Origin of the sequence: Neoroseomonas alkaliterrae, from assembly GCF_014199195.1 — a bacterium.
In the GTDB taxonomy this organism is placed as follows: Bacteria; Pseudomonadota; Alphaproteobacteria; order Acetobacterales; family Acetobacteraceae; genus Neoroseomonas; species Neoroseomonas alkaliterrae.
In genome coordinates this window covers 1-51,512 of the sequence record NZ_JACIJE010000006.1, presented here as the reverse complement: position 1 = coordinate 51,512, position 51,512 = coordinate 1, and the positions used below count along the sequence as shown (strand labels likewise).

Sequence of the window (51,512 nt, the reverse complement as noted above, 5' to 3'; positions counted from 1 at the left end):
GGTGCGGGCAGCCCGCGCGCCACATCCACGCGCCATAGCGGCGCGCGGCGGCCGGGTTCGGAGAGGTTCCAGGCACGCTCGCCGATCTCCGCGAGCCAGCGCCGGCAGGGCGCGCAATCGGCGCGTTCCAGCATGACCATGCGCGGTGCCGCGGCCGCGCGGGCCGCGGCGGGGGCGAGAAGCAGCGATCCCGCGCCGGCAAGCAGCGCGCGGCGGCGGTGCCTATCGCGATGCACCGGTCGCCTGCTGGAGATAGGCGATGAGGTCGGCGATCTGCTGCTCGTTGCGCAGCCCTGCGAAGGCCATCGAACCGCCGGGCACCGCCTCGCGCGGGTTGCGCAGGTAGGGCGCGAGCGTCTCGGGGGTCCAGACCAGCCCGGCCTCGCCGCGCGCCTTCATCGCGGCGGAGTAGCGGAAGCCCTCGATGCTGCCGGCGGTGCGGCCGAAGATGCCATGCAGGTTCGGCCCGACGCCGTTGCGCCCGCCCTGCTCGACGGTGTGGCAGGCGCGGCACTGGTTGAAGACGCGCTGCCCGGCCGCGGCATCCGCCGCAAGGGCCGGCGCGGCGCCGGCCAGCGGCACGACGAGCGCGAGAGCGAGGCGAAGGGACATGGACGAACCTCCCGGCGGGATATGCGTGGCTGGAGGAAACGCGGACGCCCGGTGGAAATCAAGAGGCATATGGACTTGGGCTAAGCGATATGCACTAATTCAGAAACCAAGAAGTGGGAGGAAACCGGGATGGTCTTGAGAATCGGCGCCATCGCCCTGATGGCGGCCCTTGCGGCGCCGGCCGCCGCGCAACCCCAACCCGCCACGCTGCTCGCCGGCGCCTGCCAGGGCTGCCATGGCGTCACCGGCGCCGGCGCGCAGGGCATCCCGGCCATCGCGCAGACCATGACGCGGGCCGAGTTCGTCGCCGCCATGCAGGAGTTCCGCGCCAATCGCCGCGAGGCGACGGTGATGGGCCGCATCGCCCGCGGCTACACCGACGCGGAATTCGCGGCACTGGCCGCCCATTACGGCCGCTGAGGAGGCGCGCGATGACCCTCTCCCGACGCACCCTGGTCGGCGCCGCCGCGGCGCTGCCGCTGCTGCCGCGCACCGCCGGCGCCCAGGCCCGGCCCCGCATCGTCATCCTCGGCGGCGGATTCGGCGGCGCCTCCGCCGCGCGATTCGCGCGTGACCATTTCCCCGATCTCGACATCACGCTCATCGAGCGCTCGCGCCGCTTCACCACCTGCCCCTATGGCAACCTCGTGCTTGCCGGCCGCAAGCGGATCGACGACATCACCTTCGGCTACGAGCGCCTCGCCGCGCGCGGCGTGCGCGTGGTCCATGCCGAGGCGGCGGCGGTGGATGCCGAGGGGCGCGCGGTGCGCCTCGCCGATGGCAGCCGCATCCCCTACGACAGGCTCATCATGTCCCCGGGCATCGACCTGCGCTGGGGCGCGATCGAGGGCTACGACCAGGCCGCGAGCGCGCGCATGCCGCATGGCTGGATCCCGTCCCTGCAGCCGATCACCGTGCTCGCGGAGCAGCTCCGCGCCATGCGCCAGGGCGGCGTCTTCGTCATGGCGATCCCGGACAACCCGTTCCGCTGCCCGCCCGGCCCCTACGAGCGCATCTCGATGGTCGCGGACTACCTCAAGCGCCACAATCCGCGTGCCAAGATCCTCGCGCTCGACGCCAAGAACGGCTTCTCGAAGCAGCCGCTGTTCCAGGATGCCTGGGCCGAGCTCTATCCGGGCATGATCGAGTGGCGCGGCGCCTCCTCCGACGGGCGGGTGACGCGCGTGGACGTGGCCAACATGACCGTCGAGACCGAGTTCGGCGAGAAGGTCCGCGGCGACGTGATCAACGTCATCCCGCCGCAATACGCTGCGGCGATCGCCCGCAATGCCGGCCTTGCGGCCGATTCCGGCTGGTGCCCGATCAAGCCCGAGAGCTTCGAGAGCGCGCGCGTGCCGAACATCCATGTCATCGGCGACGCGAGCATCGCGGTGCCGATGCCGAAATCCGGCTTCGCCGCCTCCTCGCACGCCAAGCAGGCGATCGCCGCAGCCGCCGCCCAGCTCTCGGGCCGGCCGGTGCCCGAGGCGGTCTATTTCAACACCTGCTACAGCCATGTCGGCGAGGATTACGGCATCTCGATCGTCGGCGTGTTCCGCGCCCAGGGTGGGCGGCTGATCGAGGTGGAAGGCTCGGGCGGCATCAGCCCGCGCAATGCGGCGCTGCCGGAAGGCCGCCGCGCCGAGCATCGCCGGCTCGAGGCCCTCTACGCCGATGGCTGGTACGAGAGCATCACGCGCGAAATGTTCGCGCTGAGCTGACCCGGCGCGACGGAGGACGCATGAGCGAGACGACGCGACAGGCCGCCTCCCGCCGGGGCCTCCTGCTCGCCGCGGCCGGGGCCGCGGCGGCGGGCGGCAGGCCGGTGGCGGCGGCTGGCAACCCCGAGAACCAGCCGCCCAACCTGCCGGAATGGGGCCGCAGCCTCGGCCCCGGCGTGATCGAGGAACCCTACGGCACGCGCTCGCGCCACGAGACGGCGGTGCGGCGCTACGTGCCCTGGCTGACGCCCGATCGCATCTCCTCCGTCTCATTCACGCCGCTGCACGAGATGCACGGCATCATCACCCCCTCGGGCCTGCATTTCGAACGCCACCATGGCGGCGTGCCGGATGTGGACCCCGAGGACTACCGGCTGATGATCCACGGCATGGTGGAGCGGCCGCTCGTCTTCACCCTGGCCGATCTCAAGCGACTGCCCGCGGTTTCGCGCATCCACTTCCTCGAATGCCCTGCCAATGGCGGGATGGAATGGCGCGGGTCGCAGATGTCGGGCGTGCAGTTCACGCACGGCATGCTCTCCTGCTCGGAATGGACGGGCGTGCCGCTGAAGCTGCTGCTGGCGCAGGCGGGGCTCAGGCCCGGGGCCTCCTGGCTGCTGGCCGAGGGCGGGGATGCGAGCCACCTCGCGCGCTCCATCCCGCTCGCCAAGGCGCTCGACGACGCCATCGTCGCCTATGGCCAGAACGGCGAGGCGGTGCGGCCGCAGCAGGGCTATCCGGTGCGCCTCGTGCTGCCCGGCTACGAGGGCAACATGTGGATCAAGTGGCTGCGCCGCATCGAGGTCGGCGACCGGCCCTGGTTCACGCGATGGGAAACCCGCACCTACACCGACCTGCTGCCGAGCGGCCTCGCGCGCCAATTCACCTTCGTCAACGAGGTCAACAGCGTCATCACCAGCCCCTGCCCGGAGAAGCCGCTGAATGGCCGCCCAGGCTTCGTGGAGATCAGCGGCCTCGCCTGGTCGGGGGCCGGCGCGATCCGGCGGGTGGATGTCTCGGTGGATGGCGGCGACAACTGGCGCACGGCGACGCTGCAGCCGCCCGTGCTCGACAAGGCCTGCACGCGCTTCTCCATCCCCTGGGAATGGCGCGAGGGGCAGCGGGCCTTCCTGCAGAGCCGCGCGATTGACGAGACGGGACGCGTGCAGCCTTCCATCCAGGCGCTGCGCGGCGTGCGCGGGGTGGAGAGCATCTACCACAGGAACGCGATCCAGACCTGGCTGGTCGAGCCGGACGGGACGGTGGTGAATGTCCAGATCGATGCGTAGGGCCTGCTTCCTTCTCGCCCTCGGCGCGGCGCTGGCCGGCGGCTATGCGCTGGCGCAGCAGGCCGGCCCGTCGGATGCGCGGCGCGCCCTCTACATGCCCTTCACCCCGCCGCCGGGCGAGCGCACCACGGCCGATGTCGCCTGGCCAGCGCCGGCGAGCATCAGCCTGCCCGCGCCGATTCCCGGCATTGGCCGCCCGGCCAGCGAGGCGGAGATCGCCGGCTGGGACATCGCGGTGGGCGGTGATGGCCGCCGCCTCCCGCCCGGCCGCGGCAGCGTGCGCGACGGCGAGGAGCTCTACCAGACCCACTGCGCCGCCTGTCATGGCGAGTTCGGCGAAGGGGTGGACCGCTGGCCCGCGCTGATGGGCGGGCGCGGCACGCTGAACACCGACCAGGCGCGGCGCACCGTCGGCTCCTTCTGGCAGCATGCGCCGGCGGTGTTCGACTACATCCGCCGCGCGATGCCCTATGCCGCGCCGCAGAGCCTCTCCAACGACGAGTACTACGCGATCACCGCCTATATCCTGCACCTGAACGAGCTGCTGCCCGAGGATGCGGAGGTGGATGCGGCGCGCCTGCGGGCGATCCGCATGCCCAATCGCGACGGCTTCATACTGGAGGCCCGACCCGACACCCCGGATGAGGCCTGCATGGCGGGCTGCCGCGCCGGCCGGCCGGTCCGCATCGAGGTGGACAGCCGCCAGTTCGTCCGGCCGGGCTCGCATTCCGGCTTCGCCGAACCGCAGTGAGGCGGTAGCGGTGCCACCGCCCGCCGGCGATGGAGAGTCTCTGATACCGAGCGGCTCGCGTCAGCGAGGGTGGTAGGCAGGCGAAGCGGCGGCTGGCCGGCCCCGACCGCCCTCCTGTCCGTCTGACAAGCGCGTGGAAAAGCGTGAGCTGATCCGCCAAGCCGTAGGCGCCACTCCACAATGCCCGACAATCTGACGCCAGTCGGTTGCCGCAAGCGCCCGGGCCGGTGGCGCCAGTCGCTCAGCCCCCGCGAGCCTGCGCGCGCAGGATGTGCTTCTGGATCTTTCCGGTCGAGGTCTTCGGCAGTTCCGCGAAGACGATCTGCTTCGGCACCTTGAAGCCGGCAAGATGCTGGCGGGCGAAGGCGATCAGCTCCTCGGCCGTCGCGGATGCACCGGGCTTGAGCTCGACGAAGGCGCAGGGCGTCTCGCCCCATTTCTCGTCGGGCTTCGCGACCACCGCCACCACCGCGACGGCGGGGTGCCTGTAGAGCGCGTCCTCGACCTCGATGGAGCTGATGTTCTCCCCGCCCGAGATGATGATGTCCTTCGAGCGATCCTTGAGCTGGATGTAGCCGTCCGGATGCTTCACCGCGAGGTCGCCGGTGTGGAACCAGCCGCCCTTGAAGGCCGCGCCGGTCGCCGCCTCGTCCTTGAGGTAGCCCTTCATTACGACGTTGCCGCGCATCATCACCTCGCCGAGCGTCGCGCCATCCGCCGGCACCGGCGCCATGCTCACGGGATCGAGCACGTCGAGCCCCTCCAGCGCGAGGTAGCGCACGCCCTGCCGCGCCATCAGCGCCGCCTGCTCCGATGCGGGCCGCGCGTCCCACTCGGCATGCCACTCGTTCACCACCGAGGGGCCGTAGCACTCCGTCAGGCCATAGACGTGGCAGACCGCGAAGCCCGCCTCGCGCATCGCGGCGAGCACTGCCTCGGGCGGCGGCGCGCCGGCGACGATGAACTTCACCTGGTGCGCGAGCGGGCGCTTCTCCTCCTCCGGCGTGTTCAGCAGCGTCGCCATGACGATCGGCGCGCCGCACATGTTCGTCACGCCTTCCTCGGCCATCAGCCGCCACATCTCAGGCCCGCGCACCGCACGCAGGCAGACATGCAGCCCGGCCTGCGCGGTGACGGTCCAGGGGAAGCACCAGCCGTTGCAGTGGAACATCGGCAGCGTCCAGAGATAGGACGGATGCCGCCCCATCTCCGCCGACAGCACATTGCCGATCGCGAGCAGATGGGCGCCGCGATGGTGATAGACGACACCCTTCGGCTTGCCCGTGGTGCCGGAGGTGTAGTTCAGCGTGATCGCGTCCCATTCGTCGCGCGGCATGGGCCAGGCGAAGGCGGCATCGCCCTCGGCGAGCAACGCCTCGTAGCCGAGCCCGCCCAGCGTCTCCCCCTTGACCGCGGCTGGGGCGAGCGGGTCATCCACCTCGATCACCAACGGCCGCACGCTGGCCTGCGCGAGGGCCACGCGCACCACCGGCATGAACTCCTTGTCCACCACCAGCGCCTTCGCTTCGCCGTGGTCGAGGATGTAGGCGATGGTCGCCGCATCGAGCCGCGTGTTGATGGTGTTGAGCACGGCGCCGGCCATCGGCACGCCGTAGTGGCATTCGAGCATCTCGGGGATGTTGGGCAGCACCGCCGCCACCGTGTCGCCGCGGCCGATGCCGCGCCTCGTCAGCGCATGGGCGAGGCGCACGCAGCGGTCGCGCAGCGCGCGGTAGTCGCGCCGGACCGCGCCATGCACCACCGCGGGCTGGCGGGGATGGACCTGTGCCGCGCGCTCGAGGAATAGCAGCGGCGTCAGCGGCTGGTGGTTCGCCGCATTGCGGGGCAGCCCCGCCTCGTAGTCGGCCATGTCAGCGGTCTTCCCACACCGGCTTGCGCTTCTCGACGAAGGCGCCGATCCCTTCGGCGGCGTCGCGCGCCATCAGGTTCTCGGTCATCACGCAGGCAGCCTCGCGATAGGCCTCGGCCAGGGGCTTCTCGACCTGCGCGTAGAAGGCCCGCTTGCCGAGCCGCACGGTCAACGCCGAACGCGAGGCGATGTGCCGCGCGAGCGCCATCGCGCTCGCCATCACCTCCCCGGCCGGGACGACGCGATTCACGAGGCCGATGCGATGCGCTTCGGCAGCCCCGATCATCTCGCCGGTCAGCAGCATCTCCATCGCCGCCTTGCGTGGCACCGCGCGGGCGAGCGGCACCGCCGGCGTCGAGCAGAACAGGCCGATATCCACCCCCGGTGTCGCGAAGCGCGCATGGTCGGAAGCCACCGCCAGGTCGCAGGTCGCCACCAACTGGCAGCCCGCTGCCGTCGCGACCCCCTGCACCGCGGCGATGACCGGCTGCGGCAACGCCGTGATCGCGAGCATCACGCGCGCGCAGGTTTCCATCGCGCGGTCGTAGAAGGCGCGGCCGCCATCGGGATCGGCGCGGTGCGCCGTGATCTCCTTGAGGTCGTGCCCGGCGCTGAAGACCGGCCCGTTTGCCGCGAGCACCACGCAGCGCACGGATGCGTCCTCGCCGATCGCGGCGAACGCGTTCTCCAGCGTCTCGAGCATCTGCAGCGACAGGCTGTTGCGCGCCGCGGGCCGGTTCAGCGTGAGCACCGTCACGCCATCCGCGCCATCCTCCCGCAGCAGCAGAGGGTCCGCTGCCATGTCCTTAACCGCGCTCATGACCGCTCCTCCGGTATCGGAGCGCCATCCTAGCGCGGCGGCCTCATCGCTTGAAGGCGGCCTCCCGCTTCTCGGCGAAGGCGCGGATGCCCTCCATGTGGTCGCCTGCGGCGAAGCAGAGCACATTCATCTCGTTCTCGTAGGCGAGGCCCGCCGGCAGCGGCGCCTGCATCGCCATGCGCACCGAGGCCTTCACGCTCTGCGTCGCCACGGGGCTGAACCCTGCGATGCGGCGGGCGATGGCGCGCGCGGCCTGCTCGTGATCGGCGTCCTCGGCCACCACCTCGACCATGCCGAGAGCGCGCGCCTCCTCGGCATCCACCGTCTCCCCGGTCAGCAGCAGGCGCATCGCCTGGCCGTAGCCGACCAGGCGCGGCAGCATCTGGCTCGCCCCGCCGCCGCCCACCCAGCCGCGCGTCACCTCGGGGAAGCCCGCCCTGAGGCTGCGCCCCGCGACGCGGATATCGGCCGCCAGCGCCAACTCGAAGCCGCCGCCCAGCGCCCAGCCCTTGAGCGCCGCGACCACCGGCTTGCGGATCTCCCGCACGCTCGTGCTGTATTCCACACGGTTGCGGAAGGACCACAGGTCCGGATAGGCGGCGAGTGCGTTGAGGTCCGTGCCGGAGCAGAAGGCCCGATCGCCCGCACCGCGCAGCAGCACGCAGCGCAGCGCCGGGTCGGCATCCACCGCGGCGGCGTGGCGCGCGATCGCCTCCGCCATCTCCGGCGTCACGGCATTGTGCTTGGCCGGGCGGTCCAGGACGATCTCGGCCACCCCGTCCTCGCCCCGGATCAGATGCACCTCGCCCTCCATCGCGCCCTCCCCTTGCCGTGCCGCGTCGCGCCGCTAGCCTAGGTGCTGCAACGAAGCGAGGGAACGCCATGCGCCGCGTCACGGCCGAGCAGGCCGCGGCTCTCGTCCGCGACGGGGATACGCTGCTCATCGGCGGCTCGGGCGGCGGCCATGCGGTGCCCGAGGCGCTGCTCGCCGCGCTCGGCCGCCGCTTTCGCGAAACCGGCGCGCCGCGCGGCATCACGGCGCTGCACCCGGTCGGCATGGGGGATGGCGAGCATCGCGGGCTCGGTCATCTCGCGCAGAAGGGTCTGCTCAGGCGCAACGTCGCGGGCTCCTATGTGAACAGCCCGCCGGTCGCGGCCATGGCCCTGCGCGACGAGATCGAGGCCTGGTCGCTGCCGCAGGGCGCGCTGTCGCAACTGATGCGGGAGATGGCGGCGGGACGGCCGGGACTGCTGACCAGGACCGGCCTGCACACCTTCGTGGACCCTCGCCACGGCGGCGGCGCGCAATCGCCCTCGGCGACCGAGCCGCTCGTGGAACTCGTGCAGTTCCGCGGCGAGGAGTTCCTCTTCTACAAGCCCTACCATGTGGACGTCGCCTTCCTGCGCGGCACCACGGCGGACGAGGACGGCAACGTCTCCATGGAGAAGGAGGCCGTCACGCTCGAGATGCTCTCCGAGGCGCAGGCCACGAAGCGCTGCGGCGGCATCGTCATCGTGCAGGTCGAGCGCATCGCCCGCGCCGGCTCCATCCATCCCAAGATGGTCAAGATCCCGGGCATCCTGGTGGATTGCGTCGTCGTCGAGCCCGGCCAGTGGCAGACCTTCGAGACCTTCTACTCCCCTGCCTATTCCGGCGAGTTCCGCATCCCCGTGGCCGACATCCCGCGCCTGCCGCCGGGGCCGCGCCGCGTGGTCGCCCGCCGCGGCGCGCTCGAGCTGTTCCGCGGCGCGATCTGCAATCTCGGCTCGGGCATCTTCACCGGCATCGCCAATGTGGCGGCCGAGGAAGGCGTGCTCGACGCCGTCTGCCTGACCAACGAGCAGGGTAACATCGGCGGCGCGCCGGCCAGCGGCGGGGAGGCAGGCGCGGCGATGAACCCGCACGCCCAGGTGGACCAGCCCTACCAGTTCGATTTCTATGACGGCGGCGGGCTCGACCTCGCCTTCCTCTCCTTCGCGGAGTTCGACGCGGAGGGGAACGTCAATGTCTCGCGCTTCGGCGACCGGCTGATCGGGCCGGGCGGCTTCATCAACATCAGCCAGGGGGCGCGGCGCTGCATCTTCGGCGGCACGCTGACGGCCGGCGGCAAGCCCAAGGCGGTCGCGCGGGTCGAGCAGGTGACCTTCTCCGGCCGCTATGCGCGCGAGCGCGGGCAATCCGTCCTCTACGTCACCGAGCGCGCGGTCTTCCGCCTCGGCCCGGACGGTCCGGTGCTGATCGAGATCGCGCCCGGGCTCGACCCGGAGCGCGACGTCATCGCCGCCATGGGTTTCCGCCCCGCTGTCGCGCCGGAGCTCAGGACCATGGACGCCCGGCTCTTCGCCGATGCGCCGATGAACCTCGCCGCGGACCTCGCGGCCAGGCCACCCCGCGCGTCATCACCACGCCTCGCCTGAGGCCCGAGAAGGCCGCACGGGCCGTCAGCGCGGCCCGGCGGCGTCGGGCCAGAAGCGCACGCCCGCGCGCGCCAGGCCACCGCCGACGCCGATCGCCGTGCCGTCCGCACGCCAGCAGGCCGCGCCCTCCATCGCGCCGTCCTCACGGAAGCCGATGGCGCACATGCCGCCGCCCACATGCGGCAGGCGCTGGATCGCGTGGCCGCGCGCGGCGAGGTCGGCGCGCACCGCCTCGCCGAAGGCGGGCTCCATCTCCACCGCATCGCCCTGGGTCCAGAGGCGTGGCGCCTCCACCGCTTCCTGCAGCGACATGCCGTGGTCCACGAGGTTCAGCATCGCCTGCATGACCGAGCCGAAGATCCGCAAGCCCCCCGGCATGCCGAGCGCATAGGCCGGCCTGCCGCCGCGCAGCACGATCATCGGCGCCATGGAGGTGGTCACGCGCTTGCCCGGCGCGATGGACAGCGCACGGCCCGGCCGCGGGTCGAAGGTCGCGAGGTAGTTGTTCGGGATCATGCCCGTGCCATGCACCAGGAACCGCGCGCCGAAGCTGGAATTGATCGTCTGCGTCATGCAGGCGATCCGCCCCTCGGAATCCGCGACGGTGATGTGCGTGGTGTTCGCGCTCTCCTTCGCCGCGATGCCCGCCCCCCAGTCGCGCGCGCGCGCCATGTCGAGCAGCGCCCGCCGTTCCTCGGCATAGGCGCGCGAGGTCAGGCGCGCGACCGGCACCTCCACGAAGGCCGGGTCGCCCGAGGCCGCGGCGCGGTCGGCGAAGGCGATCTTGAGGCATTCGGCGAGCAGATGCAGCGTGTCCGCGCTGCCGAAGCCCATGGCACGCATGTCGTAGGCCGAGAGGATGTTCAGCATCTGCAGCACATGCACGCCCGAGGCCGCGGGCGGCGGCGGCAGCACGATCTCGACATCGCGATAGGGCCCGCGCAGCGGCGCGCGCTCGATGGTGCGGTAGCCGCGGATATCGGCCGCGCTGACGATGCCCCCCGCGCGCGCGATCCCGTCCGCAACCGCCTGGCCCAGCGCGCCGTCGAGCGCCGCCGCGCCCTCCTGCGCGATCGTGCGCAGCGTCGCGGCGTATTCGGCCTGCACCACGCGATGCCCCGCCTTCAGCGGCGCTCCGCCGGGCAGGTAGATCGCGCTGATCGCCGGGTCCCTGGCCATGTCCGGCGCCGCCTCGGCCACGCATTCGGCGAGGTAGGGCGTCGCGCGGAAGCCGCGTTCCGCATGGCGGATGGCCGGCGCGATCACGTCCGCGAGCGGCATCGTGCCGAAGCGCGCGAGGATCTCGCACCACGCCTTGAGGTTGCCCGGCGTGGCGACGGAAAGCCCGCCCACCACGTTCAGCCGGTCCACCGCCTCCAGCACGCGCGGCTTGTCCGGCTGCGACGGAGTGAACATGTCGGGCCGCGCGGCGGCGGCGCAGGTGGCCATGCCGTCGATGATGGTGTGCGTCCCGTCCGGCAGGCGCAGATGCGCGGTGCCGCCGCCGAGCAGCCCGACCATCATCGGCTCGACGACGGTCAGCGCGAAGAGCGCGGCGATCGCCGCATCCGCCGCATTGCCGCCGGCGGCCAGCATCTCCGCCCCGGCCGCCGAGGCCAGCGGATGGTTCGTCACCACCATCCCGCGGCTGCCCATGGCGGGGCGCTTCTCGCAGGCGAAGCGCGTGCCCGCGCGGCTCGTCCAGTCGCTCGTCATGTCGGGTCGGGTTCCTTCAGGGCGTGGGGCTCGCGACGCGGATGGCGCGCTGGGGCTGGCAGAGATCGAACCGGGCGCGCTCCTCGATCCGCCCATCGGACCAGCGGATGCGCAGATCGGCAAGGCATGGCGTGCCGCGCGGCGGCGTGATGTGCAGCGCGCTGCCCGGCGGCAGCGCCACGCGGCCGATCAGGGATGCGCCGTCGTGAGGCTGCCCGGCGGGGGCGATCTCCACGGCCGTGACCACGCCGGGCCCGGCATTGAACAGGGTGAAGGGTCGGGCGCCGTCCTCGCTGCGCGCGGCATGCGAGGAGGCCAGCACGCTCATCGCGAGGATGACGCCTGCGCCGACCCGCCTTCCCCCAGACGCAACTCCGGCCCGGCGCAAAGATCCACCCCCGGACGTTCCTCGACTCTGCCGCCAACATAGACCGCCCGCAGGTCGAACAGGCAACCCTCGCCGGGCCGCGCGCGCAGCAGCACGGCATGGCCCGGCATGACCTGCGCGTGGCCGAGCCAGTCCTCCGCCCCCGGCCCCTCGCCCGCGCGGCCGAGATGCAGGCGCGTCACCGTCTCGGCGCCCGCATTCACCAGCCGCAACCCCTGCACCGGCGCCGGCGCGGATTCGACCTCCACTCTCGCCGAGAGGCCGAGCATCGCGCGCAGCCGCGCCTCGAACAGCCAGGCCACAGCCCCGATCCCCAGCAGCAGGCCGAGCACCACCAGCGCGACCAAGAGGCCGGCGCCGGCGCGCCGCGGCGCCTGCGCGGCGGGCTGGCCGGCGCGCGGCGGCGGAGCGGGCCGGGGCGGCGTGGGTGCTGCCGGGCGCGGCGGGGCGGGCATGGGCGTTCCGGGCGGCGCCGGGCGGCCGGCCTGCGAGGCCCGCGCCGCGGCGACCATCGCCGCCGCCTGCGCGCGCGGAATCTCCACCGTCGCATCCGCCGCCAGCGCGAGCCGCACGCCGGCCGCCAGCGCATCCGCATGGGGTTCGAGCGGCGGAGGGAACACGTCGAGCCAATGCGCGCCGGCAAGGTGCAGGCGCAGCGCTCCGCCCGGCTGGCAGTCCTCGATGCGCACCGGGACCAGCGCGAGCCCCTGCGAGACCGCCGTGACGACCTCGTTGCGGACATGCACGCTGCCCGCGGTGTGGCGCGAGAGGATCAGCACCATCGCATGCGCCCGGCCGATCGCGGTCAGGATCGCCTCGCCCCAGTCAGCGCCCGCCTTCACGTCCCGCGGCGCCATCCAGCAGACGATGCCGCGTGCCTCCAGCGCCGCGCAGACCGCCGCGGCGGCGGCGCGGTCGGCGGATGCGTAGCTGAGGAACACGTCATGCGGCATCGCGGCTGTCCGTACCGGGTGCGTTCTGGCACAGGCCGGGCCGCGGCGCCATCGCGGCGCCGCGCATTGCCCTGGCCCGCGGCGGGCCTCTAGAATCGAAGCCTTTCGCGCGGCAGAACACCGAATGTCCGACCCGCTCGCGGAGGTCCTGGCGCTGGAGGCCGAGGGCCTCCTCTTCTCCGCCCATGACAGGGCCATGGCAGCGCTCGCTGAACGGCCCGGGGACAAGGCGCTGCGCTACCGCGCCGCGCTGACCATCGCGCGCGCCGGGGCGACGGGGCGCGCGCTCGACCTCTTCCACCAGCTCAGGCTCGACGCCGAGGCGGACCCGGAGATCGCCGCCCTTGGCGCCCGGCTCATCAAGGACCGCGCGCTCGAGCAGCCGGCGGCCGCGCGCGGCCCGCTCCTCGCCGAGGCGGCGCGCCGCTATCGCGACCTCTGGCGCAGCAGCCGCGACGGCTGGCACGGCGTGAACGCGGCGGCCATGGAACTCTTTCGCGGCAACCGCGACGCCGCCACCGGCATCGCCGAGCGCGTGCTGCGCGACCACCGCGATGCCGGCGACTACTGGTCCGCCGCCACCGAGGCCGAGGCGCTGCTCATCGCCGGCCGCCCCTTCGAGGCGCGGCGCAGCCTCGAGGAGGCGGAGGCGCGTGCCGGCAGCGACCTCTCGGCCCGCGCCACCACCCGCCGCCAATTGCGGCGCGAGGCCCGGGTGCTGGGCTTCTCCCCCGGCATCGTGGATGCGCTGCGGATCCCGACGGTGCTGCACTACACCGGCCACATGCCGAAGCCCGGCCAGGACGACACGGCGATCGAGGCGCTCATCGCCGCCGCACTCGATGCCGCCATCGCCGCGCACCGCGTCGGCATGGCCTTCGGCGGGCTGGCCGCGGGGCTCGACATCCTGGCCGCCGAGGCGCTGCTGCGCGCGGGCGTCACGCCGACCGTCGTGCTGCCCTGCGACCCCTGCACCTACGAGGCCGATTCCGTCGCCCCGGCGGGCGAACGCTGGCTGCCCCGCTACCGTGCCCTGCTGGCGCGGGTGCGTATCCAGCAGCTCGACGAGCGGCCGTTCCCGGGCGACGACCTCCACCTCGCCATGGCGGCGCGGCGCGCCATGGGCCTTGCCCGCCTGCACGCCCGCCACCGCGACGGCCAGGCGCTGCAGGTCGCGGCCTGGGACAAGGCGCCCTCCCGCGGGGCGGCGGGAACGGGCGCGGATGTCGGTGCCTGGACGGCGGCGGGCGGGCGCTCCCTGCATATCGGCTGGCCCTGGCCGCGCGACGCGAACGGGGACGCCCCACCCGAGCCGCGCCGCCGCCCGATGGCGGTGCTGTTCGGGGACCTGCCACGCTTCTCCGCCCTCGACGATGCCGGACTCGCCGCCTTCTACGAAGGCCCGCTGGCGGCGATGGGCGAGGCGCTGGACCGCCACCCCGCCGCCTACCGCAACGCCTGGGGCGATGCGGTGCAGATCGCCTTCGAGGATGTCGCGGCGGCCGGTTTCTGCGCCTTCGACATGCGGGCCGCGCTGGAATCGCAGAAGCCGCCGATCCATCCGCGCTTCGCGCTGGATTTCGGGCCGCTGCTGCCGGTGCATGACGCGGTGCAGAGGGCCGACAAGTACTCCGGCCGCGCCATGACGCGCGCCGCGCGGATCGAGCCGGTCACGCCGCCCGGGCGCATCTTCGCCACCGAGGCCTTCGCCTGCGAGGTCGCGCTGCTGCCGCGCGGCGCCGGCCTCGCCTGCGACTATGCCGGCCGCATCCCGACGGCCAAGGGGTTCGGGTCACTGCCGCTCTATGCGCTGCGGCGCGCGGGCTACGAGGAGGACTGGACATGAGCGACGCGCGCCTCGCCGAGGATCTCGGCCGCATCACGCTGTTGCGCGACCTGCCGCCGCCGGCGCTCGCGCGCCTTGCCGAGGCCGCGCGCCGCATCGCCCCGCCCGATGGCGCGCCGCTCTTCGCCCAGGGCGACCCGCCGGATGCCGTCTACGCCGTGCTGGAAGGACGTGGCCGCGTGCGCGTCGGCGCGCCGGACAACGCCGCCAAGCGCCTGATGGTCGAGGTATTCCGCGCCGGCGACGTGTTCGGGGAGATCGGCGTGCTCGACGGCGCCCCGCGCAGCGCCGACGCGATGGTGATCGGGGAGGTCAGGCTCGCGCGCATCCCCGCCGCCGCCTTCCTCGAGACCGCGCAGGCCGAGCCCGCGCTCGGCCTCGCGCTGGCGCGGCTGCTCTCGGCCCGGCTGCGCCGCACCTTCGGGCTGCTGCAGGATGCCACCTTCGCCCCGCTGGAGGTGCGCCTCGCGCGCCAGGTGCTGTATCTGCTCAAGGCGGACAGCGTGAAGACGGAGAAGGGCCTGCGGCTCGCCGCGCGCTTCCGGCAGGGCGACCTCGCGGACCTGCTCGGCGCGACGACGCGCAGCATCATCTCGATCCTGAACGCCTGGCGGGCGGCGAACCTCGTCGCCTACGACACCGAGAAGGCCTATCTTTTCGTCCTCGACGAGGCCGGCCTCGCCGCCGTCGCGGCGGGGCCGCGCGACGGGGGGTGAAGTGCTTCCTCGCGCCGCGGCGCCAGGCGTGCTCCGGCTGCGCGCCATGATGCGTCTGCCCTTCCGGCTGCTGCCCGCCGCGCTGCTCCTCGGGGCGCTGCCCGCCGTCGCCGACCTCCCGGCCGCCAAGCCGCCGGCGCTCGAGCCGAACCGGCAGGTGCTGGATGTCCCGCTGCCGACCGCCAAGCCGCCGCCGGCCGAGCGCACCGCCGCCGACATCCCCGGCCCCGCCTGCGTCGCCGAGCACCGCGCGCTGATCGACGACGCCCTGGCCGAGGCCCGCGCGCGCCTGCAGGACGCGATCCGCCTGGTGGGCGAGGAGCCCGATCACGCCCATGTCCGCCGCTGGTTCGGCGATGCGCCGCGCAAGGCGGTGCGGATCACGCTCGAACTCACCGCCGAGCGCCTCGCCGATGCCGGCACCTTCGAGATCCGCTGCAACGACGCGCCGGCCTGCCCGGGCGGACGCTTCGCCTATGCGCTGGCGCGCGAGCAGGTGGTGGGCCTCTGCGCGCCGTTCTTCCGTGCGGGCATGGAGGGGTCGGATTCGCGCTGGGGCATCCTGATCCACGAGGTCTCGCACCTCGCCGCGAATACGCGCGATCACGCCTACCGCCCGCGCGGCGCGCTGGTGCTCGCCAAGTCGGATGCCCTGCGCGCCGCCGAGAACGCCGACAACTACGAGTATTTCGTCGAGACGCTGCCGCGCTGACGCGCGGGCCGCAGGGCTGCGCTCAGCGGGCCCGCAGCACGAACAGCGCCGCCACCGCCGCCGCCCCGAGCGCCGCGGTCAGCCACAGCGCCTGCGCGCCCTGCGCATCCACCATGAGCCCGAAGCCGTAGGGCGCGAGCGCCTGCGCCGCGCGCGCCGGCGCGGTGATGATCCCCTGCCGCCGCCCGTAGCCGACCGGCCCGAACAGCGCGAGCGGCAGCGTCCCGCGCGTGATGGTCAGCATCCCGTTGCCGGCGCCGTGGATCAGCACGAAGGCCGCGGCCATCGGCGCCCCGCCCGCCAGCAGCACCGCGACGGCGATGGGGTGCAGCGACGCCGCGATGCGCGCCGAGACCAGCGGGCTGACCTTGCGGAGGAAGCCGAATTCCAGGATGCGGGCGCCGACCTGCGCCGGCCCCAGCAGCGCGCCCGCCGCCACCGCCGCCGCCGCGGTGGCGCCCGCCGCCTGCAGCAGCCCGGGCAGATGCGCCCCCAGCGCCGAGGCGCTGAACCCCGCCGTGGCCAGCACGAAGGCGAGCAGCGCCATGTCCCGCAGCCGCGGCGGCTTCGACTCGGGCGCCGCGGCCGAGGATGCGACGGCCTTTTCCGGCGGCGGCACGCGCGGGATCAGGAAGCGGTTCAGCGGCAGGCCGAGCAGCAGATGCAGCGCCGCCCAGCCGAAGCAGGCCCCGCGCCAGCCCCATTCGGCCTCCATCAGCGCCGTCGCGGGCCAGCCGACCGTGCTGGCAAAGCCGGCGATCAGCGTGATGCCGGTGATGCTGCTGCGCGCATCCTTCCCGTAGAGCCCGGCGAGCGTCGCGAAGGCCGCATCGTAGAGCCCCATCGCCATGCCGACGCCCATCAGCGCCCAGGCCAACCCGAAGACCAGCGGCCCCGGCGCGAGGCCCATCAGCACGAGGCCGATGGCGAAGACGGCATTCGACACGGCGAGAACATCCCGCCCGCCGCGGGAATCGATGGCGCGCCCTGCCGCCGGGCCCAGCAGCGCCGTCAGCAGCAGCGCCCCCGAGAAGACGCCGAAGATCGCCGCGCGCGAGAGGCCGAACTCGGCCGCGATCGGCGTCGCGAGGATGGCGGGCAGGTAGTAGGACGATCCCCAGGAGAGGGTCTGGGTCGTGCCGAGCACGGCGACGGTCAGCGCGCGATTGGCGGAAGCGGTCATCGCCGCCCATTCTCCGCCCGCGCGGCCGCCGCGCCAAGGCGGATCAGGTCACGCCTGGTCCGTGATGTCGCGGCCGAGGGCCGCGCGATACCGCTCCGCCACCCGCGCCTTGACCTCGGGATTGATGATGCGCGGCGGGAAGCGCCCCGCGGCGAAGGCCGAGAAGGCCTCGGCGGCGATGCGGGTGATCATCGCGCGGCTCTCATGCGTCACGCCCGCCGTGTGCTGCGTGCAGATCACGGCCGGGTGGGAGAGCAGCGGATGGTCCTTGGGCGGCGGTTCCTGCTCCCACACGTCGAGGCCCGCCCCGGCGAGGTGCCCCTTCTCCAGCGCGGCGAGCAGCGCCGCCTCGTCATGGATGGAGCCCCGCGCGGTGGTCACGAGCACCGAGCCGGGCTTCATCGCCGCGAAGGCGTCGGCCGCCATCATGGCGCGGCTTTCCGGCGTCAGCGGGCAGTGCAGCGAGACGACATCGCACTGGCCGAGCATCGCGCGCAGGTCGTCCACCTTCTCCGCCCCGCGGTCGGCCACCGTCGCCGCGTCCACATAGGGGTCGTAGGCGAGCACGCGGCAGTGGAAGGCGGCGTTGAGGATGGCCGCCGTGCGGGTGCCGACATTGCCGATCCCCACCAGTCCGACCGTCTTGCCGTAGAGGTTGCGGCCCATGAATTCCTCGCGCCGCTGCGCCCGCCCCTCGCGCATCGCCGCGTGGCATTCCGGGAAGCGTTTCAGCAGCGCGAGCATCATGCCGACGGCATGCTCGGCCACGGCTTCCGCATTGCCGCCGGCCTGGTTGACCAGCAGCACGCCCGCGCGGGTGCAGGCGGCGGGGTCGATGGTGTCGTAGCCGGCACCCTGGGAGGCCGCCATCAGCAGGTTCGGCAGGCGCGCGAGCAGCGCATCGTTCACATGGAACGCCTTCGGCAGCTCGTCGCGCGAGGCCTTCACGTAGTAGCCCTGGCAGGTCTCGAGCAGCTTGAGCGCGGCTTCCTCGCCGTCGTCGAGCGTCATCCGCACGATCTCGAGCCGTGGGTCCTGCGCCGCGGTGTCGAGGAAGGACTGGTGCGGCACGCGGATGAGATAGGCGATGCGGAAGCGGTCGGCGGCTGACACGTGGCGTTTCCCCCTCAGGACCGCGGCCTGCGTAGCGCGGCTTCGGGGCAGGCGCCAGATGCGCTCAGCGCCGCAGCGAGAGGATGTAGGCCACCACGTCGTCGAGCTGCTCCCGCGTCAGGCGGTAGTCCGGCATGTTCGCATGCGGCGTCTGCAGGAAGACCCTGAGCGACATCGAGGTCGTCGAAGGCATCTGCGCGATCGCCTGCAGCGGCGCGGCGGCGTCGCTGGCCGGCCCCCGCATGCCCGGGGCGAGCTGGTGGCAGTTCGCGCACCACGTCTCGGCAAGCCGCCGCCCGGCGAGCGGGTCGCCCGGCTCGGTCTGGGCTGCGGCCGGCAGGGCGGTTGCGGCCAGGATGGCCAGGGCGGCGGGCAGGCGCATGGATGTCTCCGTCATCGGTCGCAGGCAGGATGGGTCTCGCGGCGCTGGCAGGCCATGTCCTAGGCCATGTAGCCGCCGCCGTTCATATGGTAGACTTGACCGGTTATCCATTCGGCCGCATCCGAGGCCAGCCACACCAGCAGGCCCGCAATCTCCTCCGGCCGCCCCATGCGGCCGAGCGGCAGCGCCTTGGCCATGGTCGCGAGTTCGTCCTCCGTGTTGCCGTGCCGCGGCTGCGCCGTGTCGGTCAGGCCCGGCGCCACCGCATTGACGCGGATGCCGTGCGGCGCGAGCGCCAGCGCCATCGAGCGCGTGAGGCCGATCACCCCGGCCTTGGTCGCGGCATAATGCACGCCGAGCGGCACGCCGCGCACGGCGGAGGAGGAGAGGTTCAGGATCACGCCCCGCCGCCCCGCGGCGACCATGTGCCGCGCGGCCGCCTGGGCGCAGAAGGCGCTGCCCTTCAGGTTCACGTCCAGCACGCGGTCCCATTCCGCCTCGGTCATCTCGAGGAAGGGCACGCGCGGGAAGATGCCGGCATTGTTCACCAGCACGTCGATGCGGCCGAGGCCATCGAGGGCCGCCTGCACGATGGCGGCGCATTCCGTGGCGGTGCCGACGCTGCCCTGCACCAGCACGGCGCGGCGCCCGGCGGCGCGGACATCGGCCGCGACGGCCTCGGCCGCCGCCCGGTCGTCGAGCCAGTTGACCGCCACGTCGTGGCCCGCCGCCGCCAGCGCGCGCGCGGCCGCGGCGCCGATCCCCTGCTGCGCGCCGGTCACCAGAACGGCCTTCGCGGTCATGCGCGGTCTCCCTGCGGTCGGGGCATCCTCGCGGGGCTTGCCGGGCGGCGCAACGGGTGGCACCCCTGCCCGGAAGGCATGGGATGGAGACGCCGTTGGACATCGCCGGGCTGTTCACGCTGAAGGGGCGGCGCGCCTTCGTGACCGGCGCCTCGGGCGTTCTGGGCGCGCATTTCGCGCGCGTCCTTCATGGCGCGGGCGCGCAGGTGGTGCTGGCCGCACGGCGCCGGGAGGCGACCGCGGCGCTCGCCGCCGAACTCGGCGCCGGGGCCGCGGCGGTGCCGCTGGACGTGACGGACCCATCCTCCATCGCCGCGGCCTTCGATGCCGCCGAGGCCGCGCTCGGCGGTCCCTGCGATATCCTCGTGAACAATGCGGGCATCGCCGTGACCAAGCCCTTCCTGCAGCAGGGCGCGGAGGACTGGGACGGCGTGATGGCCGTGAACCTGCGCGGCTGCTTCCTCGTCGGGCAGCAGGCGGCGCGGCGCCTCGCCGCGGCCAAGCAGCCGGGTTCCGTCATCAACATCGCCTCGGTGCTGGGCGAACGCATCATCCCCGGCGTTGCGGGCTACACCGCGGCGAAGGCCGGGCTGCTGCACCTGACACGGCAGATGGCCGTGGAGCTCGCGCGCTTCTCCATCCGGGTGAACGCCATCGCGCCCGGCTATGTCGCGACCGACCTCAACCGCGACTACTTCGCCTCCGAGGCCGGCCAGGCGATGATCCGGCGCATCCCGCAGCGGCGGCTCGGCTCGCCCGCGGACCTGACGGGCGCGCTGCTGCTGCTTGCCTCCGACGCCGGCGCCCACATGACCGGGGCGACGGTCACGGTGGATGGCGGCCATTCGGTCAACCCGCTCTAGGACGACGCGCCATGGACTTCGTGCTCCCCCCCGAGATCGAGGACTACCGCATCCGCATCCGCCGGTTCGTGGAGGAGTGGCTGATCCCGCTCGAAGCCGACCGCGCCAACTACGACGAGCACGAGAACATCGCGCCGCACGTGCTCGCGGAGATGCGCCGGCAGGCCAAGGCCGAAGGCCTGTGGGCCCTGCAGATGCCGAAATCGGTCGGCGGCCAGGGCCTGCCGCGCATCGGCATGGCCGCCTGCTACGAGGAGATGAACCGCTCCATCTTCGGCCCCGTGGTGTTCAACTCCGCGGCACCCGACGACGGAAACATGATGATCCTCGACCGCGTGCTGCCGGATGCGATGAAGGAGGAATGGCTGCTGCCCATCGTGCGCGGCGAGGCGCAGTCCGCCTTCGCCATGACCGAGCCCGACGGCTGCGGCTCCGACCCCAACCTGACCTACACGCGCGCCGAGCGCATGGGCAACGACCGCTGGCGCATCACCGGCCGCAAGTGGTTCATCACCGGCGCGGGCAATGCGCGGATCTTCATCATCATTGCCCGCACCTCGGACGACGAGCGCAAGGGCCTGTCCGCCTTCCTCTTCAAGTCCGACACGCCGGGCTGGAGGATCGTCCGTCGCATCCCGATCATGGGGCCGGAGGAGCATGGCGGGCATTGCGAACTCGAATTCAACGGGCTGGAGATCCCCGACGGCCAGCGCCTGCTGAACATCGGCGACGGGCTGAAGGTGACGCAGATGCGCCTCGGCGTCGCGCGGCTGACGCACTGCATGCGCTGGACCGGGCTCGCGCGCCGCTGCCTCGAGATCGCGATGGAACGCATCAAGCAGCGCGATTCCTTCGGCATGAAACTGATCGACCGCGAGAGCGTGCAGGGCCTGATCGGCCAGGCGGCGATGGAGATCGAGATCGGCCGCATGCTGACCATGCGCGCGGCCTGGGCGCTCGACCAGGGCTCCTTCGCGCGCAAGGAGGTCTCGATGGCCAAGATCGTCGTGGCCGACGCGCTGCAGAAATCGGTGGACACCGCACTGCAGCTCCTCGGCGCACGGGGCTATTCGAAGGATACGGTCATCGAGTGGATCTACCGCTATGCCCGCCAGGCGCGGCTGGTGGATGGCGCCTCCGAGGTGCACCGCATGGTGCTCGCCAACCTGCTGCGCGCCGAGGGCGACGGCTTCTTCCGCTGGGGCGAGGCGGGCCGTGGATGAGGCGCGCCGCGCCCGCCTGACCGGCTGGCTGCGCGCCGCGAGCGGCGATCCGGCGCTCGCCATCGAGGGGATGACGCTGCTCTCGGGCGGCGCCATCCAGCAGAACTGGACGCTGGATGTCTCCGGCGGCCGGTCCTGGGTGCTGCGGACGGACAATGCCGCCACGCTCGCGGTCAGTCATGGCCGGGCGGAGGAATTCGCGCTGCTGCGCGCCGCCTTCGCCGCCGGCGTGACCGTGCCGGAGCCGCTGTTCCTCTGCGAGGACGCCGCCGTGACCGGCGCGCCCTTCTTCGTCATGCGGCGCGTGACCGGCACGGCGGCGGCGCATCGCGTGGTGAGGAGCGAGACGCTGGGCGGCGGGCGCGAGGCCTGCGTGCGGGCGCTGGGGCGGGAACTCGCGCGCATCCACGCCATCACGCCGCCGCGCGCGGACCTCGCCTTTCTCGGCACGCCGCCAGCCGATCCCTGCCGCACCTTCGTCGCGGAACAGCGCGCCGCGCTCGATCGCCAGCGCATCCCGCGCCCGGTGCTGGAATGGGGGCTGCGGCACCTGGAACGCACCGCCCCGCCGCCCGTTCCGGCGGTGCTGGTTCACAACGACTTCCGCACCGGCAACATCATGCTGGACGAGCGCGGCGTGACCGCCGTGCTGGACTGGGAGTTCTCGGTCTGGTCGGACCCGCATGCCGATCTCGGCTGGCTCTGCGCGAAGTGCTGGCGCTTCGGCAACGACGCGCAGGAGGCCGGCGGCATCGGCCCGCGCGCGGCGCTCTATGCAGGCTACGGCGCGGTGGACGACGCCCGCGTGCGCTGGTGGGAGCTCGCCGCGCATGTCCGCTGGGCGTCGATCGCGGTGGACCAGGCGGAACGCCACATCTCGGGCGTGGAGCGCAACCTCGAACTGGCGCTGACCGGCCACCTGGTCCCGGGCCTGGAATGGGAGATCCTGCGCATGGTGGAAGCCCGCGATGCTGCGTGAGGAGCCGCTCGCGCCGGACCTGCTCGCCATCGCGCGCGAGGTGCTGCTGAACGACCTCCTGCCCGCCCTGCCGGCGGAGACGGCCTTCGCCGCGCGCATGGTGGCGAACGCCATGGCGATCGCGGCGCGCGAGGCGACGCAGGACGATTGGGAACCCGCGATGCTGGCCCGCATGGCCGCACTCGCCGGCGACCCGCGCGCCTTCGCCGCCGCCATCCGCGAGGGCCGCTTCGACCCCGGCACGCCGGGGCACAAGGAAGCCGCCGCGCTGCTGGACGAACTCACGCGGGCGCGCTGCGCCGTCAGCGCGCCCAAGGCGCTGGGCAAGGGATGAGACGATGATGGACGACGACCTGCCGAGATCGGCCGCCAACCACGTTCCGCTTTCCCCGGTCTCGTTCCTCGCCCGCGCGGCGCGCATCTGGCCGGACCGCGCGGCCATCATCCACGGCGCGCGGCGCATTACCTACGCGCAGTATTTCGAGCGCAGCCGGCGCCTCGCCTCTGCGCTGCGCCGCGCGGGAGTCGCTCCGGGCGACGTGTTGGCGGCGCTGCTGCCGAACATGCCCGAGATGCTCGAAGCGCACATGGCCGTGCCGATGGCGCATGCGGTGCTGTGCCCGATCAACACGCGGCTCGATGCGCCGACGGTGCGCTTCATCCTCGGCCATTCGGGGGCGAAGGTGCTGATCCTCGACCGCGAATTCGCCGCGCTCGCCGTCGCGGCGCTGGACGGGATGGCGAACCCGCCGCGCGCCGTCATCGTGGACGATCCGGACGGCCCGGGCGGCGCGGACATCGAGGCGACACCCTACGAGGACTTCCTCGCCACCGGCGACGCCGCGTTTCCCGCGGAACCGCCGGCGGACGAATGGCAGGCGATCTCGCTCTCCTACACCTCGGGCACCACCGGCGATCCGAAGGGCGTGGTGGTGCATCATCGCGGCGCCTACCTCAACGCCTGCGGCAATGCGCTGGCCTTCGGGCTTTCGCCGCGCAGCGTCTATCTCTGGACGCTGCCGATGTTCCACTGCAATGGCTGGACCTACACCTGGGCGGTCACGTTGCAGGGCGGCACGCATGTCTGCCTGCGCCGCATCGACCCTGCGCGCATCTTCGCGTTGATTGCGGAGCACGGCGTCACGCATCTCTGCGCCGCGCCGGTGGTGCTGACCATGCTGATCCACGCGCCGGAGGAGCAGCGCCGCGCCTTCCCGCACCGCGTGGCCATCGCCACCGGCGGCGCCGCGCCGCCCTCCCCCGTCATCGCGGCGATGGAGCGCATGGGCTTCGACGTCACGCATCTCTACGGCCTGACGGAATGCTACGGGCCGTCGCTGCTCTGCGCCTGGCAGCCGGAACTGGCGCACCTCCCCCTGCCCGAGAAGGCCGCCTTCATGGCCCGCCAGGGCGTGCCCCTGCCGACGCTGGAGGACGCCACCGTGCTCGACCAGCAGACCGGCGCGCGCGTGCCCGCGGATGGCGCGACGCTCGGCGAGATCGCGCTGCGCGGCAACACGGTGATGAAGGGCTATCTCCGCAACCCCAAGGCCAATGCCGCCGCCTTCGTGGATGGCTGGTTCCGCACGGGCGACCTCGGCGTGCTTCACCCCGACGGCTACATCGAGGTGAAGGACCGCGCGAAGGATATCGTGATCTCCGGCGGCGAGAACATCAGCAGCCTGGAAGTCGAGGAAGCCCTCTACAAGCACCCCGATGTGATGGAAGCCGCCGTCGTCGCCCACCCCGACCCGAAATGGGGCGAGGTGCCGCACGCCTTCGTCACGCTCAAGCCCGGCGCGCGCGCGACCGAAGCGGACATCATCGCCCATTGCCGCGCCAACCTCGCGCATTTCAAGGCGCCGCGGCATGTCACCTTCGGCCCGCTGCCCAAGACCGCGACGGGCAAGATCCAGAAGTTCGAGCTCCGCCGCGCGCTCAAGGGCGAGTGAACTATTTGCCCGGCGCCTGCGGCTTCGGCGCCGGTTTCGGCGCCGGGCGCGGCGGGGTGGACGGGCCGGAGATCACGTCGAAATCGTATTCGGTGCGCTGCATGGCTGGCCTCTGCTGGTCTGGCCGCCTTGCACCTGAGGGTCTTGCCGGAAGCGGGATGCCGATGGTCCCGAAACGCGAAAGCCGCCAGGGCTCGGCGGCTTTCGGGAAGATGTGGTCGCGTGGACGTCCCTAGGCCGCTGGTGGATACCAGCGGTACCAAAATCGGCCGACGGGGATCGGGCTCGTGACCATGAGCGGACGCTAGGCCGACCGGGCGCGGATGCGCAAGAGGGGCGGCCGGGCCTTGCCGCGAAACGCGCGCATTGTGGGGCCGGCGCCACAGGCGGATCGTCGCGCCGGCCCGATGACGGCCCGCCGCCCCCGCGCTACATCCGCGTCCGATGTCCCTCCCCATTCCCGACACCATCCCGCGCTGCGCGCTCGTCACCGGCGGGGCGAAGCGCCTCGGCCGCGCCATGGCGCTCGCGCTGGCCGAGGCCGGCTTCGACCTCGCCATCCATTACGCCGCCAGCGCCGAGGAGGCCGAGGCCACCGCGCAGGCGATCCAGACGCTCGGCCGCCGCGCCGTCACCCTGCGCGCCGACCTCGCGCGCGAGGAGGAGGTCGCGCGCCTGCTGCCCGAGGCGGCCGCCGCGCTCGGCCCGGTCGGGGTTCTGGTCAACAACGCCTCGACCTTCGAGCGTGACGAATGGTACGACGCGACCCGCGCCTCCTGGGATGCGCATGTCGAGCCGAATCTGCGCGCGCCCTTCGTGCTGACGCAGGCCTTCGCCCACGCGCTGCCCCCGGGCCGGGAGGGGGTGGTGGTGAACATGCTGGATCAGCGCGTCTGGTCGCTGACGCCGCATTTCGTCTCCTACACCGTCTCCAAGGCGGGGCTCTGGGCGTTGACGCAAGCCCTCGCCCTCGCGCTCGCGCCGCGCATCCGCGTCAATGCCATCGGCCCCGGTCCGGCCCTGCCGAGCCCCCGCCAGACGCCGGAGCAGTTCGCCCGCCAGGCGCGCTCCGTCCCGCTGCGCCACGGCACGAGCCCCGAGGAGGTCGCCCACGCCCTGCTCGCCATCCTCGCCCTGCCCGCCATGACCGGACAGATGATCGCCCTCGATGGCGGCCAGCATCTGCAATGGGCCCCGAGCCAGGGGACGGAGCCCGAGGAATGAGCCTCGCCCCCGATGCCGCGCGCGGGCTGAGGCGCGTCTTCGTGCGCGGGCTGACGGTCCAGGCCAGGCTTGGCGTGCATGCCCACGAGAAGGCACGATCGCAGCGTGTCGTGATCGACGTGGACCTCGCCGTGCGGGACGAGCATGCGCCCCTCGGCGAAGGCCCGGACGATCTCTCCCGCGTCGTGGACTACGCGACGGTCGCCGCCACCGCGCGGCGGATCGCCTGCGCCGGCCATGTCAGGCTGGCCGAGACGCTGGCCGAACGCATCGCGATCGCGCTGCTCGCCGATGCGCGGGTGGTGGTCGCGCGGGTGGGGGTGCAGAAGCCCGATGTGTTGACGGATGTCGGCTCTGTGGGCGTTGTCGTTGAAAGGACGCGATTTTGAAACGGACGGGGCGTGGATTTTGTCCACCGCCGGCCGGCACCGCGTTCCGGCGCGCCGGCGTCAAGCGAAGAATCCGTCTTGACGCATGCATATCTCGCGATCTGAGCCGAAAATGCTTTAAAATCAACGTTCTTATCTTGGGCGCTCGGGGCGCCGGGTCGGCGGGCAGATCGCTGAAACCCTTTTGTAACCGGCCCCGGCGCAGTCTGCCCGGTCCTTCGCCCACAGACTTTTCCACAGGATTCGTGGACAATCGCCGGGCCATGCACCGCCCCCCGAGGACAGTGTGACCGGCGAGCCTGGCGCCGAAGCCGTGCAGGACGGCCTCGCCGTGATAGAGGCCGCCCTGCCTCGCCTGCCGCTGGCACCCGGCGTCTATCGCATGCTCGATGCCAAGGGCGATGCGCTCTACGTCGGCAAGGCGCGCTCGCTGCGCAAGCGCGTGACGGCCTACACCCAGGTCGCGCGGCTTTCCGAACGCCTGCGCCGCATGGTCTTCGAGACGCGCAGCCTCGAGGTGGTCACGACCGCCTCCGAGGCCGAGGCGCTGCTGCTCGAAGCCAACCTGATCAAGCGGCTGCGGCCCCGCTTCAACATCGTCCTGCGCGACGACAAATCCTATCCCTGGCTCGTCATCACCGACGACCATCCCTTCCCGCAGATCGCCAAGCATCGCGGCGAGCGACGCAAGGGGGCCTCCTACTACGGCCCCTTCGCCTCAGCCTGGGCGGTGAACCAGACCATCACGGCGCTCCAGCGGGTCTTCCTGCTGCGCTCCTGCCGCGACACCGTCTTCGACAGCCGGAGCCGGCCCTGCCTGCTGTTCCAGATCAAGCGCTGCTCGGCCCCCTGCGTCGGCCGCATCAGCGAGGCCGACTACGCCGCCCTGGTGCGGGAGGCGAAGGAGTTCCTCTCCGGCGGCACGCCCACCATCCAGAAGCGCCTTGCCGCCGAGATGGAGCAGGCCGCCGCGCAGCTCGAGTTCGAGCGTGCCGCCGCGCTGCGCGACCGCATCCGTGGCCTGACGCATGTGCAGGGCAAGGACCGCGTGAACCTCGAGGCGGTGGGCGATGCCGATGTCGTGGCGCTGCACCAGGCGGCCGGGCAGTCCTGCGTGCAGGTCTTCTTCTTCCGCGGCGGGCGCAACAACGGCAACCGCGCCTATTTCCTGACCCATGGCCGGCAGGAGCAGAGCGCGGAGGAGGTGATGGGCACCTTCCTCGCCCAGCTCTACGATGACCTCCCGCCGCCCCCGCTGGTCCTGCTCTCGCACGCCCCGCCCGAGGCGGCGCTGATCGCCGAGGCGCTCTCACTCAAGGCCGGGCGCAAGGTGGAGCTCCATCGCCCGCAGCGCGGCGAGAAGAAGGAGGCGGTCGAGCACGCCGCCACCAATGCGCGCGAGGCCCTCGAGCGCCGCCTCGCCGAAGGCACCGCGCAGGCGCAGCTTCTCGAAGGCGTCGCGACGCTGTTCGGCCTGCCCGCACCGCCCGAGCGCATCGAGGTCTTCGACAACAGCCACATCCAGGGCGCCAATCCCTATGGCGTGATGATCGTCGCCGGGCCCTCGGGCTTCGTTAAGCAGGCCTACCGCAAGTTCGCCATCAAGGCCGCGCCGGGCAATGACGACTTCGCCATGATGCGCGAGGTCTTCGAACGCCGCTTCGGCCGAGCCCTGCGCGAGGATCCCGCCCGCGAATCCGAGTCCTGGCCGGATCTCGTGCTGATCGACGGCGGCGCGGGGCAGCTCTCCGCCGCCCAGGCGGTGATGGCCGAGCTCGGCGTCGAGGATGTCCCGCTCGTCGCCGTCGCCAAGGGGCCCGACCGGGACGCCGGGCGCGAATGGTTCCACATGGCCGGCCGCGAGCCCTTCCAGCTCCCGCCGCGGGATCCCGTGCTCTACTATCTGCAACGCCTGCGCGACGAGGCGCACCGCTTCGCCATCGCCGCCCACCGGGCGGGGCGGTCGAGGGCGCTCACGCGATCGGAGCTGGACGACATCCCGGGCGTCGGCGCCGCCATCAAGCGGCGGCTGCTCCATCATTTCGGCTCGGTCCGCGGAGTGCGCCAAGCCGGCCTTGCCGACCTCGAAGCCTGCCCGGGCATAGGCCCCGCCGTCGCACGCCGGGTCCATGAGCATTTCCATCCCGGCGCGACAGTGGCCCGCCGCGACGGGACAGGCTAAGCAGGGGACCGCGCATGCCGACCGACCTGCCCAACCTGCTGACGATCTCCCGCATCGCGGCCATCCCGGTGCTGGTGGCCCTGGTCGCGATCGGCGCGCCCTGGGCGGACATGGCGGCCTGCGTGGTGTTCTCGGCCGCCGCCATCACCGACTATTTCGACGGCAAGATCGCCCGCGACCGCGGTGTCACCTCCTCCTTCGGCCGCATGCTCGACCCGATCGCGGACAAGCTGCTGGTCGGCGCCGCGCTGATGCTGCTCGCGGGGCTCGAGCGGCTGTCCCACGCCGCGCTCTATCCCGCGATCGTGATCATGCTGCGCGAGATCATGGTCTCCGGCCTGCGCGAGTACCTCGCGGAATTGCGCGTCGGCCTGCCGGTGACGAGGCTCGCGAAGTGGAAGACCGGCTTCCAGATGGGATCGCTCGGCACGCTGATCGCGGGCGATACCGGCGCCTCGGTCATCGGGCTCGGCTTCCTGCCCGTCTCCGCGCTCGGCGAGATCGGACTCTGGGCGGCGGCGGCGCTGACCCTGGTCACCGGATGGGACTATCTGCAGGCCGGCCTGCGCCATGCCGGCGCGCAGGACACGCCCCCGCCCGAGGCCGCGGAAGCGCCCCGCGAAACGCCGGCGCGCCCTTGAGCCGGAAACGCCGCGGGCGCATCTTCCGGCCATGATCGCGGAGCGAAACCCGATGCGGCGCGCATCCCGTGGCGGCCCTGCCCTGTTGGCCCTGCTGCTCGCCGGCTGCGGCACGGACTGGCAGCCCTCCTGGAACACCTCAAGCCGCCCCGGCATTCCCGGCGACAGCCTGACCATCCGGCGCGTCACCGGCCAGGAGGCGGAGTTCACCCCCCTGCGCAGCGAGGGCGTCGGCCAGCTCCGTCTCAGCGCCGGCGAGCTGCGCCCCCCGCCACCGCCCGGCGGGCCCGAGGCCGCGATGACGGCGGTTCCCGAGTATCGCCCGGTTCCGCGCCCGCAGATCGAGGGCGAGAGCCCCGCGCCGCGCCGCCAGCCGCTCGGCAGCTCGACGCCGCCCGAACCCCTCCGCCCGCCGCCCCAGGCCGCAGCGCCGCGCCCTGTCTCCGCCCCGGCCCTGCCGCCGGTCGAGCGCGTCGAGGGCACGCCCATCGAGGTGCCGGGCCAGCCCACGGGCGTCGTCAGCGGCGGCACCGGCCGCGTGCAATCCCTCGGCATCCCCGGCAGCCCCGCCGGCGGTGTTGCCATCCGCGACGGCGGCACCACCACCGTGATCCAGCCCGGTGGCCGGGTGACCACCGTCCCGTCCCCGCGCTGATCCGATGCGTGTGCTCTATTTCGCCTGGCTGCGGCAGAAGATCGGCACCGCCGAGGAGGAGATCGCGCCGCCGCCCGAGGTGCGCGACGTCGCCGGGCTGGTGCGCTGGCTCGCGCAACGCTCGCCCGCCCATGCGCAGGCCTTCGCCGATCCGCGGCAAGTCCGCGCCGCCGTCAACCAGGATTTCGCCGGCCCCGAGCATCCCGTCGCGGCGAATGACGAGGTCGCCTTCTTCCCCCCCGTCACCGGAGGCTGAGATGGCGCGCGTGCTGGTTCAGGAAGCGGCCTTCGACCTGGCCGCCGAGACCGCGGCCCTGACCGCGGGGCGCACGGATGTCGGCGGCGTGGCCTCCTTCCTCGGCGTCTGCCGGGCCGATGACGGGCTTTCGGCCATGGTGCTCGAGCACTATCCGGGCATGACCGAGCGCGCGATCGAGCGCATCGCCGCCGAGGCCGAGGCGCGCTGGCCGCTCACCGGATGCACCGTCATCCACCGCACCGGGCGCATCCTGCCGGGCGAGCCGATCGTGCTCGTGCTCACCGCCTCGGCGCACCGCGCGGCCGCGCTCGACTCCTGCGCCTTCCTGATCGACTGGCTCAAGACCAAGGCACCCTTCTGGAAGCGCGAGGAGTTCGCCTCCGGCGCGCATCGCTGGGTGGAAGCGCGCGCCGAGGACGACGCCGCAGCGGCGCGCTGGGCCGGGGCGGGCGGCGCGTGAGCGAGCCCCCCCCGCATCTCGACGCCATCGTCATCCCCTGCCGCGACATGGCGCGGCAGCGAGGCTTCTACGAGCGCATCCTCGACCGCGCGCCGGAGGAGACGCGCGCCGGCTGGGTGCGCTTCGACCTCGGCCATGTCAGCCTCGCGCTGCGTGCCCGGGGCGACGCGCTCTTCCCGCGCGAGGGCGATCCCGGCGTCATGCTGGCCTTCCGCCTCGACACCGCCGAGGAACTCGACCGCTGGCACCGCCGGCTGCTCATGGCCAAGGTCGCCGTGCTCGACCCGCCGACCGACCTGCCCTCGGGCGACCGCGCGCTGCATGCCGCAGACCCGGAGGGCAATGTCCTCTGCCTCTTCACGGCGCGCTGAGCGCAGGATTGCACGCAGCGCGCGCCGTTTTGCGCGCCACGCAACCACGGCGGCGCATCCTGCGCGTTCCGGACCACCCTTGCTTGCGTTCGCGCCACGCCGCCCTTCCACATTCGCTTGAACGATGAGGAATCCCCCGATGCGGCGCTTGCGAGTCGCGCGCCGATCCGTGAGGGTCCGGGAATGATGCGCAGGGAAGCGACCGGCGAGGCGGCCCCGCGAACACCGCAGGCGGGCGCCGGCCCGGTCCCCGCGCCGCTTGTCGCATCCGCGGTGCTGGGCGGCGCGGCGCTGCTCGTCTGGCCGGCGGTGTTCAACGGCTACCCGCTGGTCTTCAGCGACACCGGCGGTTTCCTGCACCAGACGCTCGGCCCGCTGATGCTCTGGGACAAGCCCTGGATCTACGGGCCGCTGCTGCACGCCTTCCACTGGCGCGTCACGCTCTGGGCGCCGCTCGCGGCGCAGGCGCTGCTCGTCTCGCATCTGCTGTGGCTCGCGCAGCGCGCGCTGCGCGGCACCGCCGCGCCCGCCGCGCATCTCGGCCTTTGCGCCGCGCTCGCAGCGGCCAGCACCGCACCCTTCACCGTCGCGCTGCTGATGCCCGACCTCTTCGCGCCCGCCATCCTGCTCGCGCTGTTCCTGCTCGGCCCGGCGCGCGAGGCGATGACGGGGCCGGAGGCCTGGTATCTCGGCACCGTCGCGACGCTCGGCATCGCGGCGCATCTGGCGCATCTGCCGCTCGCCCTCGCGCTCGCCTGCATGGCATTCCTGCTCGGCCTGCCCCGGGGCCGGGCGCTGCGCGACGGGGCGCGCACCGCCGCGCCCCTGCTGGCCGCCATCGTGCTGCTGCTGGCGACGAACTGGGCGGGTCACGGCCGCCCCGCGCTCTCGCCGCATGGCGCCACCTTCATGCTCGCCCGGCTGCAGGCCGACGGGCCCGCTGCCGCGGTGATCCGCGCGCGCTGCCCGGAAGCCGGCTGGTATCTCTGCGCCTTCGCCGACCGGCTGCCGATGGATGCCAACGACTTCCTGTGGGCGTCGGACAGCCCGGTCAACCGCGATGCCGAGGGCCGGGCGCGCTTCCTCGGCGGCGCGCTCATCGCGCCCGAGGCGCAGGCCATCGTCGCCGCGACCATCGCCGAGCATCCGCTCGCCGTCGCCACGGCGGTGCTGCGCAACGCCCTGCGGCAGCTCGTCACCGCCGGCATCGGCGACACGCTGGGCGACGACCATCTGCGCACCGCGCTGCGCCCGCGCATCGCCGAGGGCTTCCCGGCGCGCGAACGCGCCGCCTACGACGCCGCCCGCCAGCCACGCGGCGTTCTGCGCGAGGCCATGATGCCGCTCGCGCCGCTGCATGGGGCTGCGCTGCTGCTGAGCCTGCCGCTGCTCGCGGCGGGCGGCCTGCGCGCCTGGCGCGCGGGGGATGCGGTGGCGCTTACCTTCCTCGCGATGGTGCTGGCGGGCGCGCTGGCGAATGCGGTGGCCACGGGCGGTCTCTCCGGCGTCTTCCCGCGCTACCAGGCGCGCATCGCCTGGCTGCTGCCCGCCGCCGCCATCCTGCTGCTGATGCCGCGGCGGCGGTCATGATCGCAGCTCTCGTCATCCTCGCCGGCGCCCTGCTGCTCGGCTGGCCGATCGTGCTGAACGGCTATCCGCTCGTCTTTATCGACACGGTCTCCTATCTCGGCCAGACGCTCATCCCCGAATGGCCGTGGGACAAGACGCCGGCCTACGGCGCGGCGCTGCACCTGTTCCATTGGGGCGTGAGCCTGTGGCCGGCGCTGCTGGCGCAACTGCTGGCGCTCTCGCACCTGCTGTGGCTCACACAGCGCGCCGCGCGCGGGGAGGCGACCATCCCGGGCCACCTGCTGCTCTGCGGCGCGCTCGCGGCCTTCACCTCCGCGCCCTGGTTCGCCGCGACGCTGATGCCCGACATCTTCGCCGCGGTCGCGCCGCTCTGCATCCTGCTGCTCGGCTTCGCGCTGGAGAGGCTGACGAGGGGCGAGACAGCCTGGCTCGTCATCCTCGGCGCCTTCGCCACCGCGACGCATCTCTCCCACCTGCCGACCGCCGTGGCGATGGTGCTCGTGGTCGCGGTGATGGGCGGGGGAATCCTGCCGCCGCTGCGCGCCGCGCTGCCGGTGGCGCTGGCCGTCGCCGCGCTGACCGGGGCGAATGCCTGGGCCTTCGGGCGCGCGAGCCTCTCGCCGCATGGCGCGGTCTTCCTGCTGGCGCGGCTGCAGGCCGACGGCCCGGCCGCGGCGACCATCCGTGCCAATTGCCCGGCCAGCGGCTGGTATCTCTGCGCCTTCGCCTCCCGCCTGCCGATGGACAGCGACGCCTTCCTGTGGGACCCGCAATCGCCGCCGAACCGCAGGCCGGATGGCCGGGCCATCGCGATGGGCGGGATGCGGCTCGCGCCCGAGGCGGCGCAGATCATCGAGCGCACCCTGCGCGAGCGGCCCCTCGAGGTCGCCGAGGCGATGCTGCACAACACCTTCCGCCAGCTCGCCATGACCGAGGTGGGCGACACGCTGGGCCGCGAGCACCTCGCCGCCTCGGCGCGCCGCGCCATCGCGCGGCTGCCGCCCGGGGAGCTCGCGAGCTTCGATGCCGGCGCGCAGATGCGCGGCACGCTGCGCCAGGATGCCGCACCCTTCCTGGCGGTGCATGGGCCGGCGCTGATGCTGGCGCTGCCGCTGGCGCTTTTCGCGCTCGCTCTCGCGGCTTGGCAGCGGGACCGGTTGCGCGGCGGGCTGGTGGCGGGGATGCTGGTCGCGGTGCTGGTCAACGCCTTCGCCACCGGCGCGCTGTCGGGCCCGCATAACCGCTACCAGGCGCGGATCATCTGGCTGGTGCCGCTGGCCGCGGTGCTGGGCCTCGCGCCGCGCTTCGGGCCGGACCTGAACGAGGCGGCGCGCATCCGCGCCAGGATGGCGGCATGGCAGACCTCCTCCCCGTCCTCGCGATCTTCCTCCTCGCCGGCCTCGTGAAGGGGGTGGCGGGCTTCGGCCTGCCCACGGTCAGCATCGCGTTGCTCGCGCTGTTCCGCCCCCTGCCCGAGGCGATCGCGCTGATGCTGGTGCCCTCGCTTGCTACGAATCTCTGGCAGGCCTTCGCGGGCGGCACCCTGCGCCGGGTCGCGCCGCGGATCGGCGCCTTCCTGGTCTGCGCGGCGGGCGCGGCCTGGATCGCGGCCGGGCAGCTCGCGCGGGCGGATGCCGTGCTGCTCTCGGGGCTGCTCGGGCTGACCCTGGTGGCGTCCTCGGCGGTTGCGCTCGCCGCGCCGGCCATGCCAGCGCCGGGGCCGTGGGCGGAACGCTGGCTCGGCCCGCCGCTCGGCCTCGTCTCCGGAGCCATTGCCGGGCTGACGGGCAGTTTCCTGGTGCCGGCCGCATCCTGGCTGCAGGCGATCCGGCTGCCGCGGGAGCAGTTCGTGCAGGGCTTCGGCCTTGCCGTCGTGCTGGTGAACGGCGCGATCGCGGCCGGGCTCGCGGGGGGCGGGATGCTGCCGGCGGAACTCGGCCTCGCGTCCTTCGCCGGGCTGGTGCCGGCCTTCCTCGGCATGGCGGCCGGGCGGCGTCTGCGGCAGCGGCTCGACGAGGCGGCGTTCCGGCGGATCGTGCAGGTCGCGCTGGGGCTGATCGGGGCCTGGCTCGCGTTCCGCGGCCTCGGATGATCCCGGCCCGCGCGGCGCATGGGCCGCCGGCGGTGGCGGCAGGAGCCGGAAAACACTCCGCGTCAGCGCTGCCGATCGCTCACGATGCTCGGGTCGAGACAGGGGCCAAGGCTTCCGCGCGCCATGCCTGCGGACGAAGCGGCAGCCCCGCCGCCCGCCGCGCACGGCCCGGCCGGCTCACCGGATCGCCATGGCATTCCCCGGGCTGCCGATGCCGCCGCGCAGGTTCAGCGGCGCCGCCGTCAGGAAGGCGGTCCAGCGGCCGGTCGCGGCGCTGTCCGCCGCCAGCGCCTCGAGGTCGAAGAACTCCCCGAGGCACAGCCCGAGCCTCGCGATGGCGAGGTGCAGCGCCGGCTTCCAGGGGAAGATCGGCCAGGCCTCCACCGTCGGGTTGTCGGCCGCCACGGCGGCGACGCCGGCATCCCACAGGAAGCGCCACATCGGCTCCTGGCCGTCGAGGCCCGAATAGTCCCGCGCGCCGTTCTCGCCCTGGATCAGCCGATGCCGCGCCGCCGCATCCGGCGCCGCGCGGAAGGCCGCGAGCCAGCCCGTGCGGACCAGCAGGATGTCCCCGGGCTGCAGCGCCACCCCCTGCGCGGCGAGACAGGCGGCGAGGTCCTCGGCCGTCGCGCGCCGGCCGCCCATCGGCCCCCAGGCGCGCCCGGTCCGGGCGAAATGCCGCGCGAGGTCCGCCAGCACGCATCGCCCCGCGATGCCATGCGCCAGCGCCTTGTCGATGCCGTTGCGGCTTGCCGCCCCGTGGACGATCGAGGACAGCGGCGCATGGTTGTAGAAGCCGTGCGTCGGGTCGGCGAAGTGGCTGAGCCCGTCCCATTGCGTGCTCGCCTGCAGCCAGAAGCCGTCGAGCCTGTCGTCGCGCGTCACGCGACCGGGCTGTTCCTCGGCCACCATCACCGGATGCGGCGCCGCGCGGCGCCGATGCGCGCCGGGCAGCGCGGCGCCGAAGGGCTCGTCGAGCGGCAAGTTCAGGTTGAAGCGGCGACCGTCGCGGATCTCCTCGCGTGCCGCGGCGACCGTCGCATCGGTGATACGGTTGAGCGTGCCGATCTCGTCCTCCGGCCCCCAGACGCCCCAGGCGAGCGGCAGGCCCGTCGGATCGCCGGCCGGGCGCGGCAGGTCGTCGTAGCGCGGTGGTTTCGCCATGGTGCGGACTCAGCCCCCGGGAAGGACGCGATGCATGATGCGCGCGGGCATCAGCGTGAAGGCGCCCGTGATCAGCGGGGCGCCGAGATAGAGCCCGACCATCGTCCAGCGATGCCGCTCGGCCCACCCGCGCCGCGCGGCGAGCACCGCGAGCGCCAGCAGCAGCGCCAGCACCGGTACGCGCAGATGCACCAGGGACCAGCGCCCGGGCCCGGCCAACCCGGTGATCGCGAGCGCCGACGCCGCCGCCACCGCCATCAGCAGCACCCACACCCGGCCCAGCGCGCGATGCTGCGCATCGGCCTTGGGCAGCACGAACTGCGCGGGGCCGAGCGGCGCGGCAAGCACCGCCGCGGCGGCATGCGCCTGCACGAGCAAGGGGGCGGCGATCAGGGGATCGAGCGTCATGCGCGCATCCTGCCGCGCCGCGGGCCGGCGCGCCATGCGGCTTGACGGCGGGCCGGCGCGCAACCACGCGACGCGCGAGATCTGGGAGACCTGGACATGACCCTCGCCCGCCGCACGCTGCTCGCCGCCGCCGCCCTGCCCCTCGCCCGCCCCGCCTTCGCGCAGGCCTGGCCGGCCCGCCCGATCCGGGTGCTTGTCCCCTTCGCCGCCGGGGGAGCCGCGGATTCCGCGGCGCGCACCATCCTGCCGCGCATGGGCGAACGACTTTCGGCCACCTTCGTCGTCGAGAACCGCACCGGCGCCAGCGGCTCCATCGGCGGGGCGGAGGTCGCGCGCAGCGCGGCGGACGGCTACACGCTGCTCTGGGACGCCTCCTCCCACATCGTGAACCGCGCGCTGCTGCGCGGGCTGGTTTTCGACTACGCGACCGCCTTTCTGCCGATCAGCCAGATCTGCACATTCCCGCAGGTGGTCGCGGTGAAGGCCGACTTCCCCGCGCGCGACATCGCCGCCTTCATCGCCGCGGCCAAGGTGCGGCCGAACACCATCAACATGGGCACCCAGGGCAATGCGACGGCCGGGTATCTCGGCCTCGCGCGCTTCGCCCGCGAGGCCGGGATCGAGGTGCAGCACGTGCCGTAACGCGGCGGCGCGGACGCGGCGCGCGACCCCGCGGCGGGCAATCTTGACGGCGTGTTCATCACCGCGCTCTCGGCCCGGCCCGTGGTCGAGGCGGGGCGGGCACGCTTCCTCGCGGTGGCCACCGCGGCGCGCCAAGCGAACCGGCCCGATCTGCCAACCCTCGCCGAATCCGGCCTGCCAGGCTTCGACGTGAGCGAATGGGTGGGCCTTTTCGCCCAGGCCGGCACGCCCGCGCCCATCGCCGCGCGCCTGCACGAGGCCCTCGCCGCGGCCCTGGCCGAGGAGGAGGTCCGCACGCGCCTCGCGCGTCTCGGCGCCGTGCCGGTCGGTAACGATCCGGGCGCCTTCGCCCGCTTCGTCACCGAGGGCCGCGCCGCGATGACCGCGCTGGTGCGGGCGGCGAACATCAGCATCGAATAGGCGCGGCGCTAGCGGCGGCGGCCGAGATCGGGCACATGCTGGCGGGATGATGTCCCTCCGGCAGATACGGCGGCGAATGGCCGCGCCCACGCCCTTCTCGCGCCGGATGCTGCGCGGGTGGCGCGGCGCGTTGGCCGCGGCGGTGCTGGCCGCAGCGCCGGCCGCGGCGCAGGACGATGTCCGCAGCGTCGTGGGGGAGCCGGTGCTCGCGCTTGCGCAGCGCCCGGAAATGACCACCGGGCTGCGCTTCAACAGTGGCGGGCATCGCGGCGTGCTGGCGGCGCGGCTGCGCGACCCCGGCCCGCCGGTGGCGATCGCCGGGGACCGCTACCTCTATGGCTGGGGCTGCCGCGCGGAGGGATGCCGGGTCGGCGGCGCCTTCCTGGCCTACGACATCCAGGACGACAGGATGTACCTGATCCTGACCGAGAACGGCGCGGTGCGCCTGTCCGTCCCGCCGGACCCGCGCGCCTGGCCCGAGGCGCTGCGGCCGCCCATCCAGGGGTTCATCCCGGCGCTGGCGGAGATCATCGGCCCCCGCTGAGCGCGCGAGCCGGGCGCGCAAGAAAAGGGGCGGAAGGTTGCCCCTCCGCCCCGTCATCCGGTTGCCTCTTCGCGCAGTGGTCAGGACTCGGCGGTCTCTTCCGCCGCGGCCTCGGGCTTCGGCCCGCTGTCCTGGCCCTTCGCGGCCACGTTGCGGTCCACCAGCTCGATCACCGCCATGGTCGCGGCGTCGCCGTAGCGCACGCCAGCGCGCAGGACGCGCGTGTAGCCGCCCGCGCGGCCCTTGTAGCGCTCGGCGATCTCGCCGAAGAGCTTGGCCACGATCTTCTCGTCGCGGATCTGCGCCAGCGCCTGGCGGCGCGCATGCAGCCCGCCGCGCTTGCCGAGGGTGATGATGCGCTCGACATACGGGCGCAGTTCCTTGGCCTTCGGCAGGGTCGTGGTGATCTGCTCGTGCTTCAGCAGCGAGGTCGCCATGTTGCGGAACATGGCGAGGCGATGGGCGGAGGTGACGCTGAGCTTACGCCCGGCAATTCCGTGACGCATGGTTCGTATTCCTTACCGGATGGCCCCTCAGAAGGGCTCCTCCACCTTCTTCGCGAGTTCCTCGATGTTCTCGGGCGGCCAGCCGGTCACAGTCATGCCGAGGCTGAGGCCCATCGAGGCGAGCACTTCCTTGATCTCGTTCAGCGACTTGCGGCCGAAGTTCGGCGTGCGGAGCATCTCCTGCTCGGTCTTCTGCACGAGGTCGCCGATATAGACGATGTTGTCGTTCTTCAGGCAGTTCGCCGAGCGGACGGAGAGCTCGAGCTCGTCCACCTTGCGCAGCAGGTTGCGGTTGAACGGCAGGTCGTCGCGGATCTCCTCCTCGACCCGCGCGCGCGGCTCGTCGAAGTTGATCAGGATCTGAAGCTGCTCCTGCAGGATGCGCGCGGCGACACCGACGGCATCCTCGGGCGCGAGCGTGCCGTCGGTCTCGACCGTCAGGACCAGCTTGTCATAGTCGGTCTTCTGGCCGACGCGGGTCGGCTCCACGCGATAGGCCACGCGGCGCACCGGCGAGTAGATCGCATCCACCGGGATGAGGCCGATCGGCGCGTCCTCGGGACGGTTCTCCGAAGCCGGGACATAGCCCTTGCCCACGTCCACCGTCAGTTCCATCGAGAGCTTCGCGCCGTCATCGAGCGTGCAGAGCACGAGCTCGGGGTTCGCAATCTCGATGTCGCCGGTGGTCTGGATCTGCCCCGCGGTCACCTCGCCCGGGCCCGTCGCGGTGAGCTGGAGGCGCTTCGGCCCCTCGCCCTGCATGCGGATGGCGAGCTGCTTCACGTTCAGGACGATGTCCGTCACGTCCTCGCGCACGCCCTGGATGGAGCTGAACTCGTGCAGCACGCCGTCGATGCGGATGGCCGTCACCGCCGCGCCCTGCAGCGACGACAGCAGCACGCGCCGCAGCGCGTTGCCGAGCGTCATGCCGAAGCCGCGTTCGAGCGGCTCCAGCGCGACGGTCGCCGTGCGCAGCGGGTCCGCGCCCATCTCGACGGTCTTCTGCGTCTCGATCAGCGAACGCCAATTCCTCTCGAGCACTCTTCGATCTCCTGTCGGCTGGCTTGGCGGCAAGGCATCGCGCCCGCCCGGGGCGCGCTCCGGCGCGTCCGAATCAGACGCGGCGACGCTTGCGCGGGCGGCAGCCGTTGTGCGGGATGGGCGTCACGTCCTTGATGGCGGTGACGTAGAAGCCCACCGCCTGCAGGGCGCGCAGCGCCGATTCGCGGCCCGAGCCCGGGCCGCTGACCATGATCTCGAGCGTTTCCATGCCGTGCTCGCGCGCCTTGCGCCCGGCATCCTCCGCCGCGACCTGCGCCGCATACGGGGTGGACTTGCGGCTGCCCTTGAAGCCCTGGGAGCCGGCGGACGACCACGCGATGGCGTTGCCCTGGGCGTCGGTGATGGTCACGATGGTGTTGTTGAAGGACGCCAGCACATGGGCCACGCCCGAGCTGATGTTCTTCCGTTCCTTGCGCTTGACGGGGCCACGGGCGCCGCCGCGGGGTTCGCGGGCCATCTTACTTCGTCACCTTCTTCTTGCCGGCGATGGGCACGGCCTTGCCCTTGCGGGTGCGGGCATTGGTGTGGGTGCGCTGCCCGCGGACCGGCAGGCCCTTGCGGTGGCGGAGCCCCCGGTAGCAGCCGAGGTCCATCAGCCGCTTGATGTTCATCGCCTGCTCGCGCCGCAGGTCGCCCTCGACCTGGTATTCGCGGTCGATCAGCTCGCGGATCTTCAGGACCTCGTCATCGGTGAGCTGGTTCACCCGACGGTCGTCGGGGATGCCGAGCTTCCCGCAGATCTCCTTCGCGTTCTGCGGCCCGATGCCGTAGATGTAGCGAAGCGAGATGAGCACCCGCTTGTTGGTCGGGATGTTCACGCCGGCGATGCGCGCCACAGTGCCTCTCCTGGGGCAGAGCCCCGATAACCGCCGTGCGGGGCAGCGTCCCCTCCGGCGCAGTGAACCAATCCATGCAACGATGAACGGCGGCCGGGCGAGCCCGGTCGCGGGAGGGGGCCATCTAGCCCCCGCCCCCCTGAGAGTCAACCCTTCCCGGTGAGGATCGCGCCGATCTGGCGCGCCACCGCGTCCATGCTGGCCATGCCGTCCACACCCGAGAGCTTCCCCTGCGCCGCGTAATAGGGCAGCAGCGGCGCCGTCTGGCGGTGGTAGGCCTCGAGCCGGGCCGCGACCGTCTCGGCCCGGTCGTCGGCGCGGCGGGTGAACTCGGTGGAGCCGCAGGAATCGCACACCCCGGGCTTCGCCGTGGGCTTGAAGGTGTCGTGGTAGCCCGCCCCGCACTTCGCGCAGGTGAAGCGGCCGGCGATGCGCTCGACCAGCGCGGCATCGTCCACCTTCAGTTCGATCACATGGTCGAGCCGGAGCCCCTTCTCGGCCAGCATCCGGTCCAGCGCCTCGGCCTGCGGCACGGTGCGGGGGAAGCCGTCGAGGATGAAGCCCTTCGCGCAATCGGGGCGCGAGACCCGCGCGGCGAGCATGGCGGTGATCACGCCGTCGGGCACGAGTTCGCCCCGCTCCATGATCGCCTTCGCCTGCAGGCCGATCTCGCTGCCCGACTTGACCTCGGCACGGAGCATGTCGCCGGTCGAGATCTGGGCGATGCCGAACTGCTCCTCGAGCCGCTTGGCCTGTGTCCCCTTCCCCGCCCCAGGCGGTCCGAGCAGGATCAGATTCATGACGTGGTGTTCCCCCTAGCGCGGCCGCGGCATCCCGCGCCCCCCGAGCCGGGCCTTCTTGATCAGCCCTTCATACTGGTGGGCGAAGAGGTGCGACTGCACCTGCGACACCGTGTCCATGGTCACCGAGACGATGATCAGCAGCGAGGTCCCGCCGAAATAGAAGGGCACGCCATACTGGCTGATCAGCACCTCCGGGATGATGCAGACGACGCAGAGGTAGAAGGCGCCGACCACGGTCAGCCGGGTGAGCACGCGGTCGAGATACTCCGCCGTGTGCTGGCCGGGCCGGATGCCGGGCACGAAGCCGCCGTACTTCTTCAGGTTGTCCGCCGTGTCGGCCGGGTTGAACACCACCGCCGTGTAGAAGAAGGCGAAGAAGGCGATCAGCGCCATGTAGAGGCCCATATAGAGCGGGCGCCCATGGCCAAGCATCGCGCTGATGGTCTGCAGCCAGCCTTCCTGCGTCGGGTCCGTCGAGAAGCCCGCGATCGTCGCCGGCAACAGAAGAAGCGAAGAGGCGAAGATCGGCGGGATGACGCCCGCGGTGTTCAGCTTGAGCGGCAGGTGCGTCGCCTCGCCGCTGAACATGCGGTTGCCGACTTGGCGCTTGGGATACTGCACCGGGATGCGCCGCTGCGCCCGCTCGATGAACACCACGACGAAGATGATGGCGAGCGCGGCAAGCAGGAAGAAGATGATGAAGAAGGTCGAGAGCGCGCCGGTGCGGCCGAGCTCCAGCGTGCTCACCAGCGCCGAGGGCAGATTCGCGACGATGCCGGCGAAGATGATCAGGCTGATGCCGTTGCCCACGCCGCGGGCGGTGATCTGCTCGCCGAGCCACATCAGGAACATCGTCCCGCCGACCAGCGTCGTCACGCAGGAGATGCGGAAGAACCAGCCCGGGTCGTAGACCGCGGCGCCGAACTGCCCGCGCATCCCCTCGAGCCCGATGGCGATGCCCCAGGCCTGGAACAGCGCGATCAGCACCGTGAGATATCGGGTGTACTGGTTGAGCTTCTTCCGCCCCGCCTCGCCTTCCTTCTTGAGCTGCTCCCACGAGGGAATCGCCGCCGTCATCAGCTGCACGATGATCGAGGCGCTGATGTAGGGCATGATGTTCAGGGCGAAGACCGTCATGCGCCCGAGTGCGCCGCCCGAGAACATGTCGAACATGCCGAGGATCCCGCCGCCGTGCTGGGCCAGGATCTCGCCCATCACCGCGGCATCCACGCCGGGCACGGGCACGTAGGTGCCGATGCGGTAGACGATCAGCGCACCCAGGGTGAACCAGATGCGCTTCTTGAGCTCGGTCGCCTTGGCCAGAACCCCGAAGTTGAGGCTCGCCATCGCCTGCTCGGACGCCGACGCCATGCGCTATCTCCTCAGCACTGCGGCGCCCGGGTGGCCCCGCGCGCCGCAGCGAAGACCGGTCCCTGACCTAGCCACGCGGCAGGCCAGCGGCAAGGGTCACTCCGACGCCGGCTCCGCGGCCGACCCGGTGACCGTGACGGTGCCGCCCGCCGCCTCGACGGCCGCGACCGCCGCAGCCGACGCGCCGGAGACGGTGATCTTCACCGCGCGCTTGATCTCGCCCTTCGCGAGCAGACGCACGCCGGCGAGCTTCGCCGAGCCGCGCACCACGCCGGCCGCCTTGAGCGCCGCCTCGTCGATCGCCGCATCCGCCGGCAGCCGGCCCGCCTCGATCGCCGCGTCAAGCGCGCCAAGATTCAGCACCGCATAATCCTTGCGGAAAGGATTGACGAAGCCGCGCTTCGGCATGCGCCGGTAGATCGGGAGCTGGCCGCCCTCGAATCCGTTCAGCGACACACCGGTGCGCGCCTTCTGGCCCTTCACGCCGCGGCCGCCGGTCTTGCCCTTGCCGGAGCCGATGCCGCGGCCGATGCGCTTGAACTTCGGGCGCGCGCCCTCGTTGTCGCGGATTTCGTTGAGCTTCATGGCTCAGTCCTCGACGCGCACCAGGTGCGCGACCTTGCGGATCATGCCGCGCACGGCCGGAGTGTCCTCCAGCTCGCGCGTGCGATGGCGCTTGTTCAGGCCGAGACCGATAAGGGTCTCCTTCTGGCCCGGCTTGCGGCCGATCGGCGACCCGGTCTGGGTCACCTTCACGGTCTTCTTCTGCTCAGGCATTGGCTGCCTCCGCCGCCTCGGCGGCGTCCTTCTTCTGGCCGAGGATGTCGGCGACCTTCTTGCCGCGGCGCGCCGCGACGGCGCGCGGGCTGGTGCACTTCTGCAGCGCCGCGAAGGTGGCCTTCACCATGTTGTGCGGGTTCGCCGAGCCGGTGCACTTGGCGACGACGTCGCCCATGCCGAGCGTCTCGAACACCGCGCGCATCGGGCCGCCGGCGATGATGCCGGTGCCCGCCGGGGCGGCGCGCAGGATCACGCGGCCGGCGCCGAACTCGCCGATCACGTCGTGGTGCAGGGTGCGCCCCTCGCGCATCGGCACGCGGATCATCGTGCGCTTGGCACGCTCCGTCGCCTTGCGGATGGCCTCCGGCACCTCGCGCGCCTTGCCCGCACCCCAGCCCACGCGGCCCTTCTCGTCGCCGACCACGACCAGGGCCGCGAAGGAGAAGCGCCGGCCACCCTTCACCACCTTGGCAACGCGGTTGATGGTGACGAGCTTGTCCTTCAGCTCGTCGCCCTCCTGGCGCTCCTGCCGGTTGTCACGGTCGCTGTCGCGGCGGCGGCCGCGGCGCTCGCGCCCGCCCTCGCCGCCACCCTCGCCGCCGGTCCTCGGTTCACGTGCCATGCTTCATCACCCTCAGAACGACAGCCCGCCCTCGCGGGCGCCGTCCGCGAGCGCCTTGACGCGCCCATGGTAGAGATACGGACCGCGGTCGAAGACGACTTCCGTCACCCCGGCCGCGATCGCGCGCTCGGCGACCAGCTTGCCGACGGCGGCCGCCGCATCGCGGTCCGCGCCGGTCTTCAGCCCCTCGCGCATCGCCTTCTCGAGCGAGGAGGCGGCGGCGAGCGTGCGCCCCGCCTTGTCGTCGATCACCTGCGCGTAGATGTGCCGGCCCGAGCGGAAGACCGAGAGGCGCACGCGCCCACCGGACTTCTGCCGGAGCTGGAAACGGAGGCGGCGGCGGCGCCGCGCCTCGAGGTCGAGCTTGCTGGCCATTACTTCTTCTTGCCCTCCTTGCGGAGGATCTGCTCGTTCTCGTACTTGACGCCCTTGCCCTTGTAGGGCTCGGGGCCGCGATACGCGCGGATCTCGGCCGCCACCTGGCCGACCTGCCGCTTGTCCGAGCCTTCCACCTTGATGGCGGTCGGCTTCTCGCAGGTGATCTTGATCCCCTTCGGGATCGGGTAGCGGATCTCGTGGCTGTAACCGAGGTTCAGCACCAGATCGGAACCCTGCACCGCCGCGCGGTAGCCGGTGCCGTTGATCTCCATGGACTTCGAGAAGCCCGTCGAGACGCCCGTCACCATCGAGTTGATCAGGCTGCGCGTCGTGCCCCACATGGTCCGCGCGCGGCGGTCCGTGCGGCGCGGCGACACCGCGACCTCATTGGCCTTGATCTCGACATCCACGTCGTCCGTGAGGTCGAGCTTGAGCTCACCGAGCTTGCCCTTGGCAGTCAGCGTGCGGCCGGCGAGCGCGAGCGTGACGCCCGCGGGAACCGGAACGGGATACTTCCCGACGCGAGACATCTCTCGTCCCTCCGTCAGAACACGCGGCAGAGGACTTCGCCGCCGACATTGGCGGCGCGGGCCTCGTTCTCGCTCATCACGCCGCGCGGCGTGGACAGGATGGAGGTGCCGAGGCCGTTATAGAACTTCGGCAGCTCCGCGATCTTGGAATAGACGCGCCGGCCGGGCTTGGAGACACGGGTGATCTCCTTGATGGCGGGCTCGCCCTCCGAATACTTCAGCTCGATGTCGATGAAGCGGACGCCGGGGCGCACTTCCTCGGTGCGCCAGGCGCGGATGTAGCCCTCGCGCTTCAGCACCTCGAGCACGTTCTCGCGCAGCTTGGAGGCCGGCGCCTTGCAGCGCGACTGCCTTGCGGCCTGCGCGTTGCGGATGCGGGTGAGCATATCGCCCAGCGGATCGGACATGGACATGGCCGGCCCCCTTACCAGCTCGCCTTCACCACGCCGGGGATCTGGCCCTTCGACGCCAGTTCCCGCAGCTGGTTGCGGCACAGCTTGAACTTCCGGTAGTTGCCGCGCGGGCGGCCGGTCACTTCGCAGCGCAGGCGCACGCGGTTCGCCGCACCATTGCGCGGCAGCTGGGCGAGCTTCAGCGTCGCCTCGAAGCGCTCCTCGACCGGCAGCTCGCGGTTCATCACCACGGCCTTCAGCGCGGCGCGCTTTGCGGCGTGAAGCTTCGACAGCCTCTCGCGACGCTTGTTCTTCTCGACAGACGAGGTCTTGGCCATGCCGTCTAGGTCCTCCGGAACCTGCCGGGCATCGCCCGGCGGTTTTCCAAAAATCAGTTCTGGAAGGGAAGGTCGAAGGCCTTGAGCAGTGCCTTCGCTTCCTTGTCCGTCTTCGCCGTCGTGACGAAGACGATGTCCATGCCGCGGATCGCGTCCACCTTGTCGTAGCTGATCTCGGGGAACACGATCTGCTCCTTCAGGCCGAGGGAGAAATTACCCCGCCCGTCGAAGCCCTTGTTGCCGGGCAGGCCGCGGAAGTCGCGCACCCGCGGCAGCGCGATGGTCACGAGCCTGTCGAGGAACTCGTACATGCGCTGCTTGCGGAGCGTCACCTTGCAGCCGATGGCCATGCCCTCGCGGATCTTGAAGCCCGCGATCGCCTTCTTGGCCTTCGTCTTCACCGGCTTCTGGCCGGAGATCGCCTGCATGTCCGCCACCGCGGCGTCGAGCTTCTTCTGGTCGCCGGCCGCCTCGCCGACACCCATGTTGACCACGATCTTCTCGAGCTTCGGCACTTCCATCGGGTTCTTGTACCCGAACTCCTCGATGAGGCGCTTGCGCACGACCTCGTCGTAGTGCTTCCGCAGCCGCGGCTGTTCCATCGCTTCGCTCATGCGTCGAGCACCTCGCCGGAGGCCTTCGCCACCCGGACCTTCTTGCCGTCCTCGAGCACCTTGAAGCCGACCCGCGTCGGCTTGCCCGACTTCGGGTCGAGCAGGGCCAGGTTCGAGAGGTGGATGCCCGCCTCCTTCTCCTGGATGCCGCCGGGGCGGCCCATGCCCTGCGGCTTCTGGTGCCGCTTCACCAGGTTCAGCCCCTGCACGAGGGCGCGGCCCTCCGCCGGCATCACCCGGATCACTTCGCCCTGGCGACCCTTGTCCTTGCCCGTGAGGACCTGGACGCGGTCGCCCTTCCTGATTTTGGCGGCCATGGTGTTACAGCACCTCCGGCGCCAGCGAGATGATCTTCATGAACTTCTTCGCCCGCAGCTCGCGCACCACGGGCCCGAAGATGCGGGTGCCGATCGGCTCGTTCTGCTTGTTGATCAGCACCGCCGCATTCCGGTCGAAACGGATCACCGTGCCGTCCTGCCGGCGCACCGGATAGGCGGTGCGCACGATCACCGCGCGCTCCACCGTCCCCTTCTTCACCTTGCCGCGCGGGATCGCCTCCTTGACGGAGACGACGATGATGTCGCCCACGCCGGCGGTCTTGCGCTTCGAGCCGCCAAGCACCTTGATGCACTGCACGCGGCGCGCACCGGAATTGTCGGCGACCTCGAGGTTGCTCTCGACCTGGATCATGGATCAGGCCTCCGCCGCGCCAAGGAAGGCCGGGCGCTCGACCGCCGCGCCGTTGCGCTCGATCACCACCCAGGACTTCGTCTTGCTGATCGGGCGGCACTCCTCGATCTGCACGACGTCGCCTTCCTTGCAGAGGTTGGCGTCATCATGGGCGGCATACTTCTTCGAGCGCCGGATGAACTTCTTGTAGAGCGGATGCATCACGCGACGCTCGACCAGGACCGTGATGGTCTTGTCGGTCTTGTCGCTGACGACCCGCCCGGTGAGGACGCGCTTCGGCATCGCCGTCGGTCTCCTCTCAGGCCTTGGTGGCGGCGCTGCGCGCGCGCTCGCCGATGATGGTCTTCACCCGCGCGATGTCGCGCCGGACCTGCTTGATGCGCGAGAGCGCCTCGATCTGGCCGGTCGCGCGCTGGAAGCGCAGGTTGAACTGCTCCTTGCGCAGGTCGAGCAGCATGGTGTTCAGCTCGTCCGCGGACTTGGCGCGGATATCGCCGATCTTGGTCGCAGCCATCTCAGGCCTCCGCACCCAGGCGGGTGACGAACTTCGTCTTGATCGGCAGCTTCGCCGCGCCGAGGGACAGCGCCTCGCGCGCCGTCTCGGCGGAGACGCCGTCGATCTCGAACATGACGCGGCCCGGCTTCACGCGGCACACCCAGTACTCGGGCGAGCCCTTGCCGGAGCCCATGCGGACTTCCGCCGGCTTCGTCGAAACCGGCACATCCGGAAAGACGCGGATCCACACCCGGCCCTGGCGCTTCATCGCGCGTGTGATGGCGCGGCGCGCGGCCTCGATCTGGCGCGCGGTGACGCGGTCCGGCTCGAGGGCCTTCAGGCCGAAACCGCCGAAGGAGAGCGTGAACCCACCCTTGGCGATCCCGTGGATGCGGCCCTTGTGGGCCTTGCGGAACTTGGTGCGCTTAGGCTGCAGCATCGTCCTTCACCTTCAGCGCTGAGGCGCCTGCTCGGCGGCGCGCTTGTCCTGCGCCATCGGGTCGTGCGCCATGATCTCGCCCTTGAAGATCCAGACCTTCACACCGCAGGTGCCATAGGTGGTCTTCGCGGTCGCCGTGCCGAAATCGATATCCGCGCGCAGCGTGTGCAGCGGCACGCGTCCCTCTCGGTACCACTCCATGCGCGCGATTTCGGCGCCGCCGAGGCGACCGGAGCAATTGATCCGGATGCCCTGCGCGCCAAGGCGCATCGCGGACTGCACCGCGCGCTTCATCGCGCGACGGAAGGCCACGCGGCGCTCAAGCTGTTGCGCGATGCTCTCGGCCACCAGCGTCGCGTCGATCTCGGGCTTGCGGATCTCGACGATGTTCAGCGCCACCTCGGCGCCGGCCATCTTCTGCAGATCCTTCCGCAGCACCTCGATGTCGGCGCCCTTCTTGCCGATGACGACGCCCGGACGCGCGGCATGGATCGTGACGCGCGGCTTCTTGGCCGGACGCTCGATCACAACGCGGGACACGCCCGCCCCCTTCAGGCGCTTGGTCAGCGTCTCGCGCAGCTTGAAGTCCTCGTGCAGCAGCTTGGCGTAGTCGCTGCCCGCGAACCAACGGCTGTCCCAGGTGCGGTTGATGCCGAGCCGCAGCCCGATCGGATTGACCTTCTGGCCCATGTTACGCGGCCTCCTGCTCGGCCGGGGCGGCCAGCTGCTGCTCCGCCACCACGATCTTCAGATGGCTGAACCACTTCTCCACACGCGAGGCGCGCCCGCGGCCGCGCGCATGGAAGCGCTTCATCACCATGGCGCGGCCTACCTCTGCCTTCGACACGACCAGGCGGTCCACGTCGAGGCTGTGGTTGTTCTCCGCGTTGGCGATCGCGCTCTCGAGCGTCTTTTTCACCGTGCCCGCGATGCGGCGCTTGGAGAAGGTCAGCTGCGCGACCGCGTCCTGCGCCCGCTTGCCGCGGATCATGCCGGCGACGAGGTTCAGCTTGCGCGGGCTGACGCGGATGTTCCACGTCACGGCCTGCGCCTCGTGCTCCGCCAGCCCCCGGGGATGCTTCGGCTTGCTCATCGGATCAGCCCCGCTTCGCCTTCTTGTCGGCCGCATGGCCGGAGAAGGTGCGCGTCGGCGAGAACTCGCCGAACTTGTGGCCCACCATGTTCTCCGTCACCTGCACCGGCAGGAACTTCTTGCCGTTGTAGACGCCGAAGGTCAGGCCCACGAACTGCGGCAGGATCGTGCTGCGGCGCGACCAGATCTTGATGATCTCGTTGCGCGTGGACGCACGGGCGGCCTCCGCCTTGTTGAGCAGGTAGCCGTCCACGAACGGCCCCTTCCAGACGCTGCGCGCCATTGCGTCAGCCCTTCGTCGCGTTGCGGCGGCGGACGATCTGCCCGTCGGACCGCTTGTTGTTGCGCGTCTTCGCGCCCTTGGTCGGCTTGCCCCAGGGCGTGACCGGATGACGGCCGCCCGAGGTGCGACCCTCACCACCACCATGTGGGTGATCAACCGGGTTCATCGCCACGCCGCGGTTGTGCGGCTTGCGGCCAAGCCATCGGCTGCGCCCCGCCTTGCCGAGCTGCTGGTTGCTGTTGTCCGGGTTGGACACGGCGCCGATCGAGGCCATGCACTCCGAACGGATCAGCCGCAGCTCGCCCGACATCAGCTTCACCTGGGCGTTGCCGCCATCCTTGCCGACGAGCTGCGCGAAAGCACCGGCCGAGCGCGCGAGCTTGCCGCCAGCGCCCGGCTTGAGCTCGATGTTGTGGATGATCGTGCCGACCGGGATAGCCGCCATCGGCATGGCATTGCCCGGCTTCACGTCCACCTTCTCGCCCGACACCACGGTGTCGCCGGCCTTCAGGCGCTGCGGTGCGAGGATGTAGGAGAGCTCCCCATCCTCATACTTCACCAGCGCGATGAAGGCGGTGCGATTCGGATCGTACTCCAGCCGCTCCACCACGCCGGGCACGCCGAACTTGGCGCGGCGCTTGAAGTCCACGAGGCGATAGGCGCGCTTGTGCCCGCCGCCGCGGAAGCGGACGGTGATGCGGCCGTGGTTGTTGCGCCCGCCCGAGGAGGTCTTGCCCTCGGTCAGGCCCTTGACCGGCGCGCCCTTCCACAGCTCGGACCGATCGATGAGGATCGTCCCGCGCAGCGACGGCGTGACGGGGTTGAAGTTCTTCAGAGCCATGGCTTACGCGAGCCCCGTCGTGAGATCGATGCTCTGGCCCTCGGCCAGGCGCACCATCGCCTTCTTCCAGTCCGAGCGCTGTCCGGGACGGCCACGGAACTGCTTGCGCTTGCCCTTCACCAGGATGGTGTTGACCGCAAGCACCTTCACGCCGAACAGCCCTTCGACCGCCGCCCTGATCTGCGGCTTGGTCGCGTCCACAGCGACCTTGAAGGTCACCTGCCCGCGCTCGTTGTTCAGCGTCGCCTTCTCGGTGACCACGGGCGCAAGGATGGTCTGGTACATCCGCTCCCGCCCGATCACCGGACGCTTCTGCTTCGGGGCGTCGCTCATGCCAGCCGCTCCTTCAGCGCCTCGACGCCGGCGCGCGTCACCGCGAGCACGTCGTGGTTCAGGATGTCATAGACATTCGCGCCAACAGTCGGCAGCACCTGCACCTTCGGCAGGTTGCGCACGACGCGGGCGAAGTTCTCGTCCGCCGCAGCGTCCACCACAAGCGCGCTCGTCCAGCCGAGCGCCTTCAGCTTCGCCGCCATCGCCGAGGTCTTGGCATCGGCCGGCACCGAGGCGCTGTCCAGCACCACGAGCTTGCCCTCGGCCGCCTTCATGGAAAGCGCGGAGATCAGCCCGAGGCGACGGACCTTCTTGTTCAGGCTGTAACCATGGTCGCGCACGACCGGACCATGCACCACGCCGCCCTTGCGGAACTGCGGCGAACGCAGCGAGCCCTGACGCGCATTGCCGGTACCTTTCTGGCGATAGGGCTTCTTGGTGGTCCCGGAGACCTCGCCCATGCCCTTCGTCTTGTGCGTTCCGGCGCGCCGCCTGGCGAGCTGCCAGTGCACCACGCGCGCCATGATGTCCGCGCGCGGCTGCGCCCCGAACACCTCGTCCGGCAGCTCGATCTGGCCGGCAGTGCCGTTATCGAGGGTGATGACGTTGACCTGCATCTTCGGCGTCCTCAGGCCACGGCCGCCGGGAAGGGCGCATCGGCATGGCGCGCGCGCTTCACGGCGTCGCGCACCAGCACGTAGCTGCCCTTCGCGCCCGGCACGGCGCCCTTGATCAGCACCAGACCCTTCTCCGCGTCGACGCCCGCCACTTCCAGGTTCTGGGTGGTGACGCGCTCGACACCGAGGTGTCCGGCCATCTTCTTGTTCTTGAAGGTCTTGCCAGGATCCTGCCTGTTGCCGGTCGAACCGTGCGAACGGTGGCTGATCGACACGCCGTGCGAGGCCTCGAGGCCCGAGAAGTTCCAGCGCTTCATCGCGCCCGCGAAGCCCTTGCCGACCGTGACCCCCGTCACGTCCACCTTCTGGCCCTTCACGAAATGCGCGGGACTGAGCCGGGTGCCGGCCTCAAGCGCGGCATCGGCGCCGACGCGGAACTCGACCACCTTGCGCGGCGCCTCGACGCCGGCCTTCGCGAAATGACCCTTATTCGCCTTCGAGACGTTCTTGGGCTTCGCGACGCCGATGCCGACCTGGACGGCGTCGTAGCCGTCCTTCTCCACCGTGCGCCTCGCCACGACGCGGACATTGTCCACGTGCAGCAGCGTCACGGGCACGGTCGAGCCGTCCTCGTTGAACAGCCGGGACATCCCCAGCTTCCTCGCGATCAGGCCGGTGCGGCCCGTCTTCGCGGCCATGGCTGCGTCCTCAGATCTTGATCTCGACGTCCACGCCGGCAGCCAGGTCGAGCTTCATCAGCGCGTCCACGGTCTGCGGAGTGGGGTCGACAATGTCGAGAAGGCGGCGATGCGTCCGGATCTCGAACTGCTCGCGCGACTTCTTGTCCACATGAGGCGAGCGGTTCACCGTGAAACGCTCGATATGCGTCGGCAGAGGGATCGGGCCCCGCACGCGCGCGCCGGTCCGCTTCGCGGTGTTCACGATCTCCCGCGTGCTGCCATCGAGCACGCGGTGATCGAACGCCTTGAGGCGGATGCGGATGTTCTGGTTGTCCATGACGATCGGACCCGCGTTCCTGCCGTTACGCCACGATCTTGGCGACGACGCCGGCGCCGACGGTGCGGCCGCCCTCGCGGATGGCGAAGCGCAGGCCCTCGTCCATGGCGATCGGCGCGA

The 51,512-nt window shown here is 71.7% G+C and carries 67 protein-coding genes and 1 pseudogene (1 of these 68 running past the window's edge); 26 read left to right on the top strand and 42 right to left on the bottom strand.

The window, feature by feature from the left end; all coding sequences use genetic code 11:
- Together FHS88_RS11515 and FHS88_RS11510 are read right to left on the bottom strand one after the other, a co-directional pair.
- Positions 1-236, bottom strand: the 5' portion of a protein-coding gene (locus FHS88_RS11515; RefSeq protein WP_211842239.1) for a transcriptional regulator. 148 nt of this gene lie to the left of the window's left edge; the window shows 236 of its 384 coding nt (coding positions 1-236); the start codon lies at positions 234-236; its stop codon lies off the left edge, out of view.
- Positions 223-612, bottom strand: coding sequence for a c-type cytochrome (locus FHS88_RS11510; protein WP_184484727.1), 390 nt, complete (start codon positions 610-612; stop codon positions 223-225). Before FHS88_RS11510 ends, FHS88_RS11515 begins: the two co-directional genes overlap by 14 nt.
- A 129-nt stretch (positions 613-741) precedes the next feature.
- Here FHS88_RS11510 and FHS88_RS11505 point away from each other — a divergent pair, with 129 nt between their 5' ends.
- Genes FHS88_RS11505 through FHS88_RS11490 form a run of 4 tightly spaced genes read left to right on the top strand, consistent with a single transcriptional unit; the run spans position 742 to position 4,373 of the window.
- On the top strand, positions 742-1,032 hold the full coding sequence (locus tag FHS88_RS11505; RefSeq protein WP_184484725.1) for a c-type cytochrome: 291 nt from the start codon (positions 742-744) through the stop codon (positions 1,030-1,032).
- An 11-nt stretch (positions 1,033-1,043) separates the two neighbouring features.
- A complete protein-coding gene (locus FHS88_RS11500) occupies positions 1,044-2,333 on the top strand; it encodes an NAD(P)/FAD-dependent oxidoreductase (protein WP_184484723.1) in 1,290 nt (429 codons plus the stop codon).
- 20 nt (positions 2,334-2,353) lie between these two features.
- A complete protein-coding gene (soxC, locus tag FHS88_RS11495) occupies positions 2,354-3,622 on the top strand; it encodes a sulfite dehydrogenase (protein ID WP_184484721.1) in 1,269 nt (422 codons plus the stop codon).
- The gene (locus tag FHS88_RS11490; RefSeq protein ID WP_221244404.1) at positions 3,615-4,373 is read left to right on the top strand and encodes a c-type cytochrome; all 759 of its coding nucleotides are present in this window, start codon (positions 3,615-3,617) and stop codon (positions 4,371-4,373) included. Before soxC ends, FHS88_RS11490 begins: the two co-directional genes overlap by 8 nt.
- A gap of 241 nt (positions 4,374-4,614) precedes the next feature.
- Here the strand turns inward: FHS88_RS11490 and FHS88_RS11485 are convergent, their stop codons facing one another.
- The 3 genes from FHS88_RS11485 to FHS88_RS11475 all read right to left on the bottom strand — a co-directional run bounded on the left by FHS88_RS11485 (position 4,615) and on the right by FHS88_RS11475 (position 7,877).
- Entirely contained in the window at positions 4,615-6,243 is a 1,629-nt protein-coding gene (locus FHS88_RS11485) for an acyl-CoA synthetase (protein ID WP_184484719.1), read from the bottom strand.
- A 1-nt stretch (position 6,244) separates the two neighbouring features.
- A complete protein-coding gene (locus FHS88_RS11480) occupies positions 6,245-7,045 on the bottom strand; it encodes an enoyl-CoA hydratase (protein ID WP_211842237.1) in 801 nt (266 codons plus the stop codon).
- Positions 7,046-7,106: 61 nt separating this feature from the next.
- Positions 7,107-7,877 (bottom strand): enoyl-CoA hydratase/isomerase family protein, encoded by a 771-nt coding sequence (locus tag FHS88_RS11475; protein WP_184484715.1) that lies wholly within the window; start codon positions 7,875-7,877, stop codon positions 7,107-7,109.
- 68 nt (positions 7,878-7,945) lie between these two features.
- On the opposite strand from FHS88_RS11475, the gene FHS88_RS11470 reads away from it, so the two are divergent.
- Positions 7,946-9,481, top strand: a complete 1,536-nt coding sequence (locus FHS88_RS11470) for an acyl CoA:acetate/3-ketoacid CoA transferase (RefSeq protein WP_184484713.1) — start codon at positions 7,946-7,948, stop codon at positions 9,479-9,481.
- A gap of 24 nt (positions 9,482-9,505) precedes the next feature.
- On the opposite strand, the gene ggt is transcribed toward FHS88_RS11470, so the two are convergent.
- From ggt to FHS88_RS11455, 3 genes are read right to left on the bottom strand one after another with little or no spacing between them, the layout of a single operon-like run.
- Positions 9,506-11,197, bottom strand: a complete 1,692-nt coding sequence (ggt, locus tag FHS88_RS11465) for a gamma-glutamyltransferase (protein ID WP_184484711.1) — start codon at positions 11,195-11,197, stop codon at positions 9,506-9,508.
- A 16-nt stretch (positions 11,198-11,213) separates the two neighbouring features.
- Complete coding sequence (locus FHS88_RS11460) at positions 11,214-11,525, bottom strand: hypothetical protein (protein ID WP_184484709.1); 312 nt, start codon at positions 11,523-11,525, stop codon at positions 11,214-11,216.
- Positions 11,522-12,538: a toll/interleukin-1 receptor domain-containing protein gene (locus FHS88_RS11455; protein WP_184484707.1), complete on the bottom strand. Its 1,017-nt coding sequence runs from the start codon at positions 12,536-12,538 to the stop codon at positions 11,522-11,524. Before FHS88_RS11455 ends, FHS88_RS11460 begins: the two co-directional genes overlap by 4 nt.
- 124 nt (positions 12,539-12,662) lie before the next feature.
- On the opposite strand from FHS88_RS11455, the gene FHS88_RS11450 reads away from it, so the two are divergent.
- Genes FHS88_RS11450 through FHS88_RS11440 form a run of 3 tightly spaced genes read left to right on the top strand, consistent with a single transcriptional unit; the run spans position 12,663 to position 15,812 of the window.
- On the top strand, positions 12,663-14,384 hold the full coding sequence (locus tag FHS88_RS11450; RefSeq protein WP_184484705.1) for a tetratricopeptide repeat-containing protein: 1,722 nt from the start codon (positions 12,663-12,665) through the stop codon (positions 14,382-14,384).
- Positions 14,381-15,100 carry a Crp/Fnr family transcriptional regulator gene (locus tag FHS88_RS11445; protein WP_184484703.1) on the top strand — a complete coding sequence of 240 codons (720 nt, stop codon included), beginning with the start codon at positions 14,381-14,383 and terminating at the stop codon, positions 15,098-15,100. The genes FHS88_RS11450 and FHS88_RS11445 overlap by 4 nt, the downstream gene beginning before the upstream one ends.
- Positions 15,101-15,146: 46 nt before the next feature.
- Complete coding sequence (locus FHS88_RS11440; RefSeq protein WP_184484701.1) at positions 15,147-15,812, top strand: M35 family metallopeptidase; 666 nt, start codon at positions 15,147-15,149, stop codon at positions 15,810-15,812.
- 22 nt (positions 15,813-15,834) lie between these two features.
- Here the strand turns inward: FHS88_RS11440 and FHS88_RS11435 are convergent, their stop codons facing one another.
- The 4 genes from FHS88_RS11435 to FHS88_RS11420 form a co-directional block, all read right to left on the bottom strand.
- Positions 15,835-16,995, bottom strand: a complete 1,161-nt coding sequence (locus FHS88_RS11435; protein ID WP_184484699.1) for an MFS transporter — start codon at positions 16,993-16,995, stop codon at positions 15,835-15,837.
- 48 nt (positions 16,996-17,043) lie between these two features.
- On the bottom strand, positions 17,044-18,108 hold the full coding sequence (locus FHS88_RS11430) for an NAD(P)-dependent oxidoreductase (protein ID WP_338146534.1): 1,065 nt from the start codon (positions 18,106-18,108) through the stop codon (positions 17,044-17,046).
- Positions 18,109-18,172: 64 nt separating this feature from the next.
- Entirely contained in the window at positions 18,173-18,505 is a 333-nt protein-coding gene (locus tag FHS88_RS11425) for a c-type cytochrome (RefSeq protein ID WP_184484697.1), read from the bottom strand.
- Positions 18,506-18,549: 44 nt separating this feature from the next.
- Complete coding sequence (locus FHS88_RS11420) at positions 18,550-19,293, bottom strand: SDR family NAD(P)-dependent oxidoreductase (protein WP_184484695.1); 744 nt, start codon at positions 19,291-19,293, stop codon at positions 18,550-18,552.
- An 83-nt stretch (positions 19,294-19,376) separates the two neighbouring features.
- Between FHS88_RS11420 and FHS88_RS11415 the strand changes: the two genes are divergently transcribed.
- From FHS88_RS11415 to FHS88_RS11340, 16 genes are all read left to right on the top strand, one after another.
- The gene (locus FHS88_RS11415; protein ID WP_184484693.1) at positions 19,377-20,156 is read left to right on the top strand and encodes an SDR family NAD(P)-dependent oxidoreductase; all 780 of its coding nucleotides are present in this window, start codon (positions 19,377-19,379) and stop codon (positions 20,154-20,156) included.
- Positions 20,157-20,167: 11 nt separating this feature from the next.
- Positions 20,168-21,379, top strand: coding sequence for an acyl-CoA dehydrogenase family protein (locus tag FHS88_RS11410; protein ID WP_184484691.1), 1,212 nt, complete (start codon positions 20,168-20,170; stop codon positions 21,377-21,379).
- Positions 21,372-22,358 (top strand): phosphotransferase family protein, encoded by a 987-nt coding sequence (locus FHS88_RS11405; protein WP_211842325.1) that lies wholly within the window; start codon positions 21,372-21,374, stop codon positions 22,356-22,358. The genes FHS88_RS11410 and FHS88_RS11405 overlap by 8 nt, the downstream gene beginning before the upstream one ends.
- Positions 22,348-22,692: a DUF6285 domain-containing protein gene (locus FHS88_RS11400; RefSeq protein ID WP_184484689.1), complete on the top strand. Its 345-nt coding sequence runs from the start codon at positions 22,348-22,350 to the stop codon at positions 22,690-22,692. Before FHS88_RS11405 ends, FHS88_RS11400 begins: the two co-directional genes overlap by 11 nt.
- A gap of 7 nt (positions 22,693-22,699) precedes the next feature.
- Positions 22,700-24,310 carry an acyl-CoA synthetase gene (locus FHS88_RS11395; protein WP_184484687.1) on the top strand — a complete coding sequence of 537 codons (1,611 nt, stop codon included), beginning with the start codon at positions 22,700-22,702 and terminating at the stop codon, positions 24,308-24,310.
- A gap of 444 nt (positions 24,311-24,754) precedes the next feature.
- On the top strand, positions 24,755-25,534 hold the full coding sequence (locus tag FHS88_RS11390) for an SDR family oxidoreductase (RefSeq protein WP_184484685.1): 780 nt from the start codon (positions 24,755-24,757) through the stop codon (positions 25,532-25,534).
- Positions 25,531-25,923, top strand: coding sequence for a dihydroneopterin aldolase (locus FHS88_RS11385; protein ID WP_246419844.1), 393 nt, complete (start codon positions 25,531-25,533; stop codon positions 25,921-25,923). Before FHS88_RS11390 ends, FHS88_RS11385 begins: the two co-directional genes overlap by 4 nt.
- Before the next feature lie 286 nt (positions 25,924-26,209).
- A complete protein-coding gene (gene uvrC, locus FHS88_RS11380; RefSeq protein ID WP_184484681.1) occupies positions 26,210-28,105 on the top strand; it encodes an excinuclease ABC subunit UvrC in 1,896 nt (631 codons plus the stop codon).
- A gap of 14 nt (positions 28,106-28,119) precedes the next feature.
- On the top strand, positions 28,120-28,746 hold the full coding sequence (pgsA, locus tag FHS88_RS11375; protein ID WP_184484679.1) for a CDP-diacylglycerol--glycerol-3-phosphate 3-phosphatidyltransferase: 627 nt from the start codon (positions 28,120-28,122) through the stop codon (positions 28,744-28,746).
- Between the two features lie 31 nt (positions 28,747-28,777).
- On the top strand, positions 28,778-29,401 hold the full coding sequence (locus FHS88_RS11370; RefSeq protein WP_184484677.1) for a hypothetical protein: 624 nt from the start codon (positions 28,778-28,780) through the stop codon (positions 29,399-29,401).
- Positions 29,402-29,405: 4 nt separating this feature from the next.
- Positions 29,406-29,657, top strand: coding sequence for a molybdopterin converting factor subunit 1 (gene moaD, locus FHS88_RS11365; protein ID WP_184484675.1), 252 nt, complete (start codon positions 29,406-29,408; stop codon positions 29,655-29,657).
- Position 29,658: 1 nt separating this feature from the next.
- A complete protein-coding gene (locus FHS88_RS11360) occupies positions 29,659-30,120 on the top strand; it encodes a molybdenum cofactor biosynthesis protein MoaE (RefSeq protein ID WP_184484673.1) in 462 nt (153 codons plus the stop codon).
- Complete coding sequence (locus FHS88_RS11355) at positions 30,117-30,491, top strand: VOC family protein (protein ID WP_184484671.1); 375 nt, start codon at positions 30,117-30,119, stop codon at positions 30,489-30,491. Before FHS88_RS11360 ends, FHS88_RS11355 begins: the two co-directional genes overlap by 4 nt.
- Positions 30,492-30,674: 183 nt before the next feature.
- Entirely contained in the window at positions 30,675-32,081 is a 1,407-nt protein-coding gene (locus FHS88_RS11350; protein ID WP_246419843.1) for a hypothetical protein, read from the top strand.
- Positions 32,078-33,487 carry a hypothetical protein gene (locus FHS88_RS11345; RefSeq protein WP_184484669.1) on the top strand — a complete coding sequence of 470 codons (1,410 nt, stop codon included), beginning with the start codon at positions 32,078-32,080 and terminating at the stop codon, positions 33,485-33,487. The genes FHS88_RS11350 and FHS88_RS11345 overlap by 4 nt, the downstream gene beginning before the upstream one ends.
- Positions 33,436-34,173 (top strand): sulfite exporter TauE/SafE family protein, encoded by a 738-nt coding sequence (locus tag FHS88_RS11340; protein WP_184484668.1) that lies wholly within the window; start codon positions 33,436-33,438, stop codon positions 34,171-34,173. Before FHS88_RS11345 ends, FHS88_RS11340 begins: the two co-directional genes overlap by 52 nt.
- 177 nt (positions 34,174-34,350) lie before the next feature.
- Here FHS88_RS11340 and FHS88_RS11335 read toward each other — a convergent pair whose 3' ends face one another.
- On the bottom strand, positions 34,351-35,337 hold the full coding sequence (locus tag FHS88_RS11335; RefSeq protein WP_184484666.1) for a cyclase family protein: 987 nt from the start codon (positions 35,335-35,337) through the stop codon (positions 34,351-34,353).
- Positions 35,338-35,346: 9 nt separating this feature from the next.
- Positions 35,347-35,745 carry a DUF2306 domain-containing protein gene (locus FHS88_RS11330; RefSeq protein WP_184484664.1) on the bottom strand — a complete coding sequence of 133 codons (399 nt, stop codon included), beginning with the start codon at positions 35,743-35,745 and terminating at the stop codon, positions 35,347-35,349.
- A 96-nt stretch (positions 35,746-35,841) separates the two neighbouring features.
- On the opposite strand from FHS88_RS11330, the pseudogene FHS88_RS20820 reads away from it, so the two are divergent.
- Positions 35,842-36,807, top strand: a pseudogene (locus FHS88_RS20820) (tripartite tricarboxylate transporter substrate-binding protein).
- 76 nt (positions 36,808-36,883) lie between these two features.
- On the top strand, positions 36,884-37,351 hold the full coding sequence (locus FHS88_RS11315; RefSeq protein ID WP_184484660.1) for a hypothetical protein: 468 nt from the start codon (positions 36,884-36,886) through the stop codon (positions 37,349-37,351).
- A gap of 80 nt (positions 37,352-37,431) precedes the next feature.
- On the opposite strand, the gene rplQ is transcribed toward FHS88_RS11315, so the two are convergent.
- From rplQ to FHS88_RS11175, 28 genes are all read right to left on the bottom strand, one after another.
- On the bottom strand, positions 37,432-37,857 hold the full coding sequence (gene rplQ, locus FHS88_RS11310; protein WP_184484657.1) for a 50S ribosomal protein L17: 426 nt from the start codon (positions 37,855-37,857) through the stop codon (positions 37,432-37,434).
- 27 nt (positions 37,858-37,884) lie between these two features.
- Positions 37,885-38,898 carry a DNA-directed RNA polymerase subunit alpha gene (locus FHS88_RS11305; protein WP_184484655.1) on the bottom strand — a complete coding sequence of 338 codons (1,014 nt, stop codon included), beginning with the start codon at positions 38,896-38,898 and terminating at the stop codon, positions 37,885-37,887.
- A gap of 73 nt (positions 38,899-38,971) precedes the next feature.
- The gene (gene rpsK, locus FHS88_RS11300; RefSeq protein WP_184484653.1) at positions 38,972-39,376 is read right to left on the bottom strand and encodes a 30S ribosomal protein S11; all 405 of its coding nucleotides are present in this window, start codon (positions 39,374-39,376) and stop codon (positions 38,972-38,974) included.
- Position 39,377: 1 nt separating this feature from the next.
- Positions 39,378-39,755 carry a 30S ribosomal protein S13 gene (gene rpsM, locus FHS88_RS11295; RefSeq protein ID WP_184484651.1) on the bottom strand — a complete coding sequence of 126 codons (378 nt, stop codon included), beginning with the start codon at positions 39,753-39,755 and terminating at the stop codon, positions 39,378-39,380.
- A 146-nt stretch (positions 39,756-39,901) separates the two neighbouring features.
- The gene (locus tag FHS88_RS11290) at positions 39,902-40,555 is read right to left on the bottom strand and encodes an adenylate kinase (protein ID WP_184484649.1); all 654 of its coding nucleotides are present in this window, start codon (positions 40,553-40,555) and stop codon (positions 39,902-39,904) included.
- Between the two features lie 15 nt (positions 40,556-40,570).
- Positions 40,571-41,929, bottom strand: coding sequence for a preprotein translocase subunit SecY (secY, locus tag FHS88_RS11285; RefSeq protein ID WP_184484647.1), 1,359 nt, complete (start codon positions 41,927-41,929; stop codon positions 40,571-40,573).
- Between the two features lie 96 nt (positions 41,930-42,025).
- Positions 42,026-42,514: a 50S ribosomal protein L15 gene (gene rplO, locus FHS88_RS11280; protein ID WP_184484645.1), complete on the bottom strand. Its 489-nt coding sequence runs from the start codon at positions 42,512-42,514 to the stop codon at positions 42,026-42,028.
- 3 nt (positions 42,515-42,517) lie between these two features.
- Positions 42,518-42,706: a 50S ribosomal protein L30 gene (gene rpmD, locus FHS88_RS11275; RefSeq protein ID WP_184484643.1), complete on the bottom strand. Its 189-nt coding sequence runs from the start codon at positions 42,704-42,706 to the stop codon at positions 42,518-42,520.
- Positions 42,699-43,331: a 30S ribosomal protein S5 gene (gene rpsE / locus FHS88_RS11270; protein ID WP_184484641.1), complete on the bottom strand. Its 633-nt coding sequence runs from the start codon at positions 43,329-43,331 to the stop codon at positions 42,699-42,701. Before rpsE ends, rpmD begins: the two co-directional genes overlap by 8 nt.
- A 12-nt stretch (positions 43,332-43,343) precedes the next feature.
- Positions 43,344-43,706: a 50S ribosomal protein L18 gene (rplR, locus tag FHS88_RS11265; RefSeq protein WP_184484639.1), complete on the bottom strand. Its 363-nt coding sequence runs from the start codon at positions 43,704-43,706 to the stop codon at positions 43,344-43,346.
- The gene (gene rplF / locus FHS88_RS11260; protein WP_184484637.1) at positions 43,706-44,239 is read right to left on the bottom strand and encodes a 50S ribosomal protein L6; all 534 of its coding nucleotides are present in this window, start codon (positions 44,237-44,239) and stop codon (positions 43,706-43,708) included. Before rplF ends, rplR begins: the two co-directional genes overlap by 1 nt.
- A 14-nt stretch (positions 44,240-44,253) precedes the next feature.
- The gene (gene rpsH, locus FHS88_RS11255) at positions 44,254-44,652 is read right to left on the bottom strand and encodes a 30S ribosomal protein S8 (protein WP_184484635.1); all 399 of its coding nucleotides are present in this window, start codon (positions 44,650-44,652) and stop codon (positions 44,254-44,256) included.
- An 11-nt stretch (positions 44,653-44,663) separates the two neighbouring features.
- Positions 44,664-44,969 (bottom strand): 30S ribosomal protein S14, encoded by a 306-nt coding sequence (gene rpsN / locus FHS88_RS11250; RefSeq protein WP_184484633.1) that lies wholly within the window; start codon positions 44,967-44,969, stop codon positions 44,664-44,666.
- A 53-nt stretch (positions 44,970-45,022) separates the two neighbouring features.
- Entirely contained in the window at positions 45,023-45,583 is a 561-nt protein-coding gene (gene rplE, locus FHS88_RS11245; RefSeq protein ID WP_184484631.1) for a 50S ribosomal protein L5, read from the bottom strand.
- Positions 45,580-45,900 (bottom strand): 50S ribosomal protein L24, encoded by a 321-nt coding sequence (gene rplX, locus FHS88_RS11240; RefSeq protein WP_184484629.1) that lies wholly within the window; start codon positions 45,898-45,900, stop codon positions 45,580-45,582. The genes rplE and rplX overlap by 4 nt, the downstream gene beginning before the upstream one ends.
- Before the next feature lie 4 nt (positions 45,901-45,904).
- A complete protein-coding gene (rplN, locus tag FHS88_RS11235) occupies positions 45,905-46,273 on the bottom strand; it encodes a 50S ribosomal protein L14 (protein ID WP_137127388.1) in 369 nt (122 codons plus the stop codon).
- A gap of 3 nt (positions 46,274-46,276) precedes the next feature.
- The gene (gene rpsQ / locus FHS88_RS11230) at positions 46,277-46,555 is read right to left on the bottom strand and encodes a 30S ribosomal protein S17 (protein WP_184484627.1); all 279 of its coding nucleotides are present in this window, start codon (positions 46,553-46,555) and stop codon (positions 46,277-46,279) included.
- 16 nt (positions 46,556-46,571) lie between these two features.
- A complete protein-coding gene (gene rpmC, locus FHS88_RS11225) occupies positions 46,572-46,787 on the bottom strand; it encodes a 50S ribosomal protein L29 (RefSeq protein ID WP_184484625.1) in 216 nt (71 codons plus the stop codon).
- A gap of 1 nt (position 46,788) precedes the next feature.
- Entirely contained in the window at positions 46,789-47,208 is a 420-nt protein-coding gene (gene rplP, locus FHS88_RS11220) for a 50S ribosomal protein L16 (protein WP_184484623.1), read from the bottom strand.
- Positions 47,209-47,220: 12 nt separating this feature from the next.
- A complete protein-coding gene (gene rpsC / locus FHS88_RS11215) occupies positions 47,221-47,898 on the bottom strand; it encodes a 30S ribosomal protein S3 (protein WP_184484621.1) in 678 nt (225 codons plus the stop codon).
- Position 47,899: 1 nt separating this feature from the next.
- Positions 47,900-48,301 carry a 50S ribosomal protein L22 gene (gene rplV / locus FHS88_RS11210; RefSeq protein WP_184484619.1) on the bottom strand — a complete coding sequence of 134 codons (402 nt, stop codon included), beginning with the start codon at positions 48,299-48,301 and terminating at the stop codon, positions 47,900-47,902.
- Between the two features lie 4 nt (positions 48,302-48,305).
- Positions 48,306-48,584, bottom strand: a complete 279-nt coding sequence (rpsS, locus tag FHS88_RS11205) for a 30S ribosomal protein S19 (protein WP_184484617.1) — start codon at positions 48,582-48,584, stop codon at positions 48,306-48,308.
- A gap of 4 nt (positions 48,585-48,588) precedes the next feature.
- A complete protein-coding gene (rplB, locus tag FHS88_RS11200; RefSeq protein ID WP_184484615.1) occupies positions 48,589-49,425 on the bottom strand; it encodes a 50S ribosomal protein L2 in 837 nt (278 codons plus the stop codon).
- A gap of 3 nt (positions 49,426-49,428) precedes the next feature.
- On the bottom strand, positions 49,429-49,725 hold the full coding sequence (locus FHS88_RS11195) for a 50S ribosomal protein L23 (protein WP_456306787.1): 297 nt from the start codon (positions 49,723-49,725) through the stop codon (positions 49,429-49,431).
- A gap of 29 nt (positions 49,726-49,754) precedes the next feature.
- Positions 49,755-50,375 (bottom strand): 50S ribosomal protein L4, encoded by a 621-nt coding sequence (gene rplD / locus FHS88_RS11190; protein ID WP_184484611.1) that lies wholly within the window; start codon positions 50,373-50,375, stop codon positions 49,755-49,757.
- Positions 50,376-50,386: 11 nt separating this feature from the next.
- Positions 50,387-51,073: a 50S ribosomal protein L3 gene (rplC, locus tag FHS88_RS11185; RefSeq protein ID WP_184484609.1), complete on the bottom strand. Its 687-nt coding sequence runs from the start codon at positions 51,071-51,073 to the stop codon at positions 50,387-50,389.
- A gap of 10 nt (positions 51,074-51,083) precedes the next feature.
- Positions 51,084-51,392 (bottom strand): 30S ribosomal protein S10, encoded by a 309-nt coding sequence (gene rpsJ / locus FHS88_RS11180; RefSeq protein ID WP_137127378.1) that lies wholly within the window; start codon positions 51,390-51,392, stop codon positions 51,084-51,086.
- A gap of 25 nt (positions 51,393-51,417) precedes the next feature.
- On the bottom strand, positions 51,418-51,512 hold a 95-nt coding region (locus FHS88_RS11175), incomplete at its 5' end, for an EF-Tu C-terminal domain-related protein (protein WP_221244406.1).

What these genes read in the sequence shown, in the direction of transcription:
- FHS88_RS11510 (WP_184484727.1), bottom strand. Translation starts at nt 612, where the DNA reads ATGTCCCTTCGCCTCGCTCTCGCGCTCGTCGTGCCGCTGGCCGGCGCC.
- FHS88_RS11505 (WP_184484725.1), top strand. Translation starts at nt 742, where the DNA reads ATGGTCTTGAGAATCGGCGCCATCGCCCTGATGGCGGCCCTTGCGGCG.
- FHS88_RS11500 (WP_184484723.1), top strand. Translation starts at nt 1,044, where the DNA reads ATGACCCTCTCCCGACGCACCCTGGTCGGCGCCGCCGCGGCGCTGCCG.
- soxC (WP_184484721.1), top strand. Translation starts at nt 2,354, where the DNA reads ATGAGCGAGACGACGCGACAGGCCGCCTCCCGCCGGGGCCTCCTGCTC.
- FHS88_RS11490 (WP_221244404.1), top strand. Translation starts at nt 3,615, where the DNA reads ATGCGTAGGGCCTGCTTCCTTCTCGCCCTCGGCGCGGCGCTGGCCGGC.
- FHS88_RS11485 (WP_184484719.1), bottom strand. Translation starts at nt 6,243, where the DNA reads ATGGCCGACTACGAGGCGGGGCTGCCCCGCAATGCGGCGAACCACCAG.
- FHS88_RS11480 (WP_211842237.1), bottom strand. Translation starts at nt 7,045, where the DNA reads ATGGCAGCGGACCCTCTGCTGCTGCGGGAGGATGGCGCGGATGGCGTG.
- FHS88_RS11475 (WP_184484715.1), bottom strand. Translation starts at nt 7,877, where the DNA reads ATGGAGGGCGAGGTGCATCTGATCCGGGGCGAGGACGGGGTGGCCGAG.
- FHS88_RS11470 (WP_184484713.1), top strand. Translation starts at nt 7,946, where the DNA reads ATGCGCCGCGTCACGGCCGAGCAGGCCGCGGCTCTCGTCCGCGACGGG.
- ggt (WP_184484711.1), bottom strand. Translation starts at nt 11,197, where the DNA reads ATGACGAGCGACTGGACGAGCCGCGCGGGCACGCGCTTCGCCTGCGAG.
- FHS88_RS11460 (WP_184484709.1), bottom strand. Translation starts at nt 11,525, where the DNA reads ATGAGCGTGCTGGCCTCCTCGCATGCCGCGCGCAGCGAGGACGGCGCC.
- FHS88_RS11455 (WP_184484707.1), bottom strand. Translation starts at nt 12,538, where the DNA reads ATGCCGCATGACGTGTTCCTCAGCTACGCATCCGCCGACCGCGCCGCC.
- FHS88_RS11450 (WP_184484705.1), top strand. Translation starts at nt 12,663, where the DNA reads ATGTCCGACCCGCTCGCGGAGGTCCTGGCGCTGGAGGCCGAGGGCCTC.
- FHS88_RS11445 (WP_184484703.1), top strand. Translation starts at nt 14,381, where the DNA reads ATGAGCGACGCGCGCCTCGCCGAGGATCTCGGCCGCATCACGCTGTTG.
- FHS88_RS11440 (WP_184484701.1), top strand. Translation starts at nt 15,147, where the DNA reads ATGATGCGTCTGCCCTTCCGGCTGCTGCCCGCCGCGCTGCTCCTCGGG.
- FHS88_RS11435 (WP_184484699.1), bottom strand. Translation starts at nt 16,995, where the DNA reads ATGACCGCTTCCGCCAATCGCGCGCTGACCGTCGCCGTGCTCGGCACG.
- FHS88_RS11425 (WP_184484697.1), bottom strand. Translation starts at nt 18,505, where the DNA reads ATGACGGAGACATCCATGCGCCTGCCCGCCGCCCTGGCCATCCTGGCC.
- FHS88_RS11420 (WP_184484695.1), bottom strand. Translation starts at nt 19,293, where the DNA reads ATGACCGCGAAGGCCGTTCTGGTGACCGGCGCGCAGCAGGGGATCGGC.
- FHS88_RS11415 (WP_184484693.1), top strand. Translation starts at nt 19,377, where the DNA reads ATGGAGACGCCGTTGGACATCGCCGGGCTGTTCACGCTGAAGGGGCGG.
- FHS88_RS11410 (WP_184484691.1), top strand. Translation starts at nt 20,168, where the DNA reads ATGGACTTCGTGCTCCCCCCCGAGATCGAGGACTACCGCATCCGCATC.
- FHS88_RS11400 (WP_184484689.1), top strand. Translation starts at nt 22,348, where the DNA reads ATGCTGCGTGAGGAGCCGCTCGCGCCGGACCTGCTCGCCATCGCGCGC.
- FHS88_RS11395 (WP_184484687.1), top strand. Translation starts at nt 22,700, where the DNA reads ATGGACGACGACCTGCCGAGATCGGCCGCCAACCACGTTCCGCTTTCC.
- FHS88_RS11390 (WP_184484685.1), top strand. Translation starts at nt 24,755, where the DNA reads ATGTCCCTCCCCATTCCCGACACCATCCCGCGCTGCGCGCTCGTCACC.
- FHS88_RS11385 (WP_246419844.1), top strand. Translation starts at nt 25,531, where the DNA reads ATGAGCCTCGCCCCCGATGCCGCGCGCGGGCTGAGGCGCGTCTTCGTG.
- pgsA (WP_184484679.1), top strand. Translation starts at nt 28,120, where the DNA reads ATGCCGACCGACCTGCCCAACCTGCTGACGATCTCCCGCATCGCGGCC.
- FHS88_RS11370 (WP_184484677.1), top strand. Translation starts at nt 28,778, where the DNA reads ATGATCGCGGAGCGAAACCCGATGCGGCGCGCATCCCGTGGCGGCCCT.
- moaD (WP_184484675.1), top strand. Translation starts at nt 29,406, where the DNA reads ATGCGTGTGCTCTATTTCGCCTGGCTGCGGCAGAAGATCGGCACCGCC.
- FHS88_RS11360 (WP_184484673.1), top strand. Translation starts at nt 29,659, where the DNA reads ATGGCGCGCGTGCTGGTTCAGGAAGCGGCCTTCGACCTGGCCGCCGAG.
- FHS88_RS11350 (WP_246419843.1), top strand. Translation starts at nt 30,675, where the DNA reads ATGATGCGCAGGGAAGCGACCGGCGAGGCGGCCCCGCGAACACCGCAG.
- FHS88_RS11345 (WP_184484669.1), top strand. Translation starts at nt 32,078, where the DNA reads ATGATCGCAGCTCTCGTCATCCTCGCCGGCGCCCTGCTGCTCGGCTGG.
- FHS88_RS11340 (WP_184484668.1), top strand. Translation starts at nt 33,436, where the DNA reads ATGGCAGACCTCCTCCCCGTCCTCGCGATCTTCCTCCTCGCCGGCCTC.
- FHS88_RS11335 (WP_184484666.1), bottom strand. Translation starts at nt 35,337, where the DNA reads ATGGCGAAACCACCGCGCTACGACGACCTGCCGCGCCCGGCCGGCGAT.
- FHS88_RS11330 (WP_184484664.1), bottom strand. Translation starts at nt 35,745, where the DNA reads ATGACGCTCGATCCCCTGATCGCCGCCCCCTTGCTCGTGCAGGCGCAT.
- FHS88_RS11315 (WP_184484660.1), top strand. Translation starts at nt 36,884, where the DNA reads ATGGCCGCGCCCACGCCCTTCTCGCGCCGGATGCTGCGCGGGTGGCGC.
- rplQ (WP_184484657.1), bottom strand. Translation starts at nt 37,857, where the DNA reads ATGCGTCACGGAATTGCCGGGCGTAAGCTCAGCGTCACCTCCGCCCAT.
- rpsK (WP_184484653.1), bottom strand. Translation starts at nt 39,376, where the DNA reads ATGGCCCGCGAACCCCGCGGCGGCGCCCGTGGCCCCGTCAAGCGCAAG.
- FHS88_RS11290 (WP_184484649.1), bottom strand. Translation starts at nt 40,555, where the DNA reads ATGAATCTGATCCTGCTCGGACCGCCTGGGGCGGGGAAGGGGACACAG.
- secY (WP_184484647.1), bottom strand. Translation starts at nt 41,929, where the DNA reads ATGGCGTCGGCGTCCGAGCAGGCGATGGCGAGCCTCAACTTCGGGGTT.
- rplO (WP_184484645.1), bottom strand. Translation starts at nt 42,514, where the DNA reads ATGAAGCTCAACGAAATCCGCGACAACGAGGGCGCGCGCCCGAAGTTC.
- rpmD (WP_184484643.1), bottom strand. Translation starts at nt 42,706, where the DNA reads ATGCCTGAGCAGAAGAAGACCGTGAAGGTGACCCAGACCGGGTCGCCG.
- rpsE (WP_184484641.1), bottom strand. Translation starts at nt 43,331, where the DNA reads ATGGCACGTGAACCGAGGACCGGCGGCGAGGGTGGCGGCGAGGGCGGG.
- rplR (WP_184484639.1), bottom strand. Translation starts at nt 43,706, where the DNA reads ATGGCCAGCAAGCTCGACCTCGAGGCGCGGCGCCGCCGCCGCCTCCGT.
- rplF (WP_184484637.1), bottom strand. Translation starts at nt 44,239, where the DNA reads ATGTCTCGCGTCGGGAAGTATCCCGTTCCGGTTCCCGCGGGCGTCACG.
- rpsH (WP_184484635.1), bottom strand. Translation starts at nt 44,652, where the DNA reads ATGTCCATGTCCGATCCGCTGGGCGATATGCTCACCCGCATCCGCAAC.
- rpsN (WP_184484633.1), bottom strand. Translation starts at nt 44,969, where the DNA reads ATGGCCAAGACCTCGTCTGTCGAGAAGAACAAGCGTCGCGAGAGGCTG.
- rplE (WP_184484631.1), bottom strand. Translation starts at nt 45,583, where the DNA reads ATGAGCGAAGCGATGGAACAGCCGCGGCTGCGGAAGCACTACGACGAG.
- rplX (WP_184484629.1), bottom strand. Translation starts at nt 45,900, where the DNA reads ATGGCCGCCAAAATCAGGAAGGGCGACCGCGTCCAGGTCCTCACGGGC.
- rplN (WP_137127388.1), bottom strand. Translation starts at nt 46,273, where the DNA reads ATGATCCAGGTCGAGAGCAACCTCGAGGTCGCCGACAATTCCGGTGCG.
- rpsQ (WP_184484627.1), bottom strand. Translation starts at nt 46,555, where the DNA reads ATGCCGAAGCGCGTCCTCACCGGGCGGGTCGTCAGCGACAAGACCGAC.
- rpmC (WP_184484625.1), bottom strand. Translation starts at nt 46,787, where the DNA reads ATGGCTGCGACCAAGATCGGCGATATCCGCGCCAAGTCCGCGGACGAG.
- rplP (WP_184484623.1), bottom strand. Translation starts at nt 47,208, where the DNA reads ATGCTGCAGCCTAAGCGCACCAAGTTCCGCAAGGCCCACAAGGGCCGC.
- rpsC (WP_184484621.1), bottom strand. Translation starts at nt 47,898, where the DNA reads ATGGGCCAGAAGGTCAATCCGATCGGGCTGCGGCTCGGCATCAACCGC.
- rplV (WP_184484619.1), bottom strand. Translation starts at nt 48,301, where the DNA reads ATGAGCAAGCCGAAGCATCCCCGGGGGCTGGCGGAGCACGAGGCGCAG.
- rpsS (WP_184484617.1), bottom strand. Translation starts at nt 48,584, where the DNA reads ATGGCGCGCAGCGTCTGGAAGGGGCCGTTCGTGGACGGCTACCTGCTC.
- rplB (WP_184484615.1), bottom strand. Translation starts at nt 49,425, where the DNA reads ATGGCTCTGAAGAACTTCAACCCCGTCACGCCGTCGCTGCGCGGGACG.
- rplD (WP_184484611.1), bottom strand. Translation starts at nt 50,375, where the DNA reads ATGCAGGTCAACGTCATCACCCTCGATAACGGCACTGCCGGCCAGATC.
- rplC (WP_184484609.1), bottom strand. Translation starts at nt 51,073, where the DNA reads ATGGCCGCGAAGACGGGCCGCACCGGCCTGATCGCGAGGAAGCTGGGG.
- rpsJ (WP_137127378.1), bottom strand. Translation starts at nt 51,392, where the DNA reads ATGGACAACCAGAACATCCGCATCCGCCTCAAGGCGTTCGATCACCGC.